The organism is Vibrio sp. dhg (assembly GCF_003443775.1).
GTDB lineage: Bacteria > Pseudomonadota > Gammaproteobacteria > Enterobacterales > Vibrionaceae > Vibrio > Vibrio natriegens.
On record NZ_CP028944.1, the window covers coordinates 749,728 to 807,398 of the forward strand.

Here is a 57,671-nt window from a genome sequence, read left to right on the forward strand (position 1 = left end):
TTCTCTGATTCTGAAAACTCCAAATGCCTCACAGCGGCTACATTTTCACACAGTTGGCCCGGTGAGCTTGCACCAATCAAAACAGAAGAAACACGTTTATCACTAAGAAGCCAAGCAAGTGCCATTTGTGCAAGAGATTGTCCTCGCTCGCTCGCAATATTCGACAGGGCTTTAATTTTTGGTAGATAATGTTCAACTAAGTTGGCTTCTAGATAAGAACGCTGATTATCTGCTCTAGATCCCTGCGGGATGCCGTGCAAATATTTCTCAGTTAGTAGTCCTTGCGCTAAAGGAGAAAAAGCGACCATACCTACGCCTGCGTGATTTAGTGTTTCTAGCAGGCCATTTTCTACCTGACGCTCAAACATTGAATATCTTGCTTGATGGACAAGGCACGGTGTACCCAGTTGATCAAATAATTTCAGTGCTTGATCCGTTTGCTCTGGTGAGTAATTCGAAATACCCACATACAATGCTTTCCCCTGGCGAACTAACATATCTAGCGCAGATATCGTTTCCTCCAAAGGGGTGTCAGGATCAGGAGTGTGATGATAAAAAATATCAACATAATCAAGTTTCATGCGCTTTAGAGATTGATCAATGCTCGACACAAGATACTTACGAGACCCACCAACACCATAAGGCCCTGGCCACATATCATATCCAGCTTTAGTGGAGATGATAAGTTCATCACGATAGCTGGCTAAATCCTGACTCAGGATCCGGCCAAGTGTTTCTTCAGCAGAACCATACGGCGGTCCGTAGTTATTCGCTAAGTCAAAATGAGTGACTCCCAAATCAAATGCCTTACGAAGAATAAAACGCGCATTTGCATACGAGTCATACTCACCAAAATTATGCCATAGCCCGAGTGACAGTGCTGGCAGAAGTAAACCACTGTTTCCGCACCGTCTATATGGCATCGACTCGTAACGCATTTCATCAGCTAAATAACGAGCAATCGGAGCATGATCATTTGTGTTCATTTGATATCTCTAAATCCATATTGATGACTAGTTACACACTCAACATCCCTGCCAAAGAAAAACGGTATACAACGACATCAAGATATAACGGTGTCACCATAACGTATTTTTATTACATCCAGGCCCCAAAAAAGCAAAATTGTGATAACGATTACAAATTAAAGATAACTAGTAATACCATAATAAAATAGGGATTTTATTGTCAGCTTCATAAGAACAGGTTCTAATTTTGATATTCGTTTACATCTAGGTAGCACTGTTTAACCATTGAGAGAAGGTCAAGTCCCACAGAACAGTGAACTACCACCGTTCAACTAGACAAATTTATCCATAGAAGCTTTACTTCAAGTTAGTCAAAGAGTGCATCATCGAAATGCAATGAATAGTTAATCTAACGCAGTTTGGGGCAGATATGCGTTACGCAACCATTTCAAACACAACCATTTCAAACACAGCTTATGATCTAATCTTTGTAATCTAATCTGGTATGTAGAAAATGTAAGCCAGTAGCAATGACTAGTGGCTTATCCATTCAGATCAATTTTATGAGAAGCGGAAAGTTATACTTTCATACCAAAGTGATGACCATCAGGCATCTCAATATGTATGCGTAATTGACCACCTAGTGCTTCTACATATCGCTTTAGGGAAAGTAATTTTACGTCTTTGCCATTTCTTTTCCAGGCTGGCAACAGTTGGTTGTTTTATACCCATAGCTTTCGCAACTTGTGCCTGTGACATTTGAACGCTATGGCGGATCTACTCATATCACTAGCCATCAATGACATTCAAATAAGCGGCCCACTTCTGAGGAGCTCGACTTGAACTGATGGCCTTACATTTCTCACTAGTGTCGACCAATGGGTCTTTCTCAACTGCAGTTATCTGATGTACAGCATAAGGACCACTTTTCATCAAACCTAACAACGATGAAATGGGAAGTATTCCGATACCTTCACTGGGCTTTACTAACGAATGAATTTCATAAAAGTAGCGACGCACTGTTTTTCGGCAAAGGCGTGTAGCTTTTGCGACTGTGGTGATATTAAGTGCTTCACCCTTCTGCAATAAAAGTCGACACGCATTAATTACGCGTTCTTTTGTTTTTTCACGCCTTATTTGATGTGTTCTCGTCGCAGCTAAGCTTTGTCGTTGTTTCGTATTCAAGTCACTCGGTAAATTCATTACTCCGCGTTTAACCTTTGAACCCGCGTAATACTTATCCCAGGTCCACCGAGAGACGCTTTTAACCACAGACATGACTTCGCTATGCCTCAAAGGAGACTTGCCATCAAACGAGTAGTTCTTGTAGGTGGCGAAATGACAGATCCGACGCTTGAAACTCTCATAGCTCCCTTCCCTGCGCTCTGCCCTGATGATCGAATAGGCATAGTGACGAGAATGTTCAAATAAGGTGCAATTCCGGGAGTGAGATACATCATTTAGGTATGCTGCCTCACCCCAAGGTAGAGGTGTTTCTAGCTCGACAGAATCAGCTAGCTCTCCAAGCTCATAGACTTGAGAATGAAGTTCTGTCGTTTGCCACCAAGGGTGAAAAGGCGTTTTAGCCACAGGTCCTGAATAAGCCTGATCAGCTTTCATACGCAGAGCCATGGCCAGGTAAACAGCTTTAAGATATTGGATGGGCTTACTCCTCGCATTGTCACTAGTACAAACAGGAACAATCGCGTAGTACAGATGAGCTTTATTATTGTGCCGATTTCGAACGATGAGATTGGGAGCTGGTAATTCTTCATCTTGCCAAATGTAAGGATTGGGAAGTTCTTGGTCTTCATGGTCAATGTCGAACACTAACCAAGAGCACATATCTTTACGATTGACCTGCATATAGGGCCAACGGACAGCATAATGCCTTGGGCGAACAAGCATCGCCGTTTTGTTATCGCTACATCTGGACAAATAAGGGGCTTCAGCGAGCAACCGCTGAAACGAATTGCTCGTTGTTTTTAGAGGGAGCATAGCAACCTGCCTAAATGTTATTTGGTCATGATTAGGAATCAATGGAAAACCTTGACAGGCACACACTAGCCATAGCTATCGATGGATTTTGTCACAAACAAAAATTACCACCGAGCCACGACTGTGTTGGAAATAACGTTAAGGGGTACGATGACTTAAAGGGGCTCTTGCGTGAGCCCCTCAGGACACAATAGGCAAATCATTCTTCTATCTCGCTAGAGAATTTCGTTAGTGCAGCGCCCGCTTGACTGTGTACATCATGCCAAATGCGAATCAAGTTACTTTGACACGCCTCCAGCCCCTCAACCTGATTGTCTCGGTACTTAGCAATGTTTAACGCAGCTACATTTTGAAGGTGAAGTGCTTCATCAACATTAGAGATAGGGATCTGAACCGATAGGTAACTCATGATTTTACTCCCATGACATCCAGGCAATATTGTTCAAACTGAAATAACTCTTCGTCGTCGAAGTGACCGAGATCTCGAAGCGTGAGCATTTCAAGGAACAAACTGCGATTACTAAAATCCAAATAAGACCAGTGATGAAGTTGCGGGACGCATTTGGCATTTCCAGAGCGGTACCAACTGACAAACGAATGAGAGAAGAATACACGGGCGCGGTCTCCTTCCATTGCTTCACGTATGTCAGCCAAAATAGCTGTTTGAGGGCGATGCACCTCAGGAGGAGACTGTTTCTTTGCAATAGCCTCTAGGTGTTGCAATATCGTACGCTGCTCTTCGGCGCCAATCCGCTTAAAGCGCTGTTGTATCTGATCTATTGATTGATTTAATAGAAATGTTTCTAAGTTTTCCATACTAGCCTCCTCGCAAAAACCGAAAGAGTTCGTATCCGAATGTAAGTTCATTCGACCGACTCAACCTAAAACCGCAATGGCTTCACGAGCCGCCAACTCATGCATGGCAACCATGTTAATTAGCGGCTTATCGCGGCGTTTGTTTTTTGGCTTGATGATTACGCGGCCTTCCGTCACGTATTGCTTGATGGTGCCAATTGGCAAACCAGTAAGGCGGGAGTATTCTTCATAAGTGACATATGGACTTAGTGGAGGTATCTTGTACGTTAACATGGTGATATCCTTATATTTATATCTATTTTCTTCGGTTGTCTCTTGCTTTGGTCGGCGTGACTTCCGAAACACACACGGATTATTGATCGTCATTTGAGAACTTTCAACAAGAAATGACAAATTAATTCGAAAATGAGAACTTTAAGTGATGAGCATTCATAAAATAGCACCTTTTGATTACTTAAAAGGCACTGACTTCACAGAAAATTTGAAGAATTTGACGGGTTGTAAGAACTATCAAGAGATGGCGTTCGTATATGACGTACCAAAAAGCACATTTAGCACTTGGAATACTCATAACCGAACATCTCATGAACTCATGGTTAGAGCTCATCTAGCTTTGGGTATCCCTATGGAGGAGTTGGCTTTAAAGCCTGAAGACCGATTTAAGGCTCACTCAGCTACAAAAAGTACTGCCCAAGTAGCAAACACTACATCATCACAGCAACACAACTCAGTCCAGATAAAAAGCTATTGCTTAACCAATGGAGAGCTTTTAGATACTGGTGAGTTACCCTACGCTACCCGAAGATTTAACAGCTTTAACCTCAATGCTGAAGTGACGATTGAAGTTGAAACTAATGAAGCTTTATTCCTTGTTGATAAAGGCACTACGAACCCCGCCTCGGGCAAATATTTAATAGACACCGACGGGACGTTGTCGATAAACCATATCCAACGCTTACCAGGCAAAAAGCTGGCTGTTGTGTTTGGTGACAGCACCGTTGAAGTTTCAGAAGAAGATATAAAAGTGATTGGCCGCGTAGCGGTGACATTAAGAAAAGAATAATGAAACAAGTATCTCAATGGTTGTAGGCTTAGCTCTATTAACAGCACAAGCCCAAGCTGCTAGTGCTTTCGAATTATCAGATATAAACGACTGCGAACTAGCGGGTCATATGATTCAAGATGCGACTCCGTATATTCAAAAGGCCATGTCGTTTTCGTCATAAAAAGACCATAAAGAAGTGGCTTAGTGGCATGCCAAAGTGTTCAACCCTACGATAACGAAAATTGAAACACATTATGGTGTTCACGACGCAGTAACTCGCTACCAAGACAAGTCGATATCTTGCGAAGTGAGCATCGAGTTTGTCATTCCTGTTCGTTCCTCCATCAGCATAAACATTGAGAAATTCACGAAATACAATTACTGTATATAAAAACAGTAATTGTATTCCATTATGTCTATCCGAAACCTTAAAGACGGCAGCAAAAAACCTTGGCTGTGTCATTGCTTTCCTCATGGCCGCGACGGTAAACGTATTCGAAAAAGGTTCGCAACTAAAGGGGAAGCTGCAGCCTATGAACGCTTCATAATGAATGAAGTGGATGATAAACCATGGCTGGGTGAAAAAGCCGATCACCGCAGGTTGTCTGACTTAGTTGACCATTGGTATGCACACTACGGTCAAACTCTGGTTAATGGTCATGTGATTATTAATAAGTTTCACCACATGGTGCGCGCTATGGGAAATCCAACCGCATCGACCTTTAATTCTAAAGTGTATTCAAATTATCGCAGCAAACGAATGGCGGGTGATTTGGTCTTCGTGGATGAATCTCGATGGCGGCGCGGCAAACCAAGCATCTCTACGCTCAACTCAGAACTTGCGAGATTTAAAGCGGTATTTAACAAACTCAAAGAGCTTGGTGAATGGAGCGCACCAAACCCGCTAGACGATATTAAGCCTTTCAGAGAATCTGAAAGAGCTATGACGTTCTTAACTAAAGAGCAGATTAGCTTATTGCTGGATCATGCAGAACAGCACCCTATTTCAGATATGGTGAAGGTTGTGAAACTTTGCTTGGCGACTGGAGCACGATGGAACGAGGCGGCGCAACTACAAGGCAGTCAACTTTCCCAGTACAAAGTCACGTACACCAATACAAAAACCAAAAAGAATCGCACTGTTCCTATCTCCAAAGAGTTGTACGAGGAGATATTCAAGCCGACATCAGGAAAGTTGTTTGAAGAGTGCTATACCCCGCTTTGCTACATCCTCAAAAACAAAATCGGCATTACGTTACCTTCTGGGCAAGCCTCGCACGTATTACGTCATACGTTTGCCAGTCATTTTATGATGAATGGGGGAAACATTTTGGTATTACGTGATGTACTCGGCCACGCAGATATATCAATGACGATGCGCTACGCGCACTTCGCACCAGACCATTTATCTGAGGCCATTACCCGCAATCCTCTAAGCAATTTATAAACTACAGCCAAAAAAAATATTATTCTGCTGCCATTTTGCTGCCACTTGCCATATTTCGGGCAAAAAAAGAGCCGTAAAATACGGCTCTTAACTCTTCGGTTTTTCCGATACTCAGTCGACTTACTCTTTACCGAATACGTTGTTCTCTTGCTCTTGTACGCGGATGAACGTCGTGCGCTTCGTTAGCTCTTTAAGCTTTGCTGCGCCTACGTATGTACAGGTTGAACGCACGCCACCAAGGATGTCCTGGATAGTACCGTGAACACTGCCACGGTAAGGTAATAGTACGGTTTTTCCTTCAGCTGCGCGGTAGCCTGCAACACCACCGGAGTGCTTGTTCATAGCGCTCTTAGAAGACATGCCGTAGAATTTCATGAAGGTTTTGCCATCTTTCTCGATAACTTCACCGCCTGACTCTTCGTGACCAGCCAGCATACCACCAAGCATAACGAAGTCTGCACCGCCACCGAATGCTTTTGAAACGTCACCAGCGCAAGAACAACCACCATCACCGATGATCATACCGCCAAGACCGTGCGCCGCATCACCACATTCGATGATTGCAGAAAGCTGCGGGTAACCAACACCGGTTTTAACGCGTGTCGTACAAACTGAACCTGGGCCAATACCCACTTTGACGATGTCTGCACCAGCAAGAATTAGCTCTTCACACATGTCACCTGTAACAACATTACCAGCAGAGATAACTTTGTCTGGGAATTCTGCGCGTACGCGTTCTACATACTCAACGAGGTGCTCTGAGTAACCATTGGCGATATCAACGCAGATGAAAATGAACTCATCAGAAAGTGCCATGATGTCCTTGGTTTTTTGGAAGTCTGCATCCGACGTACCGGTAGACACCATCACGTTGTTCAGTGTTGCTTTGTCTGCTGATTTCGCAAACTCCGCCCAATCTTCCACAGTGTAGTGCTTGTGCACTGCTGTCATTACACCATGCTCAGCTAACGCAGTAGCCATTTCAAAGCTACCAACCGAGTCCATGTTCGCTGCAATTACAGGCACACCAGACCATTGACGACCACTATGCTTGAATGTAAAATCGCGGGTTAAATTTACTTGAGAACGGCTTTTAAGGGTAGAACGTTTCGGGCGAAACAGTACATCTTTGAAACCTAACTTAAGTTCTTGTTCGATACGCATTGTGTAATTCCTTGATTCATATGTCTATGTGTCACCTCAGAGTGCGTAGTGAAGTCGTTGGCAGACGAGTTCACTGTTCTTCGGACACAAAAAAACCGGAGCGTTGGCAGACGCTCCGGTTTTCAGCATTATAGGCTGTGATTTATTTCCTACAAGTCTGATATTTGAAATTTTTTTGTGTTACCATCTTGAAAATCGCATATCAAAAACACCGCTAAAACCATCAAATCTTTTTCTTATTTAACAAATTCAACAAGTTAAAATGTCATGGTTCTCAAACGATTGCGCAAACCGTTGCGTCTCAGTGACCTGATTCAGACGTTTCATATCTCAAATCCATCAAATTCCACGCACGTAATACCCTAATCGGCAGCTTGAAATACAAAGATTTTCACAAAATCGGACCAAAATTTCATGGATTCATGGCAACGCGAAGCGTTTCTACGACATCACTGGCTAACAATCCTCGCTCGCCATATTGGCTCACATTGATATCCGCCGCGTGGCTATGGATCATGACGCCTAATCTGGCAGCGATAGAGATTGGTATACCTTTCGCCAGCAACGCACCAATAACACCAGAGAGCACATCTCCCATCCCTCCGCTTGCCATCCCCGGATTACCAGCCAGACAGACATACATTCGTATGCCATCATAAATGAGCGTCCCAGCGCCTTTCAGTACCACCACGCCACCAAAACGTTCGTGCAACTGCCTAGCGGCTGAATACCGGTCTCGTTCAACGTCTTGCGTGGTCACATTTAACAAACGCGCGGCTTCTCCCGGATGTGGGGTCATCACTCGTTGGTTATCGCATACTAACGTTCCATCATAACGCTGGCTGAGCATCGCCAGTATATTCAACCCGTCGGCATCGACGACTTTCGGTTTATGCGGCTGAGACAAATATTGATAAGCTTGGTATGCCCACTCATCATCGCCAAATCCAGGGCCAAAAACTAACGCATCAGCCCATCTAATTCGCTTAGTCAGTTCATTTTCGGTATTCCGCAACTCATCAGCGGTAATACTTTGGCTCATCACTTCTGGGCAAGCGATTTGCAGTGGCACTAGGCTCGTTGGATGGGTTATCCCTGCAGTCAGTCCCGATCCACTGCGCACAGCAGCCGAAGCGCAGAAGCGAATCGCGCCGGACATTCCGAGATTGCCCCCGACGCAAAGCAATTTACCATTATCGCCTTTGTGAGCGGTTGGTTTTTGTGGAGGTAAAAGTCGAGGGATGACTTTGTGATCGATACCTAGTGCACTCTCCTCTTCTATAGAGTCAAACTCTACATTGACGCCCAAGCCACGAAAGTGCAATTCACCCACATGACTTCTCGCCTGGGCCGTCACTAAACCTTGTTTGACACCGATAAAAGTAACCGTGTGGTTTGCGTATATGGCATCACCTAACACAGAGCCAGTGTTAGCGCATAATCCTGAGGGAATGTCGACCGAAATAACCGGACACCGAATTTGGTTAATTTGCTCAATATAGCGGCGATACTCTTTTCTCACTTCACCGCTCAACCCTGTCCCCAGTATTGCGTCGATGATGACATCCGCTTCAAGTAATGCGGTGTTCCAGTCATCCCAGCTGCTGTTTTGGCCATCAACGGTTTGCCAATCTTCGTAAGCACAGCGAGCATCGCCAGTAAGCGAAGAAGTATCTCCAAGCTGAAATACCTTCACATTGATTTGGGCTTGCTTAGCGAGAGAAGCAAAAACATAACCATCTCCACCATTATTGCCTTTACCGCAAACGACCAATACATTCTTTGCTCTGGGGTAGAGATGCAGAAATTGCTCGTAAACGGCCATCCCAGCTCGTTGCATCAAGCTATACATTGAAACGCCAGCCATCTGCGCAGCAATCACTTCACCATTTTTGACTTGTTCTGCTGTATAAAGTTTTAAAGCAAGATTAAAGTCCATAACCACATTCTTCGTCACAAGCACACAAAATAAGTATACAAAAAAGGCACCCAATGTGGATGCCTAATACAATTATTGATGCTGTGAGGGCGCTCTATGGCACACCGTGTCCTTTAGATGCAACCCAAACGCGATACCACTGTTCACGAGTCAACTCGATGTTTAATGCATCAACAGCCGTTTGAACGCGCTCAATCTTACCAGAGCCAATAATTGGGATTGGATTAGAAGGCAGACGACGAACCCAAGCGTAAATCACCTGATCAATACTGGCCGCACCGACTTCCTCACGAATGGCTTCTAGCTCATTACGTACACGAACCGCCTGTTCACTATCGCCGCTGAAAATAGAGCCACCACCTAAGCAAGACCAAGCCATTGGACGGGTGCGCAACATTTGCATCTGATCCAACGTACCATCGTGCGCAACCTCAAAGTTAAGTGGGTTGATTTCCACTTGGTTTGTCACGAGTGGTTTGCCCAAACGCGATTGCAACAACTCAAACTGACGCGGCGTAAAGTTTGAAACACCAAAGTGTTTCACTTTACCCACTTTATGCAGCTCTGAAAATGCTTCTGCCACTTCGTCAGCGTCCATTAAAACGTCTGGGCGGTGAATAAGCAGAACGTCGATTTCGTCTACATTTAAACGCTCAAGTGAGTTGTTCACGGATTGGTAAATGTGCGCAGAACTCGTGTCGTAATGGTTGATTTTACGCTCTGGCGTTTTATCACCACATAAGTTGATATCACACTTGGTTACGATCTGAATGTGTTCACGAACGCTTTTGTCCAACGTTAGTGCTTCACCAAACAGCGCTTCACACTCGTAGTTACCATAAATGTCGGCGTGATCAACCGTTGTAATACCTAGTTCCACATGTTGCTTAAGGAAGGTCAAACGCTCTTGAGCCGTCATTCCCCAATCTACAGCGCGCCAGTATCCTTGAACCAGTTCTGAAAATTCTGGGCCACTTGGTGCAGTCACTACTTTTGCAACCATTGGTTCTCTCCTTTATTTAATCTGCTTTCATCCTAGTCTTGTTTTCGCGCTGTCTCAACGGGTAAACTTTCGCAATTCGAACTGGAGTACGAAATATGTCTTTTGCCCAACGATTATCGACTTTAATTGGCGAAGAAAGCATCAGCGGGTTTGCACGCCGTGTTGAAGTGTCAGAAGCCTTGATTAGAAAATATTTAAAAGGTAGTGAACCGAGCCTAACAAAAGCGAACCAAATTGCGATGCGAGCAAACTGCTCTCTTGAATGGTTGGCTACAGGGTGCGGGTACCTTTATCGCCGCGCTGAAGTGGTGGATTTGGAGGCGTATAAACTCGCTTTTCAACACGTGATGAACGAAACACTGCCAGAAGATGAGCAAGAGATGCATCGTAAACTTATCGCTGGTTACCAATATCTGCGCTCACATAAAAAAGCGGATGGCTTTTTAGATGAGTCTGCAATGGCAACGTTTCTCTCATTGCATCATGAGAACAGAAATCAGCACGAGCCTAAAAGCGCGTAACTCGAAGCGTGATCATGTCACCATCACTAATCAGCGACACAGCCAAACTTGGAGACGCTGATTGAAACTCACTTGATCTTACCCACTGAATTCTCCGATTGGCTTCTGGTGGGTAACGATTCATCATTAAGATGACTTCTTTATCTACATCGTCTGCTGACTTATTTTTCAGCGAGCTAAGCACATCCATTTCTTGATCATCAAAATGGATACTTTTTATTACCAAGCCATCTTTTCTTAAGTTAAGAATTAGGTCATTCCAGCTCTGCCATTGGAATTGCGCCAAAAAAACAAATTCAGCAGTTTCCTGACGTAAAATAACTTCACCGTACAAATGCTGGTGATAGTAGCTAAATTCGTCTAAACAAAGCGTATCAACAGACGGTTCCGAATCGTTCCATTCGGTATCACACCGATACCAAAGGCCACCTTTTTGAACGGTGCTTTTTACCTGAATCAAGGGTTGATCAGACAATACGCCGTGCCACCAATGATTATCCATCGCCAAGGTGGACTGCGGCAATAAAGCACTACAAAAGGAAATTAAGAAAAGGGATAAGAAACGCATTGGGTTTTATCAAGGCAGCAACAGTTGGCAAAACATTAACGTGGAATGAAAAATTATCAAGCAGGGTGCAACAAATAAACTCTAACAATTCAAGATGACAGACATTAAGAAGGCGCACATTTCAAGTGCGCCTCTACCTCGTTACTCAATCGTGAGTGTGCGAATCGGGAAGTCTACAGATGCATCCCAAACTTAAAACGAGGAATTACCGTAGGGTTTGAATCCATCCAAATTGTGAGTAAAACGTCACATCCCTCCTTCTGAAGCAGTCATGTTGCTTTACACTTAAAGCATGGTTCATTTTTCTCAGAAAACAAGCTTTCTCTGTAAAAAAACAACGTGAGATATGAGATCAATAGCACAATATTTGCGAATACTATCGAGTCAGAATCTTTGAGCTACCAATAGTGGAAAGCTAAATTGCAACTTTGCCGATTAGGTCTAGACTCTTCCGGGCGTATAATTTCCTCCGTCCCATCAAACAGAAGCAGGAGAAACCGTTAATGACCAAGAGAGAGAGAATTGTGAAGTCTGTGTTAGCGCACGTGCCGAAAGATGCGATTAACCAGTTTATCTCTCGAGGGTCGACACCAATATCGGTTTTGTTAATGGCCGCTATCGTAGGCATACTTGCCGGCGTTGTCGGAACTTACTTCGAACATGCCGTCCACCTCGTTTCTGAAACTCGTACCGAATGGCTGAAAAGTGAAATTGGTAGCATGTTACCGCTATGGCTGGCAGCCGTACTTATTAGCGCCATGTTGGCTTTTGTTGGCTACTTCCTTGTTCACCGTTTCGCTCCCGAGGCTGCAGGTTCCGGCATCCCTGAAATAGAAGGCGCGATGGACAATATTCGTCCAGTTCGTTGGTGGCGCGTGCTACCAGTGAAGTTTTTCGGTGGTATGGGTGCGCTAGGGTCAGGCATGGTATTAGGCCGTGAAGGTCCAACGGTACAAATGGGTGGTGCTGTCGGTCGAATGGTGACAGATATTTTCCGCGTAAAAGATGACGACACAAGGCACTCTCTGCTCGCTTCAGGCGCGGCAGGTGGCTTGGCCGCGGCGTTTAACGCGCCGTTAGCAGGCATCATGTTTGTCGTTGAAGAGATGCGCCCTCAATTTCGCTATTCATTGATTTCCATTCGTGCGGTGATCATCTCCGCCATCATGGCCAACATTGTGTTTCGGGCGATCAACGGTCAAGATGCGGTGATCACCATGCCTCAGTATCAGCCACCAGCATTACAGTCTCTTTGGCTGTTCCTACTACTAGGGGCTTTGTTTGGTGTATTCGGCGTTATTTTCAATAAACTCATCACCATCGCTCAAGATAGCTTTGTGGCTATCCACAAAAACGATCGTAAACGTTACCTTATTACAGGATCGATTCTAGGTGGTGTATTCGGTTTACTGCTTTTATACGTGCCACAATTGACGGGTGGCGGCATCGCACTCATCCCCGACGTAACCAACGGGAACTACTCCATCACACTGTTAGTGCTGCTGTTTGTTGGCCGTGTTGTAACAACATTACTTTGTTTTGGCTCTGGTGCGCCTGGCGGTATTTTCGCGCCAATGCTTGCTTTGGGTACCTTATTTGGTTATGCATTTGGTGCTAGTGCAGAAGTGCTGCTACCAGCCCTAGATATTGAACCGGGCATGTTTGCGATCGCAGGCATGGGCGCTTTATTTGCAGCAACCGTACGTGCTCCAATCACCGGCATTCTGCTGGTTATCGAGATGACCAATAACTACTACCTTATTTTACCGCTCATCATTACCTGTCTGGGCGCAGTAATTATTGCCCAGTTACTAGGCGGACAACCGATATACAGTCAGTTACTTCGTCGTACGCTTAAAAATGACAAGCTACGTCAACAAGATCTACCAGAAAATCAAGCGTCTTAAGCGTTTAGTCCCCTTTTCGCTCCAAATAATCTTTTATCCGGAAGGGTTGTTTGGAGCCGATTACCTGCTACTTTTACATCTTTTACCAAATATTCGATACCAAACTCACAAAATTGCCATTCTATGATCGTTCCCCTATACCTTTATGAGTAACTACCAATAAAACTTGCTAGTATTCGCGCCTGATAGAGCAATTGTTCCATGACATTTGGCTTTGTTTAACCTGAGCAAAAAATAGACACTGAGATATTTTTTCAGGTAAAACCTTTTCAGAAAGCTAGGTCGGTATTAACGTTTTATACGAATAGAATCATTTCGGAGTAGATTTGAACTGGAGAAGACTTGTACAGTTTTATAGTGTCCCTCCCTCTCAGGCAGCATTGGCACTTGGTATTATTGGTTTAGGTCAAGCCTGGGCGCTTTACGTCCCAGCTATCGGTGAACCGATTCGACCATTTCTCTCGTCACTTGGCGCTCTATTACTTGCTCCGGTGCTGATCAAATATGCGACTAGCCCTCGCTTATTCATCGTCGATATTCGTAATCCATTGAGCGGCAGTTTAATGGCGCCGATGAGCATGGCACTTCTGATCCTGACAGATTACCTTGCTTCTGTGTCACCTATTATTGCTTACCCATTGTGGTTTTTAGCACTTTTGCTCCACTTTTCTATGATGGTGCTCTTTTTCGGCTTTCAGCTCACTAACTTTAAAATGTCGAATATTGTTCCCAGTTGGTTTCTGTACCCTGTGGGGATAATCAGTAGCTCGCTCGCTGGCTCTCAATTCGGGCATAATGTGTTCTCAGAAACCGTTGCGCTAATGTGCATTGGCATTTATTTCTTTATGTTGCCTTTGGTTTTATACCGCTTGGTTTTCTTTGGGTCGTTACCCAGAAAGGCGCGCCCTACTCTGGCGATCATGGCGGCTCCTGTGAACTTGTCACTAGCAGCCTATTTAGTGAACTTCCCTGAGCCAGACCCAATCCTCACAGGAGCGTTAGCGGGTATCGCCATCACAATGACCTTGCTAATTTACCTGTGTTATTTCCGACTACTGCGATTGAAGTTCCAACCGTCTATAGCAGCGGTCACATTCCCGTCGGTTATCAGTGCAATTGCCATGCACCGATTAACCACATTTTTTGCAGAATCACACCCGCAATGGAATTGGCTGCATGATTTTGGCTTTTTAGAGCTAAGTATTGCTACGGTATTGGTCGTGTGGGTGTCGGCAGGCTATGTGAAAATGTACTGGCCAGAAATTGTCAGATCCCGCTCCAAACAAGCATAAAAAAAGGATGGCATCGGCCATCCTTTTTTCTTCAATTCGATTTATCGTAAACCGTGCAGAAATTCGGCACGTGTCGCTGGGTTGCTCTTGAAAATACCGCCCAACGCAGTGGTCGTTGTTTCACTGGTTGCGTCCATAACACCACGTGATTTCACGCAGTAGTGCGTCGCGTCAATCGTCACAGCCACATCGTCAGACTCTAGAAGCGTTTGTAACGCGATAAGAATCTGCTGTGTCATACGTTCCTGAACCTGTGGACGCTGAGCAAAGAAGCGTACAATTCGGTTAATCTTCGACAGGCCAATGATTTTGCCACGAGGAATATACGCTACAGCAGCTTTACCATCTATTGTCACAAGGTGGTGCTCACAAGTGCTGGTCACAGTGATGTCTTTCACACGAACCATTTCACTCACGTTCATCTTATTTTCGATAACAGTGATTTTCGGGAAGTTCGAATAATCCAGACCAGAGAAAATTTCATCCACGTACATTTTTGCAATGCGATGCGGTGTTTCTTCTAGGCTATCATCCGTAAGGTCAAGCTGAAGGAGGCCTAAGATCTCACGCATGTGGTACTCGATCTTTTCCTTTTTCTCTTCACGGCTTACGTTATTAGGACGCATTGGCGTTTCTAATCCACGTTGCTCTAGCGCTTCTTTTACTAACTTCGCTGACTCGCTAAGACCTGACATTACACTTCCTCTTTCATAACTGCCGCTCTCAGATTGAAACACATTTCTCGTTGATTCATTCCGTTTGCGCTTCGGTCGCTCAGTTTAGTGATTTATATCCAAAACACATAACAAAAATAGACTGAGCGGTTTTCTCGACTCCACGAGGACTTTTTACCCCTTTTGGATGGGTGACAAGGATACTCGGATTTTTGAATAATTACATCCATATTTTATCGGTGGGCTTTGTCACTTTATGATAAAGTTGCCTCAAAACATAAGAATATAGGACTATCTCAATGGGCTGCTGCGACGCACCTGGCTTGATGCCAATTGAAGAAGCGATGGAGAAGATGCTATCGCAAATCAAACCAATCCAAACGACTTTGTCTCTGCCACTCGCTGAAGCATTGGGTTATGTACTTGCCGAAGACATTTTATCTCCAATTCACGTACCTCCGTTCGACAACTCCGCAATGGATGGTTATGCAATCCGTATTCAAGATCTTCAAGCGTCATCAACGTTGCCTTTAGCTGGAAAGTCATTTGCAGGCCAGCCATTTGAAGGTGAATGGCCGCAAGGCACGTGTGTTCGCATCATGACGGGCGCACAAATACCGCAAGGCTGTGATGCCGTCATCATGCAAGAAAACACGGAAGTAACGGATTCTGGAATCCTGTTTAACCAAACTGATGTAGAGCCTCAGAACAACATCCGCCCTACTGGTGACGACATCCAGCAAGGTGATATCGTACTCGCCAAAGGCGCACGCCTGACACCTCGCGATATTCCAATGATCGCCTCTTTAGGTGTCAGTCATGTGACTGTCGTGCGTAAACCAAAAGTGGCCTTTTTCTCTACCGGTGACGAGCTAAAACCATTAGGTGAGTCGCTTGAAGCGGGTCAAATCTACGACAGCAACCGTTACGGTATTAAACCTCTGATCGAAAATTTCGGTTGTGAACCAGTAGACCTAGGCATCGTCCCTGATTGTCCAGAAACTCTTAAAGCGACATTTGAGCAAGCACAAACACTGGCGGATGTGGTTGTCACATCGGGTGGCGTGAGTGTAGGTGAAGCCGATTACACCAAAGATATTCTTGAAGAGCTGGGCGAAATCGGCTTCTGGAAACTAGCGATTAAACCGGGTAAACCTTTTGCTTTTGGCAAACTTTCCACAGCTTGGTTCTGCGGTCTTCCAGGCAACCCGGTGTCTTCAATGATGACGATGTATGTTTTGGTTCAACCAATGCTGGCTAAATTAGCCGGGCATACAGAGTGGAAAGAGCCATTATCCATCCCTGCGATCACTAAGACGGCTTTCAAGAAAGTACCTGGACGTGCCGATTACCAGCGCGGGATTTATTCGTTAGAAAACGGTAAGTTCGTTGTAGAAACAACAGGAAACCAAAGCTCTGGTGCATTTCGCTCCATGAGTTTAGCTAATTGCTTTGTTGTACTTGAACGCGAACGTGGCCGAGTTGAAATCGGTGAGACGGTAAACATTCAACTATTCAACTCAACACTTTACTAGGATTGCGCCGTGGATATTCTTTCTGATCAAGAAATGCTGCGCTACAACCGCCAGATCATTCTGCGTCAGTTTGATTTTGACGGGCAGGAAGCACTCAAGCAGAGCTCAGTCCTGATTCTTGGTGCTGGCGGGCTAGGCTGTGCGTCAAGTCAGTACCTTGCGACTGCGGGTGTTGGTAAGCTGACATTAGTTGATGATGACATTGTCGAGCTGTCTAACCTTCAGCGTCAGGTACTGCATCACGATGTCGATATCGGTCGTAACAAGGTTGATTCAGCCCGCGATGCGCTACGAGAGCTTAACCCTCACATCGCCATTGATGCCATTGCCAAGCGTCTTGATGATGCAGAAATGCAATCCCTGATTGAACAACATACGCTTGTTGTGGATGCATCGGATAACGTAGAGACGCGTAACCAGCTTAACCGTCTGTGCTTCGCAACGAAAACGCCGTTAATCTCCGGTGCAGCGATCCGTATGGAAGGTCAGGTAAGCGTATTCACGTACGATGATCCAGCACAACCCTGTTATCAGTGCTTAAGTGCCCTGTTTGGCAGTGATGCTTTAAGCTGTGTGGAGGCTGGGGTAATGGCACCAGTGGTTGGCATTGTCGGCGCAGTGCAAGCGATGGAAGCGATTAAAGTGATCGCCAATTACGGTCGGCCAATAAAAGGCAAAATACTTATACTTGACGCACTAAGCATGTCCTGGCGAGAGATGAATTTAATGAAAATGCCAACCTGCCCGGTTTGTAATTAGCGAGATAACATTCAAAAGCTCAACCTATCGTTGAGCTTTTTGCTATGGGACGAAAGCGATTTTTGCGCAAAGCGGCATCCAACTTTGAACAGACATTTATTTTCCTGTAAAACAGTAAGATTACTCAGGTTTGAATATACGGAACTCAATCTTGGACAATCCCCAAAAATACATTTTGGTTCTAATCAGCTTGACCGCCGTTTTACTGCTTCTCTGGTTAAGCGCTTCAAACACTGAGAGAACCGTGACGGCAACCGTAATAAATAACACGCTAACACAATCTTTAGATGGTCAGCGTCGCTACCTGACTATCAACTCACCCGAGACTGGCCAACAACGCGTTTCTGTTCCAACATCAGTGGTATGCCCTGTCGGTTCGACGGTAACATTAAGCCAAGCCACAGAAACAACCATTGAACAGTCATTCTCATTTGTTCGTTGTGATTAGCGTGTCTCCAGATCATATGGGTATTAATAATAAGGATTTAACGATGCAAACATTGATTGACGCGAAGGAATTAAGTGCCCTATTAGGCCAACCCAATGTGAAAATATTGGACGCAAGCATAAGCTTCCAAATCCCTTCTGAGGGAAAGAAGATCACCGATAAATGGATTCCTGGCTCACTGCGTTTTGACTATGACAACGACTTTTGTCTACCCGATTCCACGCTGCCACATATGATGCCGACTGAAGATGGATTTAATTCCAGCGCACAACAGCTTGGCCTGCATAAAGATGATCTTATCGTCGTCTATGATAATTCTGGAACGCTTGCATCGCCTAGGGCGTGGTGGATGTTCAAAGCGATGGGACACGATAACGTAAAAGTCCTCAATGGCGGATTACCTGCGTGGATAGACAGCGGCTTCCCTGTCGTAGATTCACTTTCAGCACCTTCTGAATTAGGTACATTTGCCGGGACTCTGTTTGAAGAAGCGTTCTTAGACGCGCAAACCGTACTCGAACACTCAAAAAATCAAAGCGCAAATATTATTGATGCACGTTCTAAAGCGCGCTTTTTAGGCGAAGTACCGGAACCACGTGCTGGCCTTCGCAGCGGACGCATTCCAACCTCAATCTGTTTACCATTTCAGGAGCTGATGACGGATGGCCACATCAAACCCGTTTCGGAATTAGAGCAAGTTTTTAGTGATCTTACGATTCAAGATGACCAACGCCTTATATTCAGCTGTGGTTCAGGCGTTACTGCCTGCATTTTGTTGTTAGCCGCGCATCAATTAGGCCTGCGAAATGCGTCTGTGTACGATGGTTCGTGGACGGAGTGGGGTTCAAGCCTTCACTTGCCAATCGAAATTTAGCAAACAAACGAGTCACGAAACTGCATAACAGTGAAAACAAAAACCGCCCTCAAATGACGGCGGTTTTTCTTCTTTTAGATACAAGTAAGATCACTACTTTCTCATCATGATGCCTGAGAAGCGGGTTTTTCCGGCTGACGATAGTTGATCATACAGATCACGACGATCACAGCGAGCGCTACCAATCGGTAAATGTCTGACATAAACAGCACACCTAAAGCCATCGCCAGTAAAACACCACGTTGCCAGTATTGTAATGGTGAGAACAGACGCCCTTCGATACCACCCGCAAAGGCGACAAAAAGGCTGATTGTCGAAATCACACCAATCACAAAGTGCATCGGTTCACCTTCAATCCAGATCAGGCCAGAAAAGGCCATCATTGCCGGAATGAGGAAAAAGCCCTGAGCAAGTTTAAACGCCTGCACCGCAGAACGCATTGGTGATGCATTCGCAATCCCCGCTCCCGCAAATGCAGCCAGCGCAATTGGCGGCGTCACATTTGAAGTTTGCGATAACCAGAAGACGATCATGTGCGCGGTTAGTACTCCCAGGCCAAAGTCCATCAGGGCAGGAACCGCCATAATTGACAGAACGATGTAGGCCGCCGTTACAGGTAACCCCATTCCGAGAACCACGGCAGCAACCGCAATCAAGGCTAATACCGACCACAAGTGGCCGCCCGACATTGCGATCAGGAACTGTGTAAACTGCAGACCAATCCCCGTCTGACCAACGACACCCACCACGATACCAGCGGTTGCACAGGCGACAGAAATAGGGATAGCTAGAAACGCACCTTCTCTCAAGCCTTCAATAAATAGTTTGAGACTGATTCGACTATGCTTACGCGTCATCGCCGCTAACAGGATTGCCACACACCCGAAAACACCAACCAACACTGGAGAGTAGCTCATCATTAGCAGTGCAGTGATCAGAACAAGTGGCAGTAAATAGTGCCAGCCATCTTTCAACACTTTAGAAATCTGCTCAGTTACCGTCATCCCCTGAAGACCTAGCTTACAGGCCATCAGGTGCACATAGAGCAAGGTACAGGCAAAGTACAAAATAGCCGGAGCGATAGAGACCAATAAAATATCGCTGTATGGGATACCGGTAAACTGCGCCATGACAAACGCCCCCGCCCCCATTACCGGTGGCATGATCTGCCCACCAGTCGATGCAGCCGCTTCGATGCCCGCTGCTTGCTCTGGCTTGTAACCGAGCTTTTTCATCATCGGTATGGTTAACGCACCTGTGGTTACGGTGTTTGCGATTGCTGACCCAGAAATGGAGCCGAGAGCCGCAGAAGCAACCACACTCGCTTTCGCCGGACCACCTCGATATTTACCTGCCAGAGCAAATGCCATATCGATAAAAAACTGGCCAGCACCAGTCACCTGCAAAAACGCGCCAAATAAAACGAACATAAACACTACACCAGCGGCAATCGCTAGCGGCGCACCATAAACGCCATTGGTCGAATAGATGTGGAAGCGAACAATCTCTTCTACAGAGAACCCTTTGCTCGCGACGTTATCGGGTAATACATCACCAAACATCGCATAGGCTAAAAACAGTGCTGCTATCACTACCATCACCAGCCCGACAGTACGCCTTGTCGCCTCAAGCAGCATTACGATTAAAACAACGCCCGCCGCTTGTTCCACCGATCCTAAACCATCAAGCAGGAAACTGATGTCATCGTAGTCAAACATGGCAATAGTGGTCGAAGCCCAGCAAGTTAGGGCAACGAGAACAAAATCAATCACTCTTCCCGTCAGGTAAACAGGTACAGAATGTCGGGACTTGAAGGTCGGGTAAACCAAGAAAGCAATCGCTAAGACCCAACTGACGTGAACTGGGCGAAATACTGGCGCCGATAGGCTGGCGACAATCCCCTGCCAAACTTGAAAGACAGATAAAGCGATAGCCGCAACGGCGGCTATCGAAAGTATCACGTCGGTAATTTTCTGGTTACTCGGATGAATCTTACTCATCACTTACTCCATGTAACTTTATCTCAATCCACTTAAGCGCTTGAACATGCGTTCAAATTGAAAACTGACAAGTGCCGCAGTGGATTGGTTTTACTTCTTTAATACGAATTACTTGGTTTGTTCCTGAAAGTACTTCTCAGAACCTGGGTGTAGAGGAACACCGTCAAGTTTGGTCATATTTTCGATGGTGGTGAACTTAGTTACGCCCAATACCTGACGAATCTCATCGATGTGCTCAAACGTCGTTTTTGTCAGTTCATAAGCCATATCTTCGCTCATATTTTTATTCACAACCAAAACGTTCCAAACCGCTGGCACCTTAAATGCAGGCACTTTGTTGTAGGCATCAGCAGGTACGTCAAGCTCTAGATAAGAAGGGTAATCTGCCGCAATTTTCTTCAGCTCTTCATCGCTGAAACTTAGTACACGAATGTCACGAGTCAGAGCAAGTTCAGTGATTGCACCAACACCAACACTACCAACGATGACACCAGCATCAATCTGGTTGTTCGCGATAGCACTAGTGGTCGCAGTGTAGTTCAGAGACTGAGCTTTGATGTCGTCTTCTGTCACACCCAATGTGTTTAGGATATTGATTGCACTAACGCGAGTACCTGAGCCCGGCGCACCAAGAGAAATGCGTTTACCTTTTAGATCGGCAACCGATTTAATGTCTGAGTTTGCAGGAACAATGAACTGCACAGCATTTGGATAAAGTGCAAACAACACCGCAACGTCCATCTTACGAGGGAACGGTTTCGTGCCTTCATACGCTTGCAGCACAACGTTGCCTTGAGCAATACCAGCAAGCTGTTTATTGGTAGAGACTTTAATGGTGTTTTCAACAGAGGCCGCAGTCACTTCTGCGCGCATATTAAAGTCCTGGAGATTCTCGCTCCAAATCTTAGCCAACATGCCACCTAGCGGGTAATAAGTACCACTTTGACTACCGGTACCAATAGTGTAATTTTCCGCCATCGTTGATGCTGAAAATACGACAGCAAGTGCCACTAGCCCATTCCTTAGTGCTTGGTACATAAATGCTCCTTGTTCTTTTAGATTGATTGTTATAGCCAAATAACCTTGAGATCTTTGAGTCGCAGAAACGGCAACGCTCTGACCCTGTTTCTTGAAGTCATTTGGATATACTTCATAAAGTTATGGTGTGCTCAGGGAGAAATAGCAAACGAGAATGAGATGAAATGAGAGCTTTGTGCGCTATTTGTGTGCCACTCAGAAACGGATTGAAACTTTCCCTGTACTTTATCGCAGTCAGAATGCGTGGGAGAACACGACGACTAACCTGACTGAGTTCGCAACAAAACAATGAAAATTGTTCTTCTTCCAACCATGGAGAACTGCGAGTGCGGGCTAATATTTATATACTTTGCTTCAATTTGCAATCATTAAAAATGCACACTGCAACAAGAATTATGTGATCAGAAAGGAGATAACCAGGGTGATAAAATTGAACAAGTCATATTTAAAATCAATAAATTACTATTGAATTATTATTTTAACGGATCACTAGAACAAACCGTAAATTCCGGTTTATTTAAAAAGCACAAGTGAATATAAAATCATCACCAGCGAATAGAAAAGTGTCTTATTCATGACTTCCTCCGAGCTAATCGGGGTCCAATGGGGCGCGAGGAATGCTTTAAACTAATACTTTAAATTTAGGAAGGAAATCAGGCTGCGAGTGATTTCTAAACACTCGCAACCGTATTGCATTAATTGCACATTATTCGTACTAAATATCCGATACTGTTTTGCCGTTCATTTGCTCATCTAGGTTGAGTACCGTTAATGCATTACTCACGCTAGTGGCAATAACGTCAATCGCGCCAGTTCTTAAAGCTCCGAGTAATGCCAAAGGTTTACTGTTCTCGGCAGCAATGGCAATCACTTCAGAAACGGAGCGAAATTCATCAATGCCAAGACCGATAATACGGTCGCTCATCACCGTCTTTGCGGATACGCCATTAATATCGAAAAAATCGTACCCCGCGAAATCTCCAACGACACCTTGCATCATTCGCGACTGCACGACTTCTTCTGCCGTAAACCAACCGAGATCGACCATATAGCTGTTTTCACTCATGTCGCCGATTCCAACCAGAGCCACATCGGCTTTACGCGCGAGGTCCAGAGTCTGCTTAACCGTCGCGTTTTGCATGAAAGCAAGTTTCTGCTCCCGGTTTTCTGCATAGGCTGGTGCATATAGCGTTTCTGATGTGCCGCCGTAGCTTTTGGCGAACTGACGGCAAATATGGTCAGCGTTAAACATGCCTCCACGTGGGTGAATACCGCCGATACCACAAACAAACTTAACGTCTCTTTGAGGGATAACGCCTACGTGATGCGCGACTGCAGACACATTGCGCCCCTGACCCACCGTCACTACAGTACCATTTTGTAGCGTGCTCGCCATGTATTTAGATACCAGCCCAGCGACTTGTAACCTTTGCTGCTCTTCGCTTGGCTGATCTAAAGCCACCAAGGCGCGCTTCACACCAAAACGTTCGATCAGCCTTTGCTCAATCTTAGCGCTAAATACCGGGTGATATTTAACTGTGATCTCCACGATGCCTTCATCTCTTGCTTGCTTTAGCATACGTCCCACTTTCGCGCGGGAAACAGCAAACTTTTTCGAGATCTCTTCTTGTGTTGCCCCATCTTGGTAGTAAGCAACCGAAATCTCAGTCAGAAGATCGGTACTTTCATCAGATACATCGTTAATAGATTTACTCATATTCAACCTGATTTGTATTTTATCTGTGCCCTTCACTCGAGCAAATACTCAACGCCATTACAAGCGCTCACGAGCGTAGCATATGTCACACCCGCCCTTCACTTCAACATTTGCTCATCACAAAAACAAATTCTCAGATTAAAATAGGGCTTCGTTAATACCCTTAAAAGCCATGTGCTATATGGGCAAACGTTTATCTCGATAATAGTGGGCCAAGGCGGGAAAAAATAATTGATGAATGTCACTTTCCCCCCAGATCAACAATTGACTTTTCGCACAGATCAGATAATTATGGAGGCATCATTTACTCAGAGTTAGAGCAAATGTTCACAACAAATGTTCAAACGCTGAAAAGTTAAAAGTTAGTGAGCAGAACAGATTTCTACTTCCGCTGGCTAACGCGCTTGCAAATGCACTTTTCATACTGACAGCAAAGTATGAGCCCAATGAAATAGGATGATCGGAATGAGCAACAAATTAGAGCAACTTCGTAAACTGACGACTGTAGTCGCTGACACTGGTGAAATCGATGCAATCAAAAAATACCAGCCAGAAGACGCAACAACTAACCCTTCTCTGATTCTGAAAGCCGCTCAAATTGCTGAGTACGCTCCTCTAATCGATGCTTCAATCGAGTATGCAAAATCACAGAGCGACGACAAAGCTCAACAAGTTCAAGACACTTGTGACATGCTTGCTGTAAACATCGGTAAAGAAATCCTGAAAACTATCCCTGGCCGTATCTCTACAGAAGTTGACGCACGTCTTTCTTACGATATGGAAGGCAGCGTAGCAAAAGCACGTCAGCTAGTTAAAATGTACAACGATGCTGGCATCGCTAACGACCGCATCCTTATCAAACTGGCTTCTACTTGGGAAGGTATCCGCGCTGCTGAAATCCTAGAGAAAGAAGGCATCAACTGTAACCTGACGCTTCTATTCTCATTCGCTCAGGCTCGTGCATGTGCTGAAGCTGGCGTATTCCTAATCTCTCCATTCGTTGGTCGTATCATGGACTGGTACAAAGCGAAGGAAGGTCGTGACTTCGAAGCTTCAGAAGATCCAGGCGTACTATCTGTATCTAAGATCTACAACTACTACAAAGAGTACGGCTACAACACAGTAGTAATGGGCGCAAGCTTCCGTAACATCGGTGAAATCCTAGAACTAGCAGGCTGTGACCGTCTAACTATCGCTCCAGCTCTACTTGCTGAACTAGAAGCGGCTGAAGGCGAAGTTGTTGAGAAGCTAGTTGACTCTAAAGGCACTCAAGAGCGCCCAGCGCCAATGACTCATTCAGAGTTCCTATGGGATCACAACCAAGACCCTATGGCAGTGGAGAAGCTTGCGGAAGGTATCCGTAACTTCGCGATTGACCAAGGTAAACTTGAAGACATGATCGCAGCTAAGCTGTAATTACACAGAATCACAAAAGGGGAACGTTTGAGTTCCCCTCTTAATTTTCCTTTCCTAGAATTAAATTTATTCGGTAACTATTATGGATCGTAAACATCTTGCCAATGCAATCCGCGCACTAAGCATGGATGGTGTTCAACAAGCTAACTCTGGCCACCCAGGTGCACCTATGGGTATGGCTGACATCGCTGAAGTTCTTTGGCGCTCTCACCTAAACCACAACCCATCTAACCCTGAATGGGCAGACCGCGACCGTTTCGTTCTTTCAAACGGCCACGGCTCAATGCTGATCTACTCTCTACTGCACTTGAGCGGTTACGAGCTATCTATCGACGATCTGAAAAACTTTCGTCAGCTTCACTCTAAGACTCCAGGTCACCCAGAGTACGGCTACGCGCCAGGTATCGAGACAACAACTGGTCCTCTAGGCCAAGGCTTCACTAACGCAGTTGGTATGGCAATGGCTGAAAAAGCACTTGCTGCACAGTTCAACAAAGAAGGCCACGACATCGTTGACCACTTCACTTATGCATTCATGGGTGACGGCTGTCTGATGGAAGGTATCTCGCACGAAGCATGTTCTTTGGCGGGCACACTAGGCCTTGGCAAACTGATCGCATTCTGGGATGACAACGGCATCTCTATCGATGGTCACGTTGAGGGCTGGTTCTCTGACGATACACCTAAGCGTTTTGAAGCGTACGGCTGGCACGTAATCCCAGCGGTAGACGGTCACGATCCTGAAGCAATCAACGCAGCAATTATCGCAGCTAAAGCAGACCCTCGTCCGACACTAATCTGTACTAAAACTATCATCGGTTTCGGTTCTCCTAACAAGTCAGGCTCACACGACTGTCACGGCGCGCCTCTAGGTGCAGAAGAAATCGCAGCAACACGTAAAGAACTAGGTTGGGAGTACGGTCCTTTTGAAATTCCGCAGGAAATCTACGCAGAATGGTCAGCGAAAGAAACAGGCGCAGCTAAGGAAGCAGCGTGGGACGAGAAATTTGCAGCTTATGAAGCAGCATACCCTGAGCTGGCAGCTGAATTTAAACGCCGCGTAAACGGTGAACTGCCTGCAGAGTGGGAAGAGAAAGCGAACCAAATCATTGCTGATCTTCAATCAAACCCAGCAAACATTGCGTCACGTAAAGCATCTCAAAATGCGCTAGAAGCGTTTGGTCAAATGCTTCCTGAATTCATGGGCGGCTCTGCTGACCTTGCACCTTCTAACCTGACTATGTGGTCTGGCTCTAAGTCTCTTGAAGCGAATGACTTCTCAGGTAACTACATCCACTACGGTGTGCGTGAGTTTGGCATGACAGCGATCATGAACGGTATCGCACTACACGGCGGTTTCGTTCCTTACGGTGCAACGTTCCTAATGTTCATGGAATACGCTCGTAACGCAATGCGTATGGCTGCTCTGATGAAAGTTCAGAACATCCAGGTTTACACGCACGACTCTATCGGTCTTGGCGAAGATGGCCCAACTCACCAACCAGTTGAGCAAATGGCTTCTCTACGTCTGACTCCAAACATGAGCACATGGCGTCCATGTGACCAGGTTGAATCAGCAGTGGCTTGGAAACTGGCTATCGAGCGTAAAGATGCACCAACAGCACTTATCTTCTCTCGTCAGAACCTAGCACAACAAGAGCGTACTGCAGAGCAAGTTGCAGACATCGCGAAAGGTGCTTACACCCTGAAAGATTGCGAAGGCAAGCCAGAGCTTATCCTTATCGCAACAGGTTCAGAAGTTGAGCTAGCGGTTGAAGCAGCAGCGCAGCTAACTGCAGAAGGCAAGCAAGTACGTGTTGTTTCAATGCCATCAACCGATGCATTCGACAAACAAGACGCCGCTTACCGTGAAGCAGTACTGCCATCAGACGTTACAGCGCGTATCGCTATCGAAGCGGGCATCGCAGACTTCTGGTACAAGTATGTAGGCTTCGGCGGCAAGATCATCGGTATGACTACCTTCGGTGAATCTGCACCAGCAGGCGAACTGTTCAAGATGTTCGGTTTCACTACAGAAAACGTAGTAAACACAGCGAAAGAATTGCTTGCTTAATCAAAGATTAGCTTTCAAGCAATTGGTATAAAAACAGAGCCCCGCTAATACAGCGGGGCTTTTTATTGTCTGAATAAACGAGAATTCTTACGACGGCTTATCTTCAAATCGAAGCGCCAGTTGATAGAAATCTTTGACCTGCTCTTTTAGCTGCAGGCTGTTTTTCTCCACAGAATGAGTCGCCGCCAGGTTTTGCTCCGCCGTCGAGGCGATAGACTGGATATGCAAGTTCACGTCACTCGCCAGTTTTAACTGATTATCCGCGGTCTGAGCCACATCAACCATTAAGCCGCTCATGGTCTGCATCATCTGTTCGACTTCCGATAGACGTACCGTACTTTGTTTTGCAACTTCAGAACACGTATCCGTCTGCTCTTTATTCGCCAAAATGTCTTGTTGCCAGCTATGTATTGTCGACAACATGGTAGAGATGGATGCCTGTATTTGCTCGGTTGCATTAGAAGTACGGCCAGAAAGTGCTCTTACTTCATCCGCTACTACGGCAAAGCCTCGACCTTGCTCACCCGCTCTTGCTGCTTCAATCGCCGCATTTAATGCCAGCAAATTGGTTTGATCAGCGATGCCACCAATTTCTTCCATCAAGTGACTCACTTTTTGTGCCTGATCACTTAATTTATACGTCGTTTCAGTGGCTTGCTCAGCTTGTAAACTCAGCTGGGTCAAATTACTGTGGGTCTGAATGATGGTCTCTTTTGCCATCAAACACGATTTTAGCGTGTCATCAATCAATAGATGTGCATCATTGGTTGTGGATGAAGCAGAGTTTGCCGAGATCTCAACCTCTTGCATGGCATCTCGGACTCTATGGATATCGATATTTTGCTGATTGAGCGCATCATGCACTTCAGCCGTTGTCTGGCTGAGATCTTCGGCGCACTCTTGTAACGGTAAAGCGGAGTCTGTCATACGCCCCAGCACTGTTCGAATACGAGCTGACAGCATTTTGATATGGAAATCCGCTATAGAGAACGCGCTATCACCCGAGTATATGAGCCTACTAACACTGTCGTACTGCTTTTGTAATTTTTTAAGTTGTTGAGGAGTATCAATCAATTCTTGGCGAAATAGCAGGGCTAACACACCAGCTGGCAAGAGACTGGCGATCCAAGCTAAAGGGCCTTCAGCAGACAGAGCGTAAGCAGCGCCTGGGGCGCTCAGAGCACCAAGCAAAATAGCGTAGCGTAACGATTCATTGATCTTTAAAGACCAAGTTCGACCGGATTTCTCTGCCGCTTTCATACTCTTATAAGCTTTAGCAGCAATATCAACCCATTCACGTTTTGGCTTAACACGAACAGACTGGTAGCCTACGACCTGATTATGTTCATATATTGGCGTAACATAAGCATCAACCCAATAATATCCACCAGATTTAGTACTGTTTTTGACCATGCCACGCCACGCCTTACCTTGCTTAAGACGAGCCCACATGTCACCAAACGCCCCTTTTGGCATATCGTTATGACGCACGATGTTATGATTTTGGCCGATCAACTCTTCATTTGTATATTCTGCAACACGACAAAATGCGTCGTTACAGTAAGTGATAACACCTTTCAAATTCGTAGTTGATACCAGTTCCTCAAACTCTCCGACCAGAGTCTCCTGAGTTTTGTTATTTGAATTGACTGACATAGACAATGCTTCTCACATTTTTAGTTATCATTCGGTAATAATTTGTTGAGCTATTACGAAGTATTTGATTCACGACCCTCTACGGGTAACTCTTTAACGGCAAGTCCTCACTTTTCTTAAGAGTAAACACAGAGAAATTTACGCAATTGCATGCACTCAAAGGACTGGCCAAGCCTTTAAGAAAACACAGGCGCTAAGCAGTTTTTACGCGGGAATAACCAAACTGCATGTGGATTCAGATCGGTATGTCTGTCAGCAAAAAATAAAAAGAGCCAGAGGCATCGACCTCTGGCTCTTTATAAGTATATATGGTTAAGAAGTGTTACTTATTGCGACGCGCTTTCACTGCATCTGAAAGCTGACGTAACACAACTTCAGTGTCTTCCCAGCCGATACATGCATCAGTGATAGACTGACCATAAGTTGCAGCCTTACCATCAACAAGATCTTGGCGACCTTCTACCAGATGCGATTCAATCATCACACCAAAAATAGCATCTTCTCCACCAGCAATCTGCTCTGATACATCATCCGATACCAACATCTGACGCTTGAACTGCTTTGAGCTGTTAGCGTGGCTGAAGTCGATCATCACTTTCTTAGGCAGACCTGCTGCATCTAGCTCATCTTTAATTTGGGTAACATGAGCCGCGCTGTAGTTTGGTTCCTTACCACCGCGCAAAATAATGTGACAATCAGGGTTACCTGCGGTTTCAACAATCGCAGAGTGGCCGTATTTGGTTACCGATAAGAAGTGGTGAGACGCACTTGCCGAACGAATTGCGTCAGTCGCAATCTTGATGTTTCCGTCAGTACCGTTTTTAAAGCCAACCGGACAGGACAAACCTGAAGCTAATTCGCGGTGTACCTGTGATTCTGTCGTACGTGCACCTATCGCGCCCCAGCTAATAAGATCAGCAACGTATTGAGGCGTGATCATGTCAAGGAACTCACTGGCTGTTGGTAATCCCATATCAGTGAGGTCAAGAAGCAGTTTACGTCCGATACGCAGACCATCGTTCAGTTTGTATGTGTCATTAAGGTACGGGTCGTTAATAAGTCCTTTCCAACCTACGGTCGTACGTGGCTTTTCAAAGTAGACTCGCATCACAACTTCTAACTGCTCACCTAGCTCGTCGCGAAGTACTTTCAGCTTTTTACCGTATTCAACAGCAGCTTGCGGATCATGGATCGAACATGGGCCCACGATAACAAGCAGTCTGTCGTCTTTTCCTTCCAAGATGTTATGAATAGCATTACGACAATCAAAAGTAGTTGAAGCAGCGGTTTCAGTGGTTGGAAATTTCTCTAAAACTGCAACAGGTGGCAACAGTTCTTTTACTCTATTTATTCTTACATCATCAGTTTGAAACATTACTTCTACATCCTGGTTGTTGTTAATGACCCAGCTTTTTGCTTACTAAGAGCATTGCAATATTGTTCATAAAGCAAGCAGCAACAAGGGCTGTGGTTCATTTTTGACTTTCGATGCAAGTAACTTATCGGCTTAGCCGTAGACTTTCAATCACTTTTTGCAAATAAATGCAAACAATCCACCAGTGTTAAATAACAAACACAGTGTAAATTTTTATTTACGGAAAAAAGTTCAAAATTATCATATATTTTCTTATACCTTTAAAAATCTTTACTACAATGTAAGAAATATCAGAAGTTTGTGAGGTATTGAATACAGAAAAGTATAGCTAGTTCTTATATTTTGTTGCTTGATATGAAATGAATTAACTAATAAACTAATTTCCTATAATAACTGGTTTTTTCTTTAATTTTGATAACACGACGTATAAATTAATATGCAATCAATACAAGGAAACATTATGAACAAAGTAGCAATTGCAGTAGCAGCGGTGGTAGCTGGTGGTAGCGCTCTTTTGAACACTGCGCAAGCTGAAATGTATATCGGGGGCAAAGTGGGCATGAGTACACTCGATGATGCTTGCTATCTAAACAGCCCTTGTGATGATGAAGCATTCGCGGCCGGAATGCACGTTGGCTATGGCTTTAATGAATATTTTGATCTTGAATACGGTGTAGACTTCCTAGGTAACTACGAAGCTAACTTCAAGACAGCTGCAGGCGCTGATACTATCGATGGCGACCTGTGGGCAATGACTCTTGCACCTAAGTTAAACCTACCTCTTTCAGACGATTTTAACTTGTTTGCTAAGATCGGTGGTGCTTACATGATGTCTGGTGACGAAAAAGATTTCGTTCCAACAGGCTCGCTAGGTGCTGAATACGCTCTAAACCGCAACCTAAGCCTACGCGCTGAGTACCAACGTTACCAAGATATGTCTGATGACGTATGGGACGATATGGACGCAAACTTCTTCTCTGTTGGTGTTAACTACACATTCGCAGCTGCTCCTGTAGTCGCGGCCGTAGTTGAGCCAGAGCCAGAGCCAGAACCAGTAGCAGTTATGAAAACTCACAAAGAAGAGTACGGTTCAGGTACGTTTGAGTTTGATAGTGCAAAACTTACACCTGAAGCTACTGGACGTCTTGACAACTTCGTTGAACACTTGAACGAATACCCTCAAGCTAACGTAGAGATTACAGGTTACACTGATAGCTCAGGTCCAGCAGCATACAACCAAAAACTGTCTGAGCGTCGTGCTCAAGCGGTTGCTGATTACCTAACAGCAGCAGGTATTGATGCAGGCCGTCTGACTGTGTCTGGCATGGGTGAAGAAAACCCAGTAGCTGACAACAGCACTAAAGAAGGTCGCGCTCTAAACCGTCGTGTTGAAGTTGTGGTTCCAGAATTCGAGTACGAAGTAATCGAAATGGTTCAACCATAAGCTCAGTGATATCAGTATATTGATTGACAAAAGGGGTGCAAACGCACCCCTTTTTAATGGCAATCACACAATATACAAATGGCTAACGGTTAAGCTTCTCATTTATTTACGGTTTAGCGAAGAATACCAGCTCATCACCGTCGACCATGACACAATCCATCCCTGCCGCATGTGCAGCTCGCTTACCCAACTCCGTATCTTCAAAAACTAGGCAACCTGACGCATCTAAACCGAGTTGTTCTGCCGCCATAAGAAATGTGTCTGGAAACGGCTTATGATTTTCAACATCTGTAGCAGTAACGACTGTATCCAGCTTGTCTAACAGACCCGCATGACTGAGTAAACGCATCGCACTGTCGCGTTGGCTCCCCGTCCCTACTGCGATTTTTTTAAAACCGCGATACTCTTCTAACACGACGTTAGTACAAGGGATAATCTCACCGTGCAATTCCATCGCCGAGAAGGTTTCCATCTTAAACTTAGAAACTTGCTTAGGGTCAAGTGATAACCCATGTTTGTTATTTAATTCGATGACAATCTTAAAGCTCGGCATACCACCTAAACTATGGAACCAATCCTGACAAAATGGAAAATCGAACCGGTCGGCGGTTGCTTGCCAAGCAGCAAGATGGGCCGGCATCGTATCAAGCAAGGTACCATCCATATCGAAGATGAACCCCTGATATGACCTGAAATCAATCGTGCTCATGTCTTTTCTTCTATTCTTACATCTGTAATGTTAATTTATCAGCTCTTTCAATCGTCCCTATCGGCATTCTCTTATCATGCTCAAAATTTCGAACTCCGTCACACTTCAGGAATGGGAAATCCAGTTATCCCCAATAAGAGCTCAAGGAAATGGTGGGCAGAACGTTAATAAAGTAGCGACTGCAATTCATTTGCGCTTTGACATACGTCACTCAACTTTACCGGAGTTTTACAAAGAGCGATTACTCGCGCTTTCAGACAACCGTATCACAAAAGATGGCGTGATTATTATTAAGGCACAACAGTTTCGCACGCAGGAACAAAATAAAGAAGACGCTCTGAATCGGCTGCAAGAACTGATTGAATCTGCTGCTATACAAAAGAAGAAGCGCATTAACACTAAACCGACTCGCGCTTCACAACGTCGTCGCCTTGACAGTAAAAACAAGCAGGGCACTAAAAAGCAGCAACGTAAGAAAGTACAGTATTAAGCAAAAGCAGATAACAAAGTAAAAATTTCATCTTCATCTCACCGGCAGCTCAATACGCCCGAGCAATTTTTCAGGAAAAAACAATATGACTATTCGGCAAAAACTCTACTTCCTAGGAGCTATCGCCATTTTAGGCATTGTGACCCTTTTGGGTACCTCATCTCATTTCGCCAACCAGAGTAATGAACTTAACCACGCCATTAAGCATGTGGGTGATTTGGAAATTCGCTTATTAAATTTGCGACGTAATGAGAAAGACTTTCTTCTTCGTAGCGATTTAAAGTACTTAGAAAAATTTAACGACAATGTTGACCTATTTATCCAACTTGAAGAGGAACTTGCTGAAATACTGACGCATTATGACCTCCCATCAAGTCATCAGCTAAGAACAGACCTGCTGGCTTACCAAAGAGGGTTTCAGACTCTGGCATCCGCTTCTCAACAATATGGTCTTAACAGTGAAAGTGGACTTTTAGGACGATATGAACCGCTATTGCTCGATGCGAAAAAACTTGCCGACCACCAGCAGATTCTGGCACTTATTCATTTTGATAACGCGGTAAAGGCAGGTCAATTCGAACCTAACTCGCTAGGTGGTATTGATGCACCGGAACTGATGAAGGTTGCAAAGCAACTTGCGAATCAGAAACAAATCAACGGGGTCGCTTACAACAAAGGATTACTTGGTGAGACTCGAGCACTCTCTCATGCAGTAGAAACGCAGTTCGATACTTTCTCGTCGATGATTGATTCTGCAGCCACTAAGCGCGAAGAGAGTATGAGCACCATTAAGCAAGTCATTACGGCTCTGGTACTGATCGTTCTATTTGTGCTTATCTGGCAAATATCTCGATCAATTAACGTTCGCGTAAGTAGCCTATTAACAACAATAAAGACCATCAGCGAGAGCAACGATATATCAATACGCTCCGGTCTGGCGGGTAGAGATGAATTGTTTGATATCAGCCATCACCTTAATGATCTGCTGGAAAAACTTGAGCGTTTAATTCAGAACACGCAAGAGAAGTCGATGCAACTGACCGCAAGCACCGACAATATGCACCGTGAACTTGAAGGCGTCATGGAGCAATTTCACACTCAAACCGATCACACCGCCTCTATGGCGACAGCAGTTCAACAGATGGTCGCGACCATCGGTGAAATATCGGAAAGTACGTCTGTTGCGGTAGAAGGCGTTCATCAAGCCGCCAACAATGCAGAGCAAGGACGTACAGTCGTCGAAGCCACTGTGACGAATATTGGCCAGCTGAGTGGCATTTTATCTAACAGCCAACAATCTATCAGCTCTTTAAATCAGCATGTCGCTAAGATTGGAGGCGCGGTAAATATCATTCAGGAAATCGCAGAACAAACTAACCTGCTCGCGCTTAATGCAGCTATCGAAGCTGCGCGTGCTGGTGAACAAGGTCGCGGTTTCGCCGTGGTTGCTGATGAAGTTCGAGCACTGGCCAGTCGTACGCATCAATCTACTGAAGAAATAACGCGAGTGGTCACCGATATTCAGGTGCAAATGTCGGCCGTCGTGTCCGATATCGACCAATGTAACGATCAAGGGCAACAAACGCTGAGTGCTTCTGAGCAGCTGGACGCTAGCCTGCAACAAATTATCACTGACATGCATACGATTCAGGGGAACTCAGAGCGAATTGCTTCTGCGATTGAGGAGCAAGGTATTGTGATGAATCAGGTTAGCGACTCAATCAATGAGCTCAATGTGATCTCAGAAAATAATATGCAATCAGCAAAAGAGTGCTTACTGGAAGTAGATTCCGTCTCGGCTCAAGCTCATGATATGGATGATGCCGTTGCAGAGTTTAAAACTCGCGTCGCCTAATCCGCTAAGATAGTTCCAAATAAAAAGCCCGAAGTGCATGACACTTCAGGCTTTTTCATTTAAAGGGCGATGACCAACATTTGATCATCACTACTCATCATCAAGAGGGACCATTTTAGTATTGCCGCCATGCACCTTCTCACGCTGTTTCTGAACCAGAGCATAGAAACCCGGGATCAGGAATGTACCTGCAAGAAGCACACATAGCAGGCCACCAATCAGGGAAATGCCCAAAGAGTTCTGACTCACATGCCCGGCACCAGCAGCAAAAATCAATGGGAAAATACCTAAGATAAATGACCACGACGTCATGTTTACCGCTCTGAAGCGCAATGTACCACCCTTCACCGCCGCACTATCGATGTCCACATCTTTTTCTTCGCGCTCTTGCTTTGCGAACTCCACAATCAAGATCGCGTTCTTCGCGGCTAAGGCTATCAGCAGAACCAGACCAATCTGTGCATACAAGTTCAACGGCGTTCCAGTTAAGTTCAGTGCGAGGAACGAACCGAGTGTCGCAACTGGCACGACGAGAATAATAGCCAGCGGGATACTCCAGCTCTCATACTGTGCCACCATGAACAGGTAAATGAAGATCAGTGCCAATGCAAATGCGTAAATCGCCTGATTGCCAGCAAGCACTTCCTGATAAGCCATACCCGTCCACTCATAGGTGTAACCTTGAGGCAGAACCTCTGCCGCGACACGCTCCATGGCTGCGATCGCGTCACCACTTGAATAACCCGGTGCTGGTTGGCCTTGAATAATCGCGCTGCGGTACATGTTGTATCGCCATGCAACATCTGGCTCAAACACCTGCTCATAACTAACCAGTGTGCTTAGCGGAACCATATCTCCACCAGCCGTACGCACGTGGAAACGTTCTAAGTCCTGCATACTGCTACGATGCTGGCTGTCCGCTTGCATGGTCACTCGGAAGTTCTTACCAAACATGGTGAAGTCATTCACATACAAACTGCCTAAGTTGCCTTGCAGTGTCTGGAAGATTGAGGACAATGAAATACCGAGTTGCTGCGCCTTTTCACGATCAATATCAACGTAGTAATGCGGCACATTGGCACGGAATGTACTGAAGGTATAAGCAATTTCCGGCGCTTGGTTTGCCGCCTGAATCATCTCACCCATCACCATGGACAAGTCGGTACGGCTGCGTCCCAAGGTATCTTCCAACACAAATTCAAAGCCCGACGCAGCTCCCATACCCGGAACCGCAGGAGGCCCCATCGCAAACACTACTGCCTGTGGTAATTTCATCGCAGCAAGACCGTTGATACGGTCAGCAATGCTATTTGCAGAGTGGTCACCATCTAAGGCGTTTCGCATCTCCCAGTCGTGCAATTTAATGAACATCGAAGCGCCATTTGAAGCGGCAGCTCCCGTCATGAATGAATAACCGTTTGCGACAGTCACACCGTCAACACCAGGTTCCTGCTCTACCATTTGCATTAGCTCACGCGTTACCTCTTCAGTACGAGACAATGACGCAGAATCTGGTAGTTGAACATTCACCAGCAAGATCCCTTTATCTTCCTGAGGAACAAATGCAGTGGAGGTTGTCTTGGCAAAGAAAGATACCGCCGCAACTGCAACAATAAAGAAAGTCACGAGCAACAGTGATTTCTTCACCAGGAAGCCTGCAATCTGACCATAGCCTTTGGTCACACGCTCTAGACCACGGTTAAAGGCCTGGAACCAGTTTGCCGTATTGCCACCACCTTGCTTTAGCACCAATGAACATAACGCAGGTGAAAGAGTTAACGCATTAATTGATGAAATCACTACCGAGATACAGATAGTCAGCGCGAACTGACGATACATGATACCGGTAATACCAGGTAGCATTGCCACCGGAAGGAACACGGCAAGAAGCACTAAGGTTGAGGTAATGATTGGCCCAGTTACCTCTTTCATCGCAAGCAGAGTGGCTTTACGCGGTGAAATGGTTGGATCCTTCGCCATGGTCGTATCCACGTTTTCGATAACCAAGATAGCGTCATCCACCACGATACCAATCGCAAGAATCAAACCAAACAGAGTAACAGTATTAATGGTAAAGCCTGTTACTTGCATGATCGCAAACGTACCGATCAACGACACAGGAATCGCGACCACTGGAATCAACGTGGCACGCGCACTGCCTAAGAACAGATACGTAACAGCGATAACCAATAAAATCGCTTCTATCAGTGTTTTGACGACCCCCTTAATTGACTCAGAAACAAACACCGTTGTGTCATAACTGGTTTCGTACGTCATGCCCTCTGGGAAGTCTTTACTCAAACGCTCAAGCAGTTCCATTACCGCTTGGCCACTTTCCAGCGCATTGGCATCTGACTGAAGGGACAACGCAACGATAGACGCGTCTTGACCACGGAACTGACCATTACCGTCGTAGAACTTTTTACCCAGTTCCACACGAGCGACATCTTTTAAGTAAACGGTTGAACCATCGGAATTGGCACGAAGTATGACATTTTCAAACTCGCTAACACTCTCTAAACGACCTTTTGTCACTAGGTTGAACTGTACTTCTTGCGGGTTATTGTATGGCGCGGCGCCTACTCGACCAGCCGCGACCTGAACGTTTTGCTCGGCCAACGCAGAATACACATCTGATGTTGTCAGCTTGAGATTGGCCATTTTTTCAGGGTCCAACCAGACTCGCATCGCGTATTCACCGCCGCCAATCACGTTAACTTCACTGATCCCTTTAGCGCGGGCAAGCTGATCTTTTACATTCAAGTTAATGTAGTTGATCAAGAACTGGTCGTCATACTTGCCGTCTGGAGAATAGAAGTTCAGTACCATCAGAAGATCAGGCGAACGCTTTTTAACCGTCACGCCTACCATGCGTACTTCTTGTGGTAATTTGGACTCAATCTGCGATACTCGGTTCTGAACGTTAACTTGCGCCATGTCGGGATCGGTTCCGACATCGAAAGTGACGTTCAAACTGTAAGAGCCATCGTTGGCACTTTTCGAAGACATATAAATCATGTCTTCTACACCGTTCACAGAGGTTTCTATCGGATCTGCAATCGCTTGTTCGACAACTTCAGCACTGGCTCCAGTGTAGTACGCCGACACGCTAACCGAAGGTGGGCTGATTTGTGGGTATTCTGCAACTGGCAGGATGGCTAATGAGATAGCCCCTGCCAAGGTCAAAATAATGGAAATGACCAGAGCAAACTTAGGTCTTTGTATAAAGAAACGACTTAGCATTCTGCCCCCTACTGCTTATCTTCAGTCGGAGTTTGAATACTCACTTCTACGCCATTGCGAACACGCTGTAAGCCCTGTGTGATCACCGAATCGTTTTGATCCAGACCAGCACGGATAATGATCCCTTGCTCTACTTGCGGCCCCAGCACAACGTTACGTCGCTCAGCCACATTACCTTCAGTGGTGATCATTACAAAATCTCCCTCCAGATCCGTTTGTACCGCGCGACGTGGCACGACAATCACATCTTTTGTGTTCTTATCGCGCAAGTTCACTTTGATGTGCTGACCCGGTAATAGCTTATGATCAGGGTTGGTGACAATCGCTCGCATCGCAATCGTGCCAGTTTGGGTATTAATGCGGTTACCCAAGAAATCGAGTTGCCCTAAGTGCTCAAAGAATTCTCCATTTTCCAGCTCTAGCTGTACTTCTACATTACTGGATTCCGCGGAGCCATCCCCTTTTACTTTGTCCATACCCATCGCCAGACGTTCGCGCTCACTAACACTGAATGAGGTGTGAACGGGATCAAGGCTAACTAATGTGGTCAACACCCCTGATGATGGAGAAACCAAATCACCAGTACTTACTTTGGTATCACTGATACGGCCGCTAAATGGTGCACGAATCTGGGTATAAGAGAGGTTAACCTCCGCTAATTTCAACTGGGCGTTAGCTGCTTCAAGTTCCGCTCTGGCACCTAATAGCGCCGCAGTCAGAGCGTCAAACTCTGACTGAGAAATACTGCCGCGAGGAAGCAAATTTTTCCCGCGTTGGTGGTCAAGCTCTGCTTTCTTAAGTGATGCTTTAGCTTGCGCCAATGCTGCTTTCGCACTTGCTACCTGAGCTTCAAAAGAAGAAGGCTCGATGGTATAAAGCAATTGGCCTTTTGCTACCATTTGCCCTTCATCAAAATGACGCGCTTTCAGGTAGCCTGAGACTTGAGCGGTAATATTGGTATCTTCTACCGCTTCAATTCGGCCGATATACGACTTGCTTGGTTGATAGTCGATAACAATGACATCCTGTGTCACGACGAGAGGAGCCTGACTCCCTCCCTGGGTATTTTTCACTTCTCCGCATCCTGCAAGGATAGTAGTGGCCGCTATTAGTGCGACGAGTGTTTTCTTTTGCATGTATTTACCATTTTTATGGAACAGGATATTATTAAAAAACCCTTCAACCTTACCGTCTGTAGAGTGCGAATTCTCCTACATAAATTATGCAAATCGTTTCTAATTGTAATTAAATGAAACCAAGTAAAATTAACGTGATGCGATGGAAATTTTTTTATGATCTTTATTAATTCTGGAGTATGAAAATCCATCAAACATCAACGCAGTGTATGACTACTTTTCTCTCCCCCTTCACCAACATCTAGAGCCTGTCGACCAGACTCCCTTACCTGACAGAACGATGAAAAGTGAGCAATTAAGCGTCAGCACTCGTTTTTTGACTATTTTTTACAACAAAATGAGTTATCATTTCGATATTTCAAAGCCTTCGAACGAGAGGATGTACATGATTTCTAAATGGGCGAAACGTTTTTACCAAATGGCCGAATTGGTGGCGTCTTGGAGTAAAGATCCCTCCACACAAGTAGGTGCAGTAATTACTAAGCAAAACCGTATCGTTTCTGTTGGCTTTAACGGCTATCCACACGGGGTTTCCGACAGCGTGGATACCGATGAGCGAGAACTTAAATACTTAAAAACACTGCATGCAGAAGAAAACGCTATTCTGTTTTCTAAGCGTGATTTAGACGGCTGTGACATTTGGGTCACGCATTTTCCGTGCCCTAACTGCGCGGCAAAAATTATTCAGACTGGCATCTCACGCGTACATTGCCCAGAGCAATCAGAAGATTTTCTGTCTCGCTGGGGAGATAAGATTCAGGTGAGTCAGGATATGTTCGATCAAGCTGGCGTAGAAGTGGACTGGCTGCCGTTAGAAGAAATCGAAATTGAAGGAACAGACGTTCGTTAACCTTCATTTAAAGTAACACTAAAAACACAACAGCCCAGATATCGTCTGGGCTGTTTCTATTTGTTCGCGGTAGTTACTATCACTTTTGGTATTTCTTCGCCGTCAGCTCTGCAATTTTGGCGATCACCAATACCGATTTTTCCATCATTTCTACTGACACGAATTCATGGATACCATGAAAGTTAAATCCGCCAGTAAAGATATTTGGGCAGGGTAGCCCCATAAATGACAAACGAGCCCCATCGGTTCCGCCTCGTATTGGTTTAATCAGAGGCTCAACATCACATGCTTCCATCGCTTGCTTTGCAAGGTCGATAATATGCGGATAAGGCTCAACCATCTCACGCATGTTGTAGTAACTGTCTGTGATTTTGATTTCTACACAGCCATGTTTCAGACCGGCGTTCATCTCATCGACGAGCTGACGCATAAAAGCTTTACGACTTTCTAAACCTTCTCGCTCAAAATCACGAATAATATAGCTCAGCTCACTATGAGCAATGCCAAGGCTGCCTGATTTAAGGTGGTAGAAGCCTTCATAACCTTCTGTGGTTTCGGGCGTTTGATTTTCCGGCATCTGAACCTGAAATTTGGCCGCCAGGTTCATCGCGTTGACCATCTTTCCTTTTGCGGTTCCGGGGTGAACGCTGACTCCGTGAAAAACAACGTCAGCGGTCGCTGCATTGAAATTCTCATATTCAAGTTCACCTTGAGGACCACCATCAACGGTGTAAGCCCATTGCGCACCAAACTTTTCAACATCGAATTTATCAGCGCCCCGACCGATCTCTTCATCGGGCGTGAATCCAATACAAATATCGCCATGAGGAATATCAGGGTTTTCAATCAGCATCGCAATGGCCGATAATATCTCCGCGATGCCTGCTTTATTATCTGCGCCCAAAAGGGTCTTGCCATTGGTCGTGATTAGGTTGTGACCATGAAGCTGATGCAAATCAGGGTATTGAACAGGTGATAACACTTCGTCACCGAGCCCCAGCGCAATATCGCCCCCCTGATAGTCTTCCACAAACTGAGGCGAAACATTTTTACCGGACGCATCTGGCGCAGTATCCATATGCGCGATAAAACCGATAGCGGGCACATCGTAATTCACATTAGAAGGTAACCTCGCCATAAGGTAACCATGGTCCGTTAAAACAACATCATTTAAGCCGAGGTTAATCATTTCCTGTTTTAAATGTTGTGCAAAAACGAGCTGCCCCGGACTACTTGGACAGGTCGTCACTTTGGGGTTTGATTTGGTATTGAACGTGACGTAGTGAAGAAATCTTTCAACTAAATGCTTCATAATTATTCTCATTACTCTAGGCTTCTGAGCATGTTACGCCCAACGTAGAATAAGAACTTGCTTTGAATCATTTTCTATTTAAAAACAGAGCTAATCCTACCGTTCAATCGAGAAGCTCCTGTGCTAACTCACGCCACTGGGCAACCTCGCCGCGAAAATGGTTCCACTGCTTTTCCGTCATGGACTTAGAGAGCGAAAGGGTGAGTTGGTCCACCAGCGCGAGATTGTGATCCATATTTTGAGATAGTTGGTCACTATAAAAACTTTCTGGCTCAAACATTAATTGCATGAACACTTTCTGATAAATAACACTGTTGGATTTATTGTCGAACATATATTCGAGCTCTTGATATATTGATGCTCGATAATTACGCCATAAAGGGCTATTGAGAATAACTTGATTAGAAAATTGCGTCACATAGCGTTGTTGATCATCATTTAGCTCTCCTATCCATTCTGTCACCCACTCTTCCGTATTTTCAAAAACAATCTTTCTCACTTCCTTTTCTGTCTTATCCGCATATTTAGCGTTTCTCTTCTTATAGTCCTTTTGTACGTTAAGTAAAAACTCACGTTGCTGCTGCGGCGTTAATAACAAGCTTAATGAGAACAATTCGGGCGCGACCTTACTAATAATGCGGTTATAATGCTCTCGGAATCTTTCTCGGCTTTGCTGTAAGTAATTTAACGTAATGTCTTCCTCTGTCATGGTTTCCATTTCCTTTAAATGGTCGACATAACGAGGCAGCTCTTCTTGCTTGTGCCACTCTGCTAAGAATAACAACCGCTCTTCTAGCAAACTTTCTTGCTCTTGGTTGAGCGTGACATAATCGTCCAGATATTCGAGGACAAACCAATCTAAATTGTTATAGAAAAACTTTTTAGTACAACCAGCCAGGACAAAAATGGAAATCAATATAAGGCTGTACCGAAGTACTTTATTAGATACGTCATGTAATTTAATCACTTACCGAATTCCCTTTTCTTTTGTTTACCCTCTATAATCAGTGGTATCACTTAATATTGCGGCAAACTTACCTTGATGTGACAAATATTTGTTGTCACCCTAATAGAATATAGAGTTTGAAAAGAACTTTTTGATCACTACTATCCGCAAAAAAGTGAATTAGAGCGTATTGGTTGGCTAAAAAACAAATCGAATAGCGCTCCCTAAACGGCATATAATTTGCTTGAATAATTCTAGGATAGTTTATGGAGGCTAAGTATGGCTGCCGTTGAGCAACTTGATAACTGTGTAGAATATGAAATTCTATATTTTGAACAGGGAAGAATGTTCCGCATGATGGTTGACGCCGAGAACAAAGACTCGGCTTATGAATTTTATTTAGGATGTGGGAAGCATATTAGCGACTTGTACTCTATTCGCCCAGATTATTGAAAATCCACCTCTATGCATAATAGAGGCGGGTTTGATCATTGCTACTTGCTATCGCCAAAACGTTCTAAATAGAGAACAGTAGCCGCTGTGCGAGAAGGGACTTTTAGTTTTTTGAGCAAACTCTTCATATGCACTTTGACTGTCGACTCTGAGATGAATAGACGGTCTGCAATTTGTTTGTTTCGAAACCCTTTCGCCACTTCTTTGAGTATTTGGCTTTCACGTTCGGTTAACGCATCAAATACGTCTTCTTGCTCGCCGCGCTCACTAAGATACTTTGCTACTTCCTGACTGTATGTTTTGTCACCACTATGAGCCTGCTTTAATAACTCTACCAGCTCATCTGGCTCAGTATCTTTAAGCAAGTACCCATCGGCACCGGTGCGAACAATCGCATCAATATCCGCCGGGCTATCCGAGACCGTTAAAATAACAATGCGCGCTTCACACCCGTCAGCTCGCAAGGCTTTCAGCGTATCCAAACCAGACATTCCCTTCATATTGAGGTCAAGAAGCACTAAATCCAGTTCCAGTTCATGCGCTTTAGCAACAGCGTCCGCACCGTTACTCGCTTCTGCAACAACTTCAAACTCTGGCTCGAAACTTAAAAGTTGTTGAATACCACGTCGCATTAGTGGATGGTCATCCACCAGCATTACTTTACACGCTGTCAATGTTTACTTCCTTACTATGTTGGAATTCTAATGTTACGGTACAACCATTGTTTTTCGACGCGACTACATGAAGATCTGCATGCAGTCTTGTTGCTCGCTCTTGCATGATACTCATACCGTAATGATTAATTTTTTGGTCTTGATGATCAAAGCCTACTCCGTCATCTTCTATTGTTACAGTGATCTTGCCGTCATAATCGAGGCACTGAATAACAATATTATCCGCCTGTGCATGCTTTATCGCGTTCAGGGTCGCTTCTCTGATCAATTGCAGTAAGTGCACCTGTTGATGCGCATCTAATTCTGTTGAAGAAAGACGGTTGTTTAAGGATATCTTAGTCGCCGTTTGTTCATTTAATGTAGCAACCATTTCTTGTAATGCCTGCCCAAAACTCCCCTCCTTTATTGTTAAGCGGAAGGTTGTGAGTAGCTCTCTTAACTGAGTATACGCAGCCGATAACCCCGTATCCAGCTCAGCAATCACCTGATTCGCTTGTGATATTGCCTTTTCATCCGGCAAATTTTTCACGCTTCTCTTAAGCAAAGCGACTTGAATTTTCAGGTAAGAGAGAGCCTGAGCCAGTGAGTCATGCAGTTCACGCGCGATGGTAGCCCGCTCTTCCATCAACAATATTTGTTCCGCTTGTCGCTGAGCTCGATTGTAATAAACTGCTCGGGAAAGAATCTGCACAAAGTTTTCAATTAGCGTTTCATTTGGACACGGCAGTCCTGCCTTCCAATACAAGTACCCTAAGTGCTCTCCATCAAGTACGAGCGGATCTGCGTGGCACGCTTCATCGCAGTCATGGCAGCACTCTTCCCCCTCGGCAAGAATCCAATTTGGCTCCCCCACCTGCTCGATCTCGAGCTTAACCGCCTTAATACCTTCCAGACTTGCAAGGTGCTGTAAAATAGCCTGAAAATTATCTTGGCCGATTCGTGAAGCCGTCAGTTCTTTTGATGAATCATACAGCACTTCGAGAGACTGGTTCGCCTGCTGCAATTTACGAGTTTTTTCGTCAACCGCTTTTTCTAACCCTCGGTAGAGTTTACCAAGATCGGTAGCCATACGGTTAAAAGTACGTGTTAGTATGCCCATTTCATTATTGCTTTGAACTTCAAGCGAAATATCAAAGGTGCGGTTTTTAATCCGCTCACTCGCGACGACCAAAGATCGCAACGGTTTAACCACTTCGCGGCGGACAAAGAGAACAACAAAGACACTTGCGCACAGAATCCCGCCAAGACCAAGGCCACCGACCCACGCTAAGTTAATCAACTTTTGTTCTGAAAAGTTTTGCAGCTTAAACACAAACGCATCAATCTGCGCAACAAACCCCGCAACCAACATTTGATAGTCGCTCGGATCCTCTCGCTTCAGAACTAATTTGAGTTCATGCCATCGAGCAATCAATCCGTAATAGTCTTGGGTGATGTCTTCAGGTACTGACCAGTTTTGCAACGCTTTCATCGAAGGTGAATAAATCGAACGCTCAAAAGTTTCAATATGATCCGAGTAATCTAGCGACTGGATTTGAATATCATTAGCCAACCGATAACTCTGCATGCGCATTGACCCTGCAACATTCACCGCTTCAGCATCGTTGAGGCTAGACGCGAGCGTGAAAATAGCGAATCCAGTGGTAGCAATCGATAACAGCAGAATGATTAGCATTGCAGATGCAATCGTCCCAGTTACCGACTTTTTCACATTTTTAAACAATCTGAATTCCTTACTTTATTGTCCGACTGGCTTATGCAGTGAGCCCGTGACGCTTCAGCGTCCTCAATATGTGATCACTCGCGACAGAATTAATTGATCTAAAACAATATTACCCCCCAATTAACCCCTTGGAGGTATTTATACGAATATGTCAAAAACTACAATTTCGTTAGCGTTAATGACAGTTTATTAATGAAAATTGTGGGCTAAGCTTATTTGAGTACCAAATTTTAAGATGAACATCCGCATTGAGGTGGTTAAGTGGTAAACCTTTCAAGAAGAAGACTCTTTGCAAGAAAAACGCACACCAATGATGCAGTACGCTTACCTTGGTTAGCACAACCTGAGCAGTTTACAGATGGTTGTACTCGATGCGGTAAGTGTATCGATGTCTGCGAAACTAAAATTATAACTAAAAGTGACGGCGGCTTCCCTTCGGTCGACTTTAGCATTGATGAATGTACGTTTTGCTATCAATGCGCAGATGCCTGTCCCGAACCACTATTTTTAGCAGAAACAGAGCAACCTTGGCAGGCAAAAGCACAAATAAATGACAACTGTTTAGCAAAACAAAACGTTGAATGCCGCAGCTGCGGTGATATGTGCGACCCAATGGCGATTCAGTTCAAATTGGAGCTTGGGAAAGTAGCGCAACCAAATTTAAACCTTGATGAATGTAACGGATGTGGCGCATGTGTCTCTGTGTGCCCTACTTCATCCATCAATGTGAGCAATATAACAGCCTGAGCCGTACACATAGAAAGGCAATAACTGAGAGAACGATATGTCTCTAAATGAAGTGCATATTTCAAGTTTGGTAGTACACGTACTGCCAGAGCATCTGGATGAGATCAAGGCCCAGATCGAAGCGTATGAAAACGCCGAGATATACGGTGACAGTCCAGAAGGCAAAATCGTTGTGGTGCTGGAGACCGAAAACCAGGGATTCATTACCGATACTATCGATGCGATTAATAATTTACCGAATGTCTTAAGTACCGTCTTGGTTTACCACCAAATTGAGACTGAACTTGAACAAACAGATAACCAAGACACTGGAACACAACATTCCCAAATTGAGGGTGAAGTATGAAAATGACAAGACGTGCGTTTGTGAAAGCAAACGCGGCTGCATCAGCTGCTGCCGTAGCTGGTATTACGCTACCAGCCTCTGCCGCAAACCTGATTGCCAGCTCTGACCAGAGCAAAATCACATGGGACAAAGCGCCTTGTCGTTTTTGTGGTACAGGTTGTTCTGTTCTAGTTGGTACGCAAAATGGCAAAGTGGTCGCTACACAAGGTGATCCAGAAGCGCCGGTAAACAAAGGTCTGAACTGCATCAAAGGCTATTTCCTGTCTAAAATCATGTACGGTCAAGACCGTCTGACACAGCCATTGCTGCGCATGAAAGATGGCAAATACCACAAAGATGGCGAGTTTACGCCAGTTTCTTGGGATGTCGCTTTCGATACAATGGCCGAGAAGTGGAAAGCATCGCTAGAGAAAAAAGGCCCAACTAGTGTCGGTATGTTCGGTTCTGGTCAATGGACCGTAATGGAAGGCTACGCTGCAGCAAAAATGATGAAAGCAGGCTTCCGTTCAAATAACATCGACCCGAACGCACGCCACTGTATGGCTTCTGCGGTAGTTGGCTTCATGCGCGCCTTTGGTATTGATGAGCCGATGGGATGTTACGACGACTTCGAGAACGCAGATGCATTCGTTCTTTGGGGTTCTAACATGGCAGAAATGCACCCTGTACTGTGGACACGTATTACTGACCGTCGCCTGAGCCACCCTCATGTTAGAGTCAACGTCCTTTCTACCTACTACCACCGTTCATTTGAGCTGGCGGACCATGGCTACATTTTCAATCCTCAGTCTGACCTTGCGATCGCTAACTTCATCGCCAACTACATCATCGAAAATGACGCGGTAAACTGGGACTTCGTTAACAAGCACACCAACTTCACTCAAGCAGACACCGATATTGGTTACGGCTTACGTGATGACGACCCGTTACAAAAAGCGGCTAAAAATCCAAACTCAGGCAAACTGACTGCTATCTCTTTTGAAGAGTACAAAAAGTCTGTTGCTCCGTACACCGTTGAGAAAGCGTCGGAAATCTCTGGTGTAGAAAAAGAGAAACTCATCGAGCTTGCGAAGCAATACGCGGATCCAAACACAAAAGTGATGTCACTTTGGACTATGGGTATGAACCAGCATACTCGCGGCGTATGGATGAATAACCTGGTTTACAACATCCACTTGCTAACCGGTAAAATCGCGACTCCGGGTAACAGTCCGTTCTCATTGACTGGTCAACCATCAGCCTGTGGTACTGCGCGTGAAGTAGGTACCTTTGCTCACCGTCTGCCAGCAGACATGGTGGTAGCAAACCCTAAACACCGTGAAATCGCAGAGAAGATCTGGAAACTGCCTGAAGGCACCATTCCACCAAAACCAGGCTTCCACGCGGTTCTTCAAGACCGAATGCTAAATGACGGTGTGTTGAACTGTTACTGGGTTCAATGTAACAACAACATGCAGGCGGGTCCGAACATTAACACTGAGCGTCTTCCTGGTTACCGTAACCCAGAAAACTTCATTGTGGTGTCAGACCCATACCCAACAGCGACTGCGCAAGCGGCCGACTTGGTACTTCCTACCGCAATGTGGATTGAAAAAGAAGGCGCTTACGGTAACGCAGAACGCCGTACTCAAGCCTGGTATCAACAAGTTGGTACGGTAGGCGAAGCGAAATCAGACTTATGGCAAGTCATGGAGTTCGCGAAACGCTTTAAGATGGAAGAAGTGTGGCCAGAAGAGTTACTCGCAAAAGCACCTGAATACCGTGGAAAAACCATGTATGACATGCTGTTTAAAAACGGTCAGGTCGACAAGTTCCCTGTTGAAGAAGCGCGTGAACTAAACGACGATTCTCATCACTTCGGCTACTACGTTCAAAAAGGCCTGTTCGAAGAATATGCAACATTTGGTCGCGGTCATGGTCATGACTTAGCACCTTACGATGTTTACCACACTGTACGCGGCTTACGCTGGCCTGTGGTTGATGGTAAAGAAACGCAATGGCGCTTTAAAGAAGGCTCTGATCCATACGCTAAAGCAGGCTCTGGTTGGGACTTTTATGGTAACGCGGATGGTAAAGCCAAGATCATCTCCGCACCATACGAAGCGCCACCAGAAATGCCAGATTCCGAATACGATTTATGGTTATGTACAGGCCGTGTTCTTGAACACTGGCATACTGGTACCATGACTCGCCGTGTTCCTGAGCTTTACAAAGCGGTTCCAGATGCGGTGTGCTACATGCATCCTGAAGATGCGAAAGCACGTAATGTTCGTCGCGGCGAAGAAATACTGATCGCCAATAAACGTGGTGAAGTACGAGCACGCGTAGAAACGCGTGGTCGTAACCGCCCTCCACAAGGTTTGGTATTCGTACCGTTCTTTGATGCTCGTATTTTGATTAACAAGTTAATCCTTGATGCAACTGACCCACTGTCAAAACAGACAGACTTCAAAAAGTGCCCGGTCAAAATCACTAAGATTGCTTAACCCTTCAGATATCGAATAAAACGGCCGCCCACGCGGCGGCCTGAAAAAGAACTTAAGCCTTAAAGGCGGAGAAGAAACGATGAAAAAATTACTTGTCGCACTTTTATCTGTAGGTGCTTTGGTGACAGGCATTGCACAAGCTGAGTTAAACAACCCAGGTGGTACTGGTGGACTAGAATCTTTGCGTGGCATGTCTCAACTTGAAGATACTCGCCCTGCTGACGAGTTTAAAGACTTCCCAAAAGATCAAATCGTTGAGGATAGCTTTGTTTATCAGCCACCGCTGATACCACATAGTATTCGTAACTATGAGGTGTCTTTAAACGCGAATAAATGTCTTGCCTGCCATAGCTGGAAAAATGCGAAAGACTCTGGCGCGACAAAAATCAGCGTAACCCATTATGTTAACCGTCAAGACGCTGTGCTTGCCGATGTCTCTCCTCGTCGCTTCTTCTGTTTGCAGTGTCACGTTCCGCAAACCGATGCGAAGCCATTAGTGGAAAACGAATTCCAAGCTGTAGATTCGCTTCAGTAAATGAAACGCGAGTGCTAAGAGGTTACTTATGAAAATACTTAAAGCGTTTTGGAATAGACTGAAGAGCCCAAGCAAAGCTGCCGCTGGTGTGGTTTTATTCCTCGGTTTTGCTGGCGGTCTGCTGTTTTGGGGCGCATTTAACACGGGAATGGAAGCGACAAACACCGAAGAGTTCTGCTCTGGTTGCCACGCGCCAATTGTTGCTGAGATCAAAGAGACTATCCACTACTCAAACCGCTCTGGGGTACGAGCGATTTGTTCAGATTGTCACGTTCCACATGAGTGGACAGATAAGATCGTACGTAAAGTTCAGGCTTCAAAAGAGTTGTTTGCTCACTATGTTTTGCGCACTATCGATACGCCAGAGAAATTCCAGGAACGTCGTGGGCATTTGGCAGAACGTGAATGGGCTCGTATGAAGAAAAACGACTCTTTAGAATGTCGTAACTGCCACGAGTTCGACTTTATGGACTATTCACAACAAGGCTCTCGTGCTTCTGCTCAACACTCTACAGCGTTGGCTTCAGGCGATAAAACCTGTGTAGATTGTCATAAAGGTATCGCACACAAATTACCTGATATGCACGGCGTAGAAGGCTGGCAATAAGGAGAACTGACCATGAGTACACTAGAATCTGTGATTTGGCACATCCTAGGATACAGCGCAATGCCAGTAATCATCTTGTCTGGCTTTGTTGGCGTAGCTGCCGTTTCTCTATGGGTGTTGTCGCTGGGTAAAGACAAGAACCTGTAATCCAAACAACGCAATGCATGGATACGCGAAAGCAACCATGTTCCAAACTTGTTCATGCATCAATCGTTAAACAGCGCTGGGATAATCTCAGCGCTGTTTTGTTTTACGCCGGACCAGATAAAAAAAAGCGACCACGAGGGCCGCCAAGAGTATCGCCAAAATAATAATGCGGAAGGAAACATAACCATTTAAGGTCATTTCACAGGCAATACCTGTTTAACGTAGGTTCCCGGCGCTTCATCAATCACAGGATTGTTTTCAGAGCCAACAGGGAATGGTTCAACCTGCTCTTCTGGATTGAACTGAAGTAGCCATTCGTTCCAATGCGTCCACCAGGACCCATCTTTACGTTCAGCACTGCTTAGCCATTCCTCGGCAGAGTCTTCTAGCGTATCGTTCAACCAATAGCCGTACTTGCCCTTAGACGGTGGATTGACAATACCAGCTATGTGCCCAGATTCACCTAGTACAAACGTCTTGTTACCACCCGTGTTCAGAGCGCCACGGTACGTGCCTTGCCATAGTGCGATATGGTCTTCTTTGGTTGATACAAAGTAGCTTGGGATTTTAATCTTATTCAGATCCATCCAAACGCCGCCGATTTTCACGCCTTTATCTTGTATCAGTTTGTTTTCCAAATAGAGCTCTCGAAGCAGGAAGTTATGCGCGGCAGCACTCACGTTGGTACTATCGCTGTTCCAGTACAACAAGTCGAAATCTACCGGACTATTGCCTTTCAAGTAATTGTCCACGTAGTAGTTCCAGTACAAGCTGTTCTCACGCAACAAACTGAATGTCACACTTAAAGAACGGCCATCCATGTAACCTTTCGCGTTGTTCTGTGCTTCTATCGCACTGATGATGACATCATTAATGTAGGCACCCACTTCTCCCGGCTGAGAAAAATCCAGAAGCGTCGTAAAGAAGGTCGCGGATTTAATGCGTTTCTTCATGCGCTTCGCCGCATAGTAGGCAACAGTACTTGCAAGAACGGTCCCGCCGATACAGTAACCAACTGCATTGACTTGCTCTTGACCAGTAATGTCTTCAATCGCTGCGACAGCTTTTACCACACCGTCAGTAACATAATCGCCAAACTCAACGTTCGCTTGCTCTTTACCGGGATTACGCCAGGACATCATAAATACAGTGTGTCCTTGCTCCAGCAACCAGCGAACCATCGAGTTCTTCTCGGTGAGATCCAGAATGTAGTACTTGTTAATGAACGGCGGTACGATCAGCAATGGCGTTGCATTCACCTTTTCCGTCACCGGACGGTATTGGATCAGCTCAAACAGTTCATTTTTGAAAACCACATCACCTGCCGTGGTGGCGACATCTTCACCAACACGGAAAGCATTGTTGTTGGTCATACGGATTTTTAAAATATCCGCGCTCGACTCAACGTCTTCCTTAAACTGCTCTAAACCTACTAATAAGTTTTGACCGTTTTGTTCAAGTGTCAGTTTTAAAAGCTCTGGATTGGTCGCAATGAAGTTAGATGGGGAGAGGGCATTGATAGCTTGGCGGGAAAAGAAAATAATTCGCTCTTTTGCCTTCTCATCTAAGCCTTCTAATGACTCGATGGTGTCCAAGTACGTTTTACTGAACAAAAGGTAAGATTGCTTGATGAAGCTATACATCGCCTCATTTTGCCAATCCTCATGAGAGAAACGCTTATCTCCCCTTTCTGCTTCTATTGTTTGCGTCTTGTTACCTGCCAGAACAACGTTCTGCCAGATTTGCAGTTGTTGCTCCCACCATTCAGCTTGCAGCTTAAGAATAGCAGCAGGTTGATTGGCAGCTTGTTCAAACAGTTTGGCAGTGTCCTCAAAGTTCACTTCTTGCATAGCCTTGTTCAAAGGAGAATTCACGACTGCCTTGTTGACTTCGAAATCATGCCACCATTGTTGATTGGTTTCCTGAAGCTTTACAAGATAGTCCGAAAAGAAGTGTTGAAACATAGTCTTACTCCTATATTCGGAAAAAACAACGCCGCCCAAATCTAGGGGCGGCGAGAATCGGACAAATTACGCTGGAGTAACAGTCTTAAGATTTTCCGAAGTCATTTTCTCAACGTCTTCTTTGAATTCTTTTGCGATAGCTTGCAGCTTGTTGCTGTCATCCATCATTTGTTGAGAAAGCTTAGTCAGTACGCTTAGCTGCTGGCTGTTGAACGCAGTCAGAGAAGTCACGTCTTTGATTTCTGACGCTGCTTTCATTTGCGTAATACCCATTTCACTGTACGTACGCATCGCGTTAAGTTGAAGCTCAGTTAGTACTTCAACGTTTTTAGTCACAAGCTTGTTAAACTTCAAGTAAGGTTCTAGCGTTTTTTCTGTTTGATCGCTGAATGTTTTGAAAAAATCAGTGTACATGGTGTATCTCCTAGATAAATGAATATAAATGTCCGTTTAAAAAAATTACTTAATTGCTTTTAGAATGACAGCTGTCCCCATACCGCCACCCACACACAGTGAAGCTACACCGTATTGGGCGTCCTGCTTATGAAGTTCGTGAACTAAAGTGACCAGAATTCGGTTGCCAGAGGCACCAAGTGGGTGACCTAATGCAATCGCACCGCCATTAAAGTTTGCTTTATCTTGAATCGAACTGACTGGAACTTGGTTTGTTTCCGCCAACTGATGAATCACCCCAAGAGCCTGAGCGGCAAAGGCTTCATTCAGCTCGTATACATCAATATCCTGAATATTAAGCTCTGCTTTCTTGAGCGCTTTATTCACTGACTCGACTGGCCCTAGCCCCATGATCTTTGGATCGATACCTGACTGCGCATAACTGACAACCTCAGCCAGAGGTGTCAAACCATGAGCTTGAACCGCGCTTTCTGATGCCACGATGATCGCACTCGCACCATCGTTGATTCCTGATGCATTACCCGCTGTGACTGTACCTTCACGATCAAATGCCGGGCGAAGCTTGCTCAAGCCTTCAAGTGTCGCGTTTGCCTTAGGGTATTCGTCTGTGTCGAAAATAATCGTTTCACGGCGGTGCGTTACTTCAACCGGTACGATTTCATCTTTGAATTTGCCTGCTTCAATCGCGGCGACCGCTTTCTGTTGGCTGGCTAAAGCATACGCGTCTTGCTGCTCGCGGCTAATGCCCACTTCCTTTGCCACATTTTCCGCAGTCACACCCATGTGGTACTGATTGTAAATGTCCGTTAGGCCATCGGTGATCAACAGATCTTTCAGTTCCATGTTGCCCATTTTATTCCCATCGCGGACGCTACTAGGAACGATGAACGGGATTTGAGACATCACCTCAACGCCTGCAGCAACAACCACTTGAGCATCACCGCTGCGAATGTGAGAAACCGCATCCATCACGGTTTTCATGCCACTACCACAAACCATGTTGACGCCATACGCTGGTACAGACTCCGGAATACCCGCAAATATTGCTGCCTGACGACCTACGCCCATCCCTTGACCAGCACTAACGACGTTACCAACAATCACTTCATCAATCTTGTCGCTTCCGAGATTTGCAGCTTCAAGCGCCCCTTTAATTGCGACTGCTGCCAGATTGCCTGCTGAAGTATTTTTTAAACTTCCACCAAATGCGCCAATAGGTGTACGCTTTGCTGCTACGATATAAACTTTTTCCATCATCTCTATCTCTATCCTTAGTGCATGTAAAGGCCGCCGTTCACCGACAGTGTTTCGCCGGTGATGTATGCGCCTGCATCACTCACTAAGAAGCTAACAGATGCTGCAATTTCTTCTGGTGTCGCTAAACGCTTCATTGGAATCTGATTAGTAATCGATTCCAACACTTCTGGCTTCATTTGCTCTACCATTGGTGTCCCTGTGTATCCTGGAGCAATCACATTAACGGTAACGCCTGAACGTGCGCCTTCAAAAGCCAACGCCTTAGAGAAGCCGATCATGCCTGCTTTCGCAGCCGAGTAATTTGCTTGGCCAAACTGCCCTTTCAGACCGTTAACCGACGAGATATTGATGATGCGCCCGCTACCTTTTTCACACATTGCTGCGAAAATTGGTTGAGTAACGTTGAACAAGCTATTCAGGTTGGTATTGATTACATCGTTCCAAGCTTCTGCGGTCATCTTCTTAAAGACGCCATCACGAGTGATACCTGCGTTGTTGACAACAACATCAAGCGTCCCCTCTTCTTGAAGCAAAAGGGCTAGCGTTTCTGCACACTGAGCAGTGTCGGTAACATCTAACTCTAAAAGGCGAACCTGATCTTTGGTAAACCCTTTGCTGTTAAACCACTCCAACGCACACTCATAGTTGCCAGTGTTGTAAGTAGCGATGACACGATAGCCATCGTTGACGAGTTGAGAGGAAATTGCGGAACCAATTCCGCCTTTTGACCCGGTGATCAAAGCGACTTTATTCATTGACGACTCCATTCTTTATCGGAAAATAAATCAAACTACTAATTACAAAATCTAATTGTTTAATAATTTATTCGGCAGAAATCCTTTAACGCCTTTTATTTTAATTTAATCCATAAGTATTACATTTCAAATAATACTATAGTCTATTTTCGTATTATTGATTTAGATCTCACAAACAATGAAAGGTTAAATAATTGTTAAATAGTTAGCAATTAAATATAAGTCATTGTTTTAAAATGAAATTAAATCGTAGACAAACTCAAACGAAAACCACAAAAAACCATAAAAATCAATAATTTATAAAAGCAAGAACAAATTACACCATTTAGTGAAATAAGATCATATTTAATATTTACCAAGAGTTTTATAAACAAAAAATAGAGTATTAGTTCAAAATTAATTATTGATTATATTAATGTAAACGTTTAACACGTTTAAAACAGCTTCTTTAGTATCGTAATTAAACTTGGAATATGAACTGTAAAAGAGAACTATTACTAATAATTAATTTATAACTATAACAATCAAATTAAAACCTTCGCTCCGAGCTGGTGCAAGCGCACTAATATGACGCGCTGATTAAACATTGATGTATTTTACTTTAATATAATTAATTAAGTTCAATAATATAAATATAAAAATGATTAAAAGTTAGTAGTAGCATCTGTAACGACTTTGCACTATCTTTGTGAGTCGTCCTTTTATTAGCTAATCGATACCACCTATGAATATGACATTGCTTAGTATGTTCATCCCTACCTTCTTTTTCGTCTCTATTACGCCAGGGATGTGTATGACACTTGCTCTCACGTTAGGAATGAGTGTCGGGTATCGCCGCGCATTGTGGATGATGATGGGTGAGCTCGCAGGGGTTGCCCTTGTGTCGATCTCAGCAGTGCTGGGCATAGCGGCAATTATGCTTAATTATCCGTGGTTGTTTATCGTCCTTAAATTTATCGGCGGCGCCTATTTGCTTTACCTAGGCATTGAAATGTGGCGCTCCCGAGGCAAACTAGCAATCAATCTAGAGACAGAATCCGCCTTGCCTCAGGGCAACTGGAATTTAGTCATTCAAGGTTTCGTAACTGCGATTGCGAACCCAAAAGGCTGGGCTTTTATGATTTCTCTACTCCCACCATTTATTGATCAGAATGCTGCACTTGCGCCTCAATTGGCCGTTTTAATTTCCATTATTCTGATGTTTGAATTCATTTGCATGTCGCTTTATGCAACGGGAGGAAAAGGCTTAAAGCGTGTATTAGGTCATTCAAAAAATGTACGTCTTATGAATCGCGTCGCTGGCACTTTGATGATGGGTGTTGGAGTTTGGCTATTAATGAGTTAATGGTATAGCGCTAACTTCTGATAGCGCTCTAATAGCGTTCCCAAATAGTTTCTCTGTCTCCCACAATAGTATTTCCATTCCCATGAAATAAAAAACGCCACTTCAGAACGAGTGGCGTTTTTCTCTTAGCTATAAACACAAATATGCATTAAGGCGCAGTATCAATCTCTACTGGTAAATAATGTTTTGGCTCCAATTTCAATCGCTCTGGTAAAACGGTACCAATTGAAATAGACGACCAAGTGCCAGATAGAACACCAATAAACATAGCAGTAGAAAATCCGGCCAACGCAGCTCCGCCCATGATCCACAATGCCCCGACTGTGATTAATGTGGTTCCGGATGTCACCATGGTACGAGAAAATGTCGCAATGACAGCTTGATCATTGATCTCTTCTGTTTTCCAGCTCTGCTTCGCGATGAGCAGTTCTCGAATTCGGTCAGCGATGATGATCGAGTCATTGAGAGAGTAACCAAGAATCGCCAAAATTGCGGCAAAAACGGTGAGGTTAAACTCCATCTGAGTAATCGCAAAGAAACCTAATACAAGCACCACATCGTGTGCGAGGGCGAATAATGATCCGCTGGCTAAACGCCATTCAAAGCGAAAACATAAGTAAGCCAGGATGGTTAAGATCGAAACGAGCAGCGCGAGACCACCTTGCTCAAACAGATCCTGACCAACTTGTGCCCCAACGATACTGTTACTGACCACATCGACCTGATGCGAAATCGGTTTTAATACATCCGCAACACTTGGTAGCTTTTGGCCTTGTTCTGGCGCTGAATAACGGATAACCCAGCGACCTTCTTCGCCAGAACGTGTCACAGATGTCGATTCACCCAATTCAGGCTGTAATGCACTGAGCAAATCTTGATTGGTTAACTGCTTGTCTATTTTAACTTCTGTCACCATCCCGCCGGTAAAATCGAGGCCCAGGTTTAACCCTTTCATTCCCAACGCGGCTAGCGCAATCACAGTTAAAATTAGTGAAACTAAGGTAGTAAAGTAGCGAATTTTACGAATATGCTGCTGTAATATTTTGACCATGATTAAACCCTCACATCACGACGGGCATCGCGGCCCCAAATTAAGTTGATCATTGCTCGAGAAGCAAATACGCCGGTAAACATACTGGTTAACAGACCCAAACCTAGCGTTAAAGCAAAGCCTTGGATTGGACCGTTACCAATCGCGTACAAAATCACAGCGGTAATCATGGTAGTAATATTGGCATCAAGGATGGTGGCAAATGCGCTGTCAAAACCAAGATCGATAGCCTGTGCAAAACTTCGGCCTTCGCGCATTTTGTCCTTAATTCGTTCAAAGATAATCACGTTAGTATCAACAGCCATGCCGACCGTAAGCACTAAACCTGCGATGCCCGGCAGAGTAAGAACTGCGCCCGGTAACAGAGCGATCAGCCCCAACAAACAAAGCATATTGGCACACAAAGCCACATTCGCGACCCAACCTAAACGGCGGTACCAAAGCGCCATAAACGTCAGCGTTAGTCCTAGACCTAAAGCCAGTGCCGCAAAACCATTTTGGATATTTTCGGCACCAAGAGAAGCACCAATGGTGCGCTCTTCAACAATGGTGACCGGTGCGGTCAGAGAGCCAGCTCGCAGTAAAAGTGCCAGTTGCTGTGCTTCATCCATGCTTCCTGCACCAGTAATACGGAACTGGCTGCCAAGCTGAGATTGAATCGTCGCAACACTGATGACACGTTCGTTACGCTCGGTTACACCGCGTTCATTCGTCTTGTATTCACGGTAAACCGTCGCCATTGGCTTACCAATATGGGTAGCAGAAAAGTCACTCATTTTCTTACCACCAGCATGGTCAAGCGAGATGTTTACCTCTGACATGCCCATTTTGTCCACACCAGCACGAGCGTTCACAATGTGCTCACCAGTCAGGACCGGACGCTTACTCAGTGTCACGGTGCGGCCATCATTGTCTTTCAATACCAAATCTTGACTGCTTTGCGCTTTG

The 57,671-nt window shown here is 45.1% G+C and carries 52 protein-coding genes (2 of these 52 only partly in view); 23 read left to right on the top strand and 29 right to left on the bottom strand.

Annotation, left to right across the window (positions count from 1 at the left end; all coding sequences use genetic code 11):
• The 6 genes from mgrA to DBX26_RS19070 all read right to left on the bottom strand — a co-directional run.
• Positions 1-986 carry the 5' portion of an L-glyceraldehyde 3-phosphate reductase gene (gene mgrA / locus DBX26_RS19050; RefSeq protein ID WP_118120608.1) on the bottom strand. 28 nt of this gene lie to the left of the window's left edge, so the window shows 986 of its 1,014 coding nt (coding positions 1-986); its start codon is at positions 984-986; its stop codon lies off the left edge, out of view.
• A gap of 597 nt (positions 987-1,583) precedes the next feature.
• Positions 1,584-1,727, bottom strand: a complete 144-nt coding sequence (locus tag DBX26_RS25825) for a helix-turn-helix domain-containing protein (protein WP_367947067.1) — start codon at positions 1,725-1,727, stop codon at positions 1,584-1,586.
• A 30-nt stretch (positions 1,728-1,757) separates the two neighbouring features.
• Positions 1,758-2,966: a replication initiation protein gene (locus DBX26_RS19055; RefSeq protein WP_118121234.1), complete on the bottom strand. Its 1,209-nt coding sequence runs from the start codon at positions 2,964-2,966 to the stop codon at positions 1,758-1,760.
• A 199-nt stretch (positions 2,967-3,165) separates the two neighbouring features.
• Positions 3,166-3,375: a hypothetical protein gene (locus tag DBX26_RS19060; protein ID WP_118120609.1), complete on the bottom strand. Its 210-nt coding sequence runs from the start codon at positions 3,373-3,375 to the stop codon at positions 3,166-3,168.
• Positions 3,372-3,782: a hypothetical protein gene (locus DBX26_RS19065; protein WP_118120610.1), complete on the bottom strand. Its 411-nt coding sequence runs from the start codon at positions 3,780-3,782 to the stop codon at positions 3,372-3,374. The genes DBX26_RS19060 and DBX26_RS19065 overlap by 4 nt, the downstream gene beginning before the upstream one ends.
• Before the next feature lie 60 nt (positions 3,783-3,842).
• Entirely contained in the window at positions 3,843-4,055 is a 213-nt protein-coding gene (locus DBX26_RS19070; RefSeq protein ID WP_118120611.1) for a hypothetical protein, read from the bottom strand.
• A gap of 148 nt (positions 4,056-4,203) precedes the next feature.
• Here DBX26_RS19070 and DBX26_RS19075 point away from each other — a divergent pair, with 148 nt between their 5' ends.
• Together DBX26_RS19075 and DBX26_RS19080 are read left to right on the top strand one after the other, a co-directional pair.
• Positions 4,204-4,845: a phage repressor protein CI gene (locus DBX26_RS19075; protein ID WP_118120612.1), complete on the top strand. Its 642-nt coding sequence runs from the start codon at positions 4,204-4,206 to the stop codon at positions 4,843-4,845.
• Between the two features lie 394 nt (positions 4,846-5,239).
• A complete protein-coding gene (locus tag DBX26_RS19080) occupies positions 5,240-6,274 on the top strand; it encodes a tyrosine-type recombinase/integrase (protein WP_118120613.1) in 1,035 nt (344 codons plus the stop codon).
• 120 nt (positions 6,275-6,394) lie between these two features.
• Here the strand turns inward: DBX26_RS19080 and DBX26_RS19085 are convergent, their stop codons facing one another.
• The 3 genes from DBX26_RS19085 to DBX26_RS19095 all read right to left on the bottom strand — a co-directional run bounded on the left by DBX26_RS19085 (position 6,395) and on the right by DBX26_RS19095 (position 10,380).
• Positions 6,395-7,438: a GMP reductase gene (locus DBX26_RS19085; RefSeq protein ID WP_118120614.1), complete on the bottom strand. Its 1,044-nt coding sequence runs from the start codon at positions 7,436-7,438 to the stop codon at positions 6,395-6,397.
• A 412-nt stretch (positions 7,439-7,850) separates the two neighbouring features.
• Positions 7,851-9,377 carry an NAD(P)H-hydrate dehydratase gene (locus DBX26_RS19090; protein ID WP_118120615.1) on the bottom strand — a complete coding sequence of 509 codons (1,527 nt, stop codon included), beginning with the start codon at positions 9,375-9,377 and terminating at the stop codon, positions 7,851-7,853.
• Between the two features lie 94 nt (positions 9,378-9,471).
• Positions 9,472-10,380 carry an aldo/keto reductase family oxidoreductase gene (locus tag DBX26_RS19095; protein ID WP_020334187.1) on the bottom strand — a complete coding sequence of 303 codons (909 nt, stop codon included), beginning with the start codon at positions 10,378-10,380 and terminating at the stop codon, positions 9,472-9,474.
• 95 nt (positions 10,381-10,475) lie between these two features.
• On the opposite strand from DBX26_RS19095, the gene DBX26_RS19100 reads away from it, so the two are divergent.
• Positions 10,476-10,901 (top strand): transcriptional regulator, encoded by a 426-nt coding sequence (locus DBX26_RS19100; RefSeq protein WP_065300832.1) that lies wholly within the window; start codon positions 10,476-10,478, stop codon positions 10,899-10,901.
• Here DBX26_RS19100 and DBX26_RS19105 read toward each other — a convergent pair.
• Positions 10,888-11,424: a hypothetical protein gene (locus DBX26_RS19105; protein ID WP_254063621.1), complete on the bottom strand. Its 537-nt coding sequence runs from the start codon at positions 11,422-11,424 to the stop codon at positions 10,888-10,890. The genes DBX26_RS19100 and DBX26_RS19105 overlap by 14 nt on opposite strands.
• A gap of 548 nt (positions 11,425-11,972) precedes the next feature.
• On the opposite strand from DBX26_RS19105, the gene clcA reads away from it, so the two are divergent.
• Both clcA and DBX26_RS19115 read left to right on the top strand, forming a co-directional pair.
• Positions 11,973-13,376: a H(+)/Cl(-) exchange transporter ClcA gene (gene clcA / locus DBX26_RS19110; protein ID WP_014233820.1), complete on the top strand. Its 1,404-nt coding sequence runs from the start codon at positions 11,973-11,975 to the stop codon at positions 13,374-13,376.
• 326 nt (positions 13,377-13,702) lie between these two features.
• Positions 13,703-14,668 carry a TDT family transporter gene (locus tag DBX26_RS19115; protein WP_020334184.1) on the top strand — a complete coding sequence of 322 codons (966 nt, stop codon included), beginning with the start codon at positions 13,703-13,705 and terminating at the stop codon, positions 14,666-14,668.
• 41 nt (positions 14,669-14,709) lie between these two features.
• On the opposite strand, the gene folE is transcribed toward DBX26_RS19115, so the two are convergent.
• Entirely contained in the window at positions 14,710-15,363 is a 654-nt protein-coding gene (gene folE, locus DBX26_RS19120) for a GTP cyclohydrolase I FolE (protein ID WP_014233818.1), read from the bottom strand.
• 278 nt (positions 15,364-15,641) lie between these two features.
• On the opposite strand from folE, the gene moeA reads away from it, so the two are divergent.
• From moeA to DBX26_RS19140, 4 genes are all read left to right on the top strand, one after another.
• A complete protein-coding gene (gene moeA / locus DBX26_RS19125) occupies positions 15,642-16,877 on the top strand; it encodes a molybdopterin molybdotransferase MoeA (RefSeq protein ID WP_118120617.1) in 1,236 nt (411 codons plus the stop codon).
• Between the two features lie 9 nt (positions 16,878-16,886).
• Positions 16,887-17,636: a molybdopterin-synthase adenylyltransferase MoeB gene (gene moeB / locus DBX26_RS19130; protein WP_118120618.1), complete on the top strand. Its 750-nt coding sequence runs from the start codon at positions 16,887-16,889 to the stop codon at positions 17,634-17,636.
• Positions 17,637-17,787: 151 nt separating this feature from the next.
• A complete protein-coding gene (locus tag DBX26_RS19135) occupies positions 17,788-18,084 on the top strand; it encodes a hypothetical protein (protein ID WP_020334181.1) in 297 nt (98 codons plus the stop codon).
• A gap of 43 nt (positions 18,085-18,127) precedes the next feature.
• On the top strand, positions 18,128-18,958 hold the full coding sequence (locus DBX26_RS19140; RefSeq protein WP_118120619.1) for a sulfurtransferase: 831 nt from the start codon (positions 18,128-18,130) through the stop codon (positions 18,956-18,958).
• A gap of 104 nt (positions 18,959-19,062) precedes the next feature.
• On the opposite strand, the gene DBX26_RS19145 is transcribed toward DBX26_RS19140, so the two are convergent.
• The 3 genes from DBX26_RS19145 to DBX26_RS19155 form a co-directional block, all read right to left on the bottom strand.
• Positions 19,063-20,958, bottom strand: coding sequence for a TRAP transporter fused permease subunit (locus DBX26_RS19145; protein WP_014233813.1), 1,896 nt, complete (start codon positions 20,956-20,958; stop codon positions 19,063-19,065).
• A 108-nt stretch (positions 20,959-21,066) separates the two neighbouring features.
• The gene (locus DBX26_RS19150; protein WP_118120620.1) at positions 21,067-21,996 is read right to left on the bottom strand and encodes a TAXI family TRAP transporter solute-binding subunit; all 930 of its coding nucleotides are present in this window, start codon (positions 21,994-21,996) and stop codon (positions 21,067-21,069) included.
• A 715-nt stretch (positions 21,997-22,711) separates the two neighbouring features.
• Positions 22,712-23,713: a sugar-binding transcriptional regulator gene (locus DBX26_RS19155; RefSeq protein WP_014233811.1), complete on the bottom strand. Its 1,002-nt coding sequence runs from the start codon at positions 23,711-23,713 to the stop codon at positions 22,712-22,714.
• Between the two features lie 465 nt (positions 23,714-24,178).
• Between DBX26_RS19155 and tal the strand changes: the two genes are divergently transcribed.
• A complete protein-coding gene (gene tal, locus DBX26_RS19160) occupies positions 24,179-25,129 on the top strand; it encodes a transaldolase (protein WP_014233810.1) in 951 nt (316 codons plus the stop codon).
• 82 nt (positions 25,130-25,211) lie between these two features.
• Positions 25,212-27,203, top strand: a complete 1,992-nt coding sequence (gene tkt, locus DBX26_RS19165; protein WP_118120621.1) for a transketolase — start codon at positions 25,212-25,214, stop codon at positions 27,201-27,203.
• Between the two features lie 87 nt (positions 27,204-27,290).
• Here the strand turns inward: tkt and DBX26_RS19170 are convergent, their stop codons facing one another.
• On the bottom strand, positions 27,291-28,859 hold the full coding sequence (locus DBX26_RS19170) for a PAS domain-containing methyl-accepting chemotaxis protein (RefSeq protein WP_118120622.1): 1,569 nt from the start codon (positions 28,857-28,859) through the stop codon (positions 27,291-27,293).
• A gap of 322 nt (positions 28,860-29,181) precedes the next feature.
• Positions 29,182-30,234: a 3-deoxy-7-phosphoheptulonate synthase AroG gene (gene aroG / locus DBX26_RS19175; RefSeq protein WP_014233807.1), complete on the bottom strand. Its 1,053-nt coding sequence runs from the start codon at positions 30,232-30,234 to the stop codon at positions 29,182-29,184.
• Positions 30,235-30,694: 460 nt separating this feature from the next.
• On the opposite strand from aroG, the gene DBX26_RS19185 reads away from it, so the two are divergent.
• The gene (locus DBX26_RS19185) at positions 30,695-31,678 is read left to right on the top strand and encodes an OmpA family protein (protein ID WP_014233806.1); all 984 of its coding nucleotides are present in this window, start codon (positions 30,695-30,697) and stop codon (positions 31,676-31,678) included.
• Between the two features lie 106 nt (positions 31,679-31,784).
• On the opposite strand, the gene DBX26_RS19190 is transcribed toward DBX26_RS19185, so the two are convergent.
• On the bottom strand, positions 31,785-32,387 hold the full coding sequence (locus tag DBX26_RS19190; protein ID WP_118120623.1) for a beta-phosphoglucomutase family hydrolase: 603 nt from the start codon (positions 32,385-32,387) through the stop codon (positions 31,785-31,787).
• A gap of 76 nt (positions 32,388-32,463) precedes the next feature.
• On the opposite strand from DBX26_RS19190, the gene arfB reads away from it, so the two are divergent.
• Positions 32,464-32,877 carry an alternative ribosome rescue aminoacyl-tRNA hydrolase ArfB gene (gene arfB, locus DBX26_RS19195; RefSeq protein ID WP_065300825.1) on the top strand — a complete coding sequence of 138 codons (414 nt, stop codon included), beginning with the start codon at positions 32,464-32,466 and terminating at the stop codon, positions 32,875-32,877.
• Positions 32,878-32,962: 85 nt separating this feature from the next.
• Entirely contained in the window at positions 32,963-34,732 is a 1,770-nt protein-coding gene (locus tag DBX26_RS19200; protein ID WP_118120624.1) for a methyl-accepting chemotaxis protein, read from the top strand.
• Positions 34,733-34,822: 90 nt separating this feature from the next.
• On the opposite strand, the gene vmeZ is transcribed toward DBX26_RS19200, so the two are convergent.
• Together vmeZ and vmeY are read right to left on the bottom strand one after the other, a co-directional pair.
• A complete protein-coding gene (gene vmeZ / locus DBX26_RS19205; RefSeq protein WP_118120625.1) occupies positions 34,823-37,975 on the bottom strand; it encodes a multidrug efflux RND transporter permease subunit VmeZ in 3,153 nt (1,050 codons plus the stop codon).
• An 8-nt stretch (positions 37,976-37,983) separates the two neighbouring features.
• On the bottom strand, positions 37,984-39,111 hold the full coding sequence (gene vmeY, locus DBX26_RS19210) for a multidrug efflux RND transporter periplasmic adaptor subunit VmeY (RefSeq protein WP_118120626.1): 1,128 nt from the start codon (positions 39,109-39,111) through the stop codon (positions 37,984-37,986).
• Between the two features lie 385 nt (positions 39,112-39,496).
• On the opposite strand from vmeY, the gene DBX26_RS19215 reads away from it, so the two are divergent.
• Positions 39,497-39,961: a dCMP deaminase family protein gene (locus DBX26_RS19215; protein ID WP_014233800.1), complete on the top strand. Its 465-nt coding sequence runs from the start codon at positions 39,497-39,499 to the stop codon at positions 39,959-39,961.
• Between the two features lie 79 nt (positions 39,962-40,040).
• Here the strand turns inward: DBX26_RS19215 and pepT are convergent, their stop codons facing one another.
• Positions 40,041-41,273, bottom strand: coding sequence for a peptidase T (gene pepT / locus DBX26_RS19220; protein ID WP_118120627.1), 1,233 nt, complete (start codon positions 41,271-41,273; stop codon positions 40,041-40,043).
• A gap of 103 nt (positions 41,274-41,376) precedes the next feature.
• Positions 41,377-42,240, bottom strand: a complete 864-nt coding sequence (locus tag DBX26_RS19225; protein WP_118120628.1) for a DUF6279 family lipoprotein — start codon at positions 42,238-42,240, stop codon at positions 41,377-41,379.
• A gap of 258 nt (positions 42,241-42,498) precedes the next feature.
• On the opposite strand from DBX26_RS19225, the gene DBX26_RS19230 reads away from it, so the two are divergent.
• Positions 42,499-42,672, top strand: coding sequence for a hypothetical protein (locus DBX26_RS19230; protein ID WP_014233797.1), 174 nt, complete (start codon positions 42,499-42,501; stop codon positions 42,670-42,672).
• A gap of 41 nt (positions 42,673-42,713) precedes the next feature.
• Here the strand turns inward: DBX26_RS19230 and DBX26_RS19235 are convergent, their stop codons facing one another.
• Positions 42,714-43,328: a response regulator gene (locus tag DBX26_RS19235; RefSeq protein WP_020334165.1), complete on the bottom strand. Its 615-nt coding sequence runs from the start codon at positions 43,326-43,328 to the stop codon at positions 42,714-42,716.
• Positions 43,329-43,332: 4 nt separating this feature from the next.
• On the bottom strand, positions 43,333-45,069 hold the full coding sequence (gene narQ / locus DBX26_RS19240; RefSeq protein WP_118120629.1) for a nitrate/nitrite two-component system sensor histidine kinase NarQ: 1,737 nt from the start codon (positions 45,067-45,069) through the stop codon (positions 43,333-43,335).
• 261 nt (positions 45,070-45,330) lie between these two features.
• Here narQ and napF point away from each other — a divergent pair, with 261 nt between their 5' ends.
• The 6 genes from napF to DBX26_RS19270 all read left to right on the top strand — a co-directional run bounded on the left by napF (position 45,331) and on the right by DBX26_RS19270 (position 49,937).
• Complete coding sequence (napF, locus tag DBX26_RS19245) at positions 45,331-45,816, top strand: ferredoxin-type protein NapF (RefSeq protein WP_014233794.1); 486 nt, start codon at positions 45,331-45,333, stop codon at positions 45,814-45,816.
• 37 nt (positions 45,817-45,853) lie between these two features.
• Positions 45,854-46,162, top strand: coding sequence for a chaperone NapD (locus DBX26_RS19250; protein WP_014233793.1), 309 nt, complete (start codon positions 45,854-45,856; stop codon positions 46,160-46,162).
• A complete protein-coding gene (gene napA / locus DBX26_RS19255) occupies positions 46,159-48,648 on the top strand; it encodes a periplasmic nitrate reductase subunit alpha (RefSeq protein ID WP_020334163.1) in 2,490 nt (829 codons plus the stop codon). Before DBX26_RS19250 ends, napA begins: the two co-directional genes overlap by 4 nt.
• Positions 48,649-48,727: 79 nt before the next feature.
• Positions 48,728-49,183, top strand: coding sequence for a nitrate reductase cytochrome c-type subunit (locus DBX26_RS19260; protein WP_014233791.1), 456 nt, complete (start codon positions 48,728-48,730; stop codon positions 49,181-49,183).
• 28 nt (positions 49,184-49,211) lie between these two features.
• The gene (locus tag DBX26_RS19265) at positions 49,212-49,790 is read left to right on the top strand and encodes a NapC/NirT family cytochrome c (RefSeq protein ID WP_065297781.1); all 579 of its coding nucleotides are present in this window, start codon (positions 49,212-49,214) and stop codon (positions 49,788-49,790) included.
• Positions 49,791-49,802: 12 nt separating this feature from the next.
• Positions 49,803-49,937, top strand: coding sequence for a TIGR02808 family protein (locus tag DBX26_RS19270; protein ID WP_014233789.1), 135 nt, complete (start codon positions 49,803-49,805; stop codon positions 49,935-49,937).
• Between the two features lie 194 nt (positions 49,938-50,131).
• Here the strand turns inward: DBX26_RS19270 and phaC are convergent, their stop codons facing one another.
• From phaC to DBX26_RS19290, 4 genes are all read right to left on the bottom strand, one after another.
• Positions 50,132-51,901 (bottom strand): class I poly(R)-hydroxyalkanoic acid synthase, encoded by a 1,770-nt coding sequence (phaC, locus tag DBX26_RS19275; protein WP_118120630.1) that lies wholly within the window; start codon positions 51,899-51,901, stop codon positions 50,132-50,134.
• 66 nt (positions 51,902-51,967) lie between these two features.
• Complete coding sequence (locus tag DBX26_RS19280; protein ID WP_014233787.1) at positions 51,968-52,315, bottom strand: phasin family protein; 348 nt, start codon at positions 52,313-52,315, stop codon at positions 51,968-51,970.
• Positions 52,316-52,360: 45 nt separating this feature from the next.
• Complete coding sequence (locus DBX26_RS19285) at positions 52,361-53,569, bottom strand: acetyl-CoA C-acetyltransferase (RefSeq protein ID WP_014233786.1); 1,209 nt, start codon at positions 53,567-53,569, stop codon at positions 52,361-52,363.
• Between the two features lie 17 nt (positions 53,570-53,586).
• The gene (locus DBX26_RS19290) at positions 53,587-54,327 is read right to left on the bottom strand and encodes an SDR family oxidoreductase (RefSeq protein ID WP_014233785.1); all 741 of its coding nucleotides are present in this window, start codon (positions 54,325-54,327) and stop codon (positions 53,587-53,589) included.
• Between the two features lie 724 nt (positions 54,328-55,051).
• On the opposite strand from DBX26_RS19290, the gene DBX26_RS19295 reads away from it, so the two are divergent.
• Positions 55,052-55,672, top strand: coding sequence for a LysE family translocator (locus DBX26_RS19295; protein ID WP_024372999.1), 621 nt, complete (start codon positions 55,052-55,054; stop codon positions 55,670-55,672).
• A gap of 148 nt (positions 55,673-55,820) precedes the next feature.
• Here DBX26_RS19295 and secF read toward each other — a convergent pair whose 3' ends face one another.
• Together secF and secD are read right to left on the bottom strand one after the other, a co-directional pair.
• The gene (gene secF, locus DBX26_RS19300; protein WP_065300818.1) at positions 55,821-56,723 is read right to left on the bottom strand and encodes a protein translocase subunit SecF; all 903 of its coding nucleotides are present in this window, start codon (positions 56,721-56,723) and stop codon (positions 55,821-55,823) included.
• Positions 56,724-56,725: 2 nt separating this feature from the next.
• Positions 56,726-57,671, bottom strand: the 3' portion of a protein-coding gene (gene secD, locus DBX26_RS19305; RefSeq protein WP_065300817.1) for a protein translocase subunit SecD. Its footprint extends 893 nt past the window's final position; the window shows 946 of its 1,839 coding nt (coding positions 894-1,839); its start codon lies off the right edge, out of view — the gene reads right to left on this strand; it ends in the stop codon at positions 56,726-56,728.

Coding starts and splice junctions, on each gene's coding strand:
- DBX26_RS25825 (WP_367947067.1), bottom strand. CDS start 1,727: ATGTCACAGGCACAAGTTGCGAAAGCTATGGGTATAAAACAACCAACT.
- DBX26_RS19055 (WP_118121234.1), bottom strand. CDS start 2,966: ATGCTCCCTCTAAAAACAACGAGCAATTCGTTTCAGCGGTTGCTCGCT.
- DBX26_RS19060 (WP_118120609.1), bottom strand. CDS start 3,375: ATGAGTTACCTATCGGTTCAGATCCCTATCTCTAATGTTGATGAAGCA.
- DBX26_RS19065 (WP_118120610.1), bottom strand. CDS start 3,782: ATGGAAAACTTAGAAACATTTCTATTAAATCAATCAATAGATCAGATA.
- DBX26_RS19070 (WP_118120611.1), bottom strand. CDS start 4,055: ATGTTAACGTACAAGATACCTCCACTAAGTCCATATGTCACTTATGAA.
- DBX26_RS19075 (WP_118120612.1), top strand. CDS start 4,204: ATGAGCATTCATAAAATAGCACCTTTTGATTACTTAAAAGGCACTGAC.
- DBX26_RS19080 (WP_118120613.1), top strand. CDS start 5,240: ATGTCTATCCGAAACCTTAAAGACGGCAGCAAAAAACCTTGGCTGTGT.
- DBX26_RS19085 (WP_118120614.1), bottom strand. CDS start 7,438: ATGCGTATCGAACAAGAACTTAAGTTAGGTTTCAAAGATGTACTGTTT.
- DBX26_RS19090 (WP_118120615.1), bottom strand. CDS start 9,377: ATGGACTTTAATCTTGCTTTAAAACTTTATACAGCAGAACAAGTCAAA.
- DBX26_RS19095 (WP_020334187.1), bottom strand. CDS start 10,380: ATGGTTGCAAAAGTAGTGACTGCACCAAGTGGCCCAGAATTTTCAGAA.
- DBX26_RS19100 (WP_065300832.1), top strand. CDS start 10,476: ATGTCTTTTGCCCAACGATTATCGACTTTAATTGGCGAAGAAAGCATC.
- clcA (WP_014233820.1), top strand. CDS start 11,973: ATGACCAAGAGAGAGAGAATTGTGAAGTCTGTGTTAGCGCACGTGCCG.
- folE (WP_014233818.1), bottom strand. CDS start 15,363: ATGTCAGGTCTTAGCGAGTCAGCGAAGTTAGTAAAAGAAGCGCTAGAG.
- moeA (WP_118120617.1), top strand. CDS start 15,642: ATGGGCTGCTGCGACGCACCTGGCTTGATGCCAATTGAAGAAGCGATG.
- DBX26_RS19140 (WP_118120619.1), top strand. CDS start 18,128: ATGCAAACATTGATTGACGCGAAGGAATTAAGTGCCCTATTAGGCCAA.
- DBX26_RS19145 (WP_014233813.1), bottom strand. CDS start 20,958: ATGAGTAAGATTCATCCGAGTAACCAGAAAATTACCGACGTGATACTT.
- DBX26_RS19150 (WP_118120620.1), bottom strand. CDS start 21,996: ATGTACCAAGCACTAAGGAATGGGCTAGTGGCACTTGCTGTCGTATTT.
- DBX26_RS19155 (WP_014233811.1), bottom strand. CDS start 23,713: ATGAGTAAATCTATTAACGATGTATCTGATGAAAGTACCGATCTTCTG.
- tal (WP_014233810.1), top strand. CDS start 24,179: ATGAGCAACAAATTAGAGCAACTTCGTAAACTGACGACTGTAGTCGCT.
- tkt (WP_118120621.1), top strand. CDS start 25,212: ATGGATCGTAAACATCTTGCCAATGCAATCCGCGCACTAAGCATGGAT.
- DBX26_RS19170 (WP_118120622.1), bottom strand. CDS start 28,859: ATGTCAGTCAATTCAAATAACAAAACTCAGGAGACTCTGGTCGGAGAG.
- aroG (WP_014233807.1), bottom strand. CDS start 30,234: ATGTTTCAAACTGATGATGTAAGAATAAATAGAGTAAAAGAACTGTTG.
- DBX26_RS19185 (WP_014233806.1), top strand. CDS start 30,695: ATGAACAAAGTAGCAATTGCAGTAGCAGCGGTGGTAGCTGGTGGTAGC.
- DBX26_RS19190 (WP_118120623.1), bottom strand. CDS start 32,387: ATGAGCACGATTGATTTCAGGTCATATCAGGGGTTCATCTTCGATATG.
- arfB (WP_065300825.1), top strand. CDS start 32,464: ATGCTCAAAATTTCGAACTCCGTCACACTTCAGGAATGGGAAATCCAG.
- DBX26_RS19200 (WP_118120624.1), top strand. CDS start 32,963: ATGACTATTCGGCAAAAACTCTACTTCCTAGGAGCTATCGCCATTTTA.
- vmeZ (WP_118120625.1), bottom strand. CDS start 37,975: ATGCTAAGTCGTTTCTTTATACAAAGACCTAAGTTTGCTCTGGTCATT.
- vmeY (WP_118120626.1), bottom strand. CDS start 39,111: ATGCAAAAGAAAACACTCGTCGCACTAATAGCGGCCACTACTATCCTT.
- DBX26_RS19215 (WP_014233800.1), top strand. CDS start 39,497: ATGATTTCTAAATGGGCGAAACGTTTTTACCAAATGGCCGAATTGGTG.
- pepT (WP_118120627.1), bottom strand. CDS start 41,273: ATGAAGCATTTAGTTGAAAGATTTCTTCACTACGTCACGTTCAATACC.
- DBX26_RS19230 (WP_014233797.1), top strand. CDS start 42,499: ATGGCTGCCGTTGAGCAACTTGATAACTGTGTAGAATATGAAATTCTA.
- DBX26_RS19235 (WP_020334165.1), bottom strand. CDS start 43,328: ATGCTGGTGGATGACCATCCACTAATGCGACGTGGTATTCAACAACTT.
- DBX26_RS19250 (WP_014233793.1), top strand. CDS start 45,854: ATGTCTCTAAATGAAGTGCATATTTCAAGTTTGGTAGTACACGTACTG.
- napA (WP_020334163.1), top strand. CDS start 46,159: ATGAAAATGACAAGACGTGCGTTTGTGAAAGCAAACGCGGCTGCATCA.
- DBX26_RS19260 (WP_014233791.1), top strand. CDS start 48,728: ATGAAAAAATTACTTGTCGCACTTTTATCTGTAGGTGCTTTGGTGACA.
- DBX26_RS19265 (WP_065297781.1), top strand. CDS start 49,212: ATGAAAATACTTAAAGCGTTTTGGAATAGACTGAAGAGCCCAAGCAAA.
- DBX26_RS19270 (WP_014233789.1), top strand. CDS start 49,803: ATGAGTACACTAGAATCTGTGATTTGGCACATCCTAGGATACAGCGCA.
- phaC (WP_118120630.1), bottom strand. CDS start 51,901: ATGTTTCAACACTTCTTTTCGGACTATCTTGTAAAGCTTCAGGAAACC.
- DBX26_RS19280 (WP_014233787.1), bottom strand. CDS start 52,315: ATGTACACTGATTTTTTCAAAACATTCAGCGATCAAACAGAAAAAACG.
- DBX26_RS19285 (WP_014233786.1), bottom strand. CDS start 53,569: ATGGAAAAAGTTTATATCGTAGCAGCAAAGCGTACACCTATTGGCGCA.
- DBX26_RS19290 (WP_014233785.1), bottom strand. CDS start 54,327: ATGAATAAAGTCGCTTTGATCACCGGGTCAAAAGGCGGAATTGGTTCC.
- DBX26_RS19295 (WP_024372999.1), top strand. CDS start 55,052: ATGAATATGACATTGCTTAGTATGTTCATCCCTACCTTCTTTTTCGTC.
- secF (WP_065300818.1), bottom strand. CDS start 56,723: ATGGTCAAAATATTACAGCAGCATATTCGTAAAATTCGCTACTTTACT.